51 protein-coding genes are annotated in these 49087 nt (G+C 65.4%); 29 read left to right on the top strand and 22 right to left on the bottom strand.

Going from position 1 to position 49087, the window contains the following annotated elements:
- Positions 1-816 precede the first annotated feature (816 nt).
- The 3 genes from ACX80M_RS17340 to ACX80M_RS17330 all read left to right on the top strand — a co-directional run bounded on the left by ACX80M_RS17340 (position 817) and on the right by ACX80M_RS17330 (position 2463).
- Positions 817-996, top strand: coding sequence for a hypothetical protein (locus tag ACX80M_RS17340; RefSeq protein WP_252600237.1), 180 nt, complete (start codon positions 817-819; stop codon positions 994-996).
- 63 nt (positions 997-1059) lie between these two features.
- A complete protein-coding gene (locus ACX80M_RS17335; protein ID WP_252600238.1) occupies positions 1060-1707 on the top strand; it encodes a GNAT family N-acetyltransferase in 648 nt (215 codons plus the stop codon).
- A gap of 72 nt (positions 1708-1779) precedes the next feature.
- Complete coding sequence (locus ACX80M_RS17330; protein ID WP_252600239.1) at positions 1780-2463, top strand: DNA alkylation repair protein; 684 nt, start codon at positions 1780-1782, stop codon at positions 2461-2463.
- An 86-nt stretch (positions 2464-2549) separates the two neighbouring features.
- Here ACX80M_RS17330 and ACX80M_RS17325 read toward each other — a convergent pair whose 3' ends face one another.
- Together ACX80M_RS17325 and ACX80M_RS17320 are read right to left on the bottom strand one after the other, a co-directional pair.
- Positions 2550-2747: a hypothetical protein gene (locus ACX80M_RS17325; protein WP_058931239.1), complete on the bottom strand. Its 198-nt coding sequence runs from the start codon at positions 2745-2747 to the stop codon at positions 2550-2552.
- A 185-nt stretch (positions 2748-2932) separates the two neighbouring features.
- Positions 2933-3475, bottom strand: coding sequence for a TspO/MBR family protein (locus tag ACX80M_RS17320; protein ID WP_252600240.1), 543 nt, complete (start codon positions 3473-3475; stop codon positions 2933-2935).
- 183 nt (positions 3476-3658) lie between these two features.
- Here ACX80M_RS17320 and ACX80M_RS17315 point away from each other — a divergent pair, with 183 nt between their 5' ends.
- Positions 3659-3991 (top strand): ArsR/SmtB family transcription factor, encoded by a 333-nt coding sequence (locus tag ACX80M_RS17315; protein ID WP_252600241.1) that lies wholly within the window; start codon positions 3659-3661, stop codon positions 3989-3991.
- A gap of 12 nt (positions 3992-4003) precedes the next feature.
- Positions 4004-4501, top strand: a complete 498-nt coding sequence (locus tag ACX80M_RS17310; protein ID WP_252600242.1) for an SRPBCC family protein — start codon at positions 4004-4006, stop codon at positions 4499-4501.
- Positions 4502-4591: 90 nt separating this feature from the next.
- On the opposite strand, the gene ACX80M_RS17305 is transcribed toward ACX80M_RS17310, so the two are convergent.
- Positions 4592-5302 carry a molybdate ABC transporter substrate-binding protein gene (locus tag ACX80M_RS17305; protein WP_459310036.1) on the bottom strand — a complete coding sequence of 237 codons (711 nt, stop codon included), beginning with the start codon at positions 5300-5302 and terminating at the stop codon, positions 4592-4594.
- A 151-nt stretch (positions 5303-5453) separates the two neighbouring features.
- On the opposite strand from ACX80M_RS17305, the gene ACX80M_RS17300 reads away from it, so the two are divergent.
- Together ACX80M_RS17300 and ACX80M_RS17295 are read left to right on the top strand one after the other, a co-directional pair.
- Complete coding sequence (locus ACX80M_RS17300) at positions 5454-5927, top strand: MarR family winged helix-turn-helix transcriptional regulator (RefSeq protein WP_252600244.1); 474 nt, start codon at positions 5454-5456, stop codon at positions 5925-5927.
- A gap of 82 nt (positions 5928-6009) precedes the next feature.
- Complete coding sequence (locus tag ACX80M_RS17295; protein ID WP_252600245.1) at positions 6010-7485, top strand: MFS transporter; 1476 nt, start codon at positions 6010-6012, stop codon at positions 7483-7485.
- Positions 7486-7614: 129 nt separating this feature from the next.
- On the opposite strand, the gene ACX80M_RS17290 is transcribed toward ACX80M_RS17295, so the two are convergent.
- Together ACX80M_RS17290 and ACX80M_RS17285 are read right to left on the bottom strand one after the other, a co-directional pair.
- The gene (locus ACX80M_RS17290) at positions 7615-8907 is read right to left on the bottom strand and encodes an MFS transporter (RefSeq protein WP_252570491.1); all 1293 of its coding nucleotides are present in this window, start codon (positions 8905-8907) and stop codon (positions 7615-7617) included.
- A gap of 24 nt (positions 8908-8931) precedes the next feature.
- Entirely contained in the window at positions 8932-10152 is a 1221-nt protein-coding gene (locus ACX80M_RS17285; protein ID WP_252600246.1) for a M20 metallopeptidase family protein, read from the bottom strand.
- A 144-nt stretch (positions 10153-10296) separates the two neighbouring features.
- Here ACX80M_RS17285 and ACX80M_RS17280 point away from each other — a divergent pair, with 144 nt between their 5' ends.
- Positions 10297-11334, top strand: coding sequence for an Lrp/AsnC family transcriptional regulator (locus ACX80M_RS17280; protein WP_252600247.1), 1038 nt, complete (start codon positions 10297-10299; stop codon positions 11332-11334).
- 97 nt (positions 11335-11431) lie between these two features.
- Complete coding sequence (locus tag ACX80M_RS17275; RefSeq protein WP_252600248.1) at positions 11432-12025, top strand: DnaJ family domain-containing protein; 594 nt, start codon at positions 11432-11434, stop codon at positions 12023-12025.
- A 72-nt stretch (positions 12026-12097) separates the two neighbouring features.
- Here the strand turns inward: ACX80M_RS17275 and ACX80M_RS17270 are convergent, their stop codons facing one another.
- Positions 12098-14467, bottom strand: a complete 2370-nt coding sequence (locus tag ACX80M_RS17270; RefSeq protein WP_252609705.1) for a transglycosylase domain-containing protein — start codon at positions 14465-14467, stop codon at positions 12098-12100.
- 228 nt (positions 14468-14695) lie between these two features.
- Here ACX80M_RS17270 and ACX80M_RS17265 point away from each other — a divergent pair, with 228 nt between their 5' ends.
- Positions 14696-15337 carry a PadR family transcriptional regulator gene (locus tag ACX80M_RS17265; RefSeq protein WP_252600250.1) on the top strand — a complete coding sequence of 214 codons (642 nt, stop codon included), beginning with the start codon at positions 14696-14698 and terminating at the stop codon, positions 15335-15337.
- 21 nt (positions 15338-15358) lie between these two features.
- On the opposite strand, the gene ACX80M_RS17260 is transcribed toward ACX80M_RS17265, so the two are convergent.
- Together ACX80M_RS17260 and ACX80M_RS17255 are read right to left on the bottom strand one after the other, a co-directional pair.
- Complete coding sequence (locus tag ACX80M_RS17260) at positions 15359-16660, bottom strand: ammonium transporter (protein WP_252600251.1); 1302 nt, start codon at positions 16658-16660, stop codon at positions 15359-15361.
- A 371-nt stretch (positions 16661-17031) separates the two neighbouring features.
- Positions 17032-17826 (bottom strand): carbon-nitrogen hydrolase family protein, encoded by a 795-nt coding sequence (locus ACX80M_RS17255; protein ID WP_252600252.1) that lies wholly within the window; start codon positions 17824-17826, stop codon positions 17032-17034.
- A 32-nt stretch (positions 17827-17858) separates the two neighbouring features.
- On the opposite strand from ACX80M_RS17255, the gene ACX80M_RS17250 reads away from it, so the two are divergent.
- Positions 17859-18515 carry a GntR family transcriptional regulator gene (locus ACX80M_RS17250; protein ID WP_459310035.1) on the top strand — a complete coding sequence of 219 codons (657 nt, stop codon included), beginning with the start codon at positions 17859-17861 and terminating at the stop codon, positions 18513-18515.
- Between the two features lie 25 nt (positions 18516-18540).
- Here the strand turns inward: ACX80M_RS17250 and ACX80M_RS17245 are convergent, their stop codons facing one another.
- Complete coding sequence (locus tag ACX80M_RS17245) at positions 18541-19932, bottom strand: MFS transporter (RefSeq protein ID WP_252614704.1); 1392 nt, start codon at positions 19930-19932, stop codon at positions 18541-18543.
- A 150-nt stretch (positions 19933-20082) separates the two neighbouring features.
- Here ACX80M_RS17245 and ACX80M_RS17240 point away from each other — a divergent pair, with 150 nt between their 5' ends.
- The 7 genes from ACX80M_RS17240 to ACX80M_RS17210 are packed head-to-tail and all read left to right on the top strand — an operon-like array spanning position 20083 to position 29362.
- Positions 20083-20769 (top strand): DUF2848 domain-containing protein, encoded by a 687-nt coding sequence (locus tag ACX80M_RS17240; RefSeq protein WP_252600255.1) that lies wholly within the window; start codon positions 20083-20085, stop codon positions 20767-20769.
- Positions 20770-20823: 54 nt separating this feature from the next.
- The gene (locus ACX80M_RS17235) at positions 20824-21222 is read left to right on the top strand and encodes a DUF3592 domain-containing protein (RefSeq protein ID WP_252600256.1); all 399 of its coding nucleotides are present in this window, start codon (positions 20824-20826) and stop codon (positions 21220-21222) included.
- A gap of 57 nt (positions 21223-21279) precedes the next feature.
- Positions 21280-24987: a nitrate reductase subunit alpha gene (locus ACX80M_RS17230; protein WP_459310034.1), complete on the top strand. Its 3708-nt coding sequence runs from the start codon at positions 21280-21282 to the stop codon at positions 24985-24987.
- Complete coding sequence (gene narH / locus ACX80M_RS17225) at positions 24987-26699, top strand: nitrate reductase subunit beta (RefSeq protein ID WP_252600258.1); 1713 nt, start codon at positions 24987-24989, stop codon at positions 26697-26699. The genes ACX80M_RS17230 and narH overlap by 1 nt, the downstream gene beginning before the upstream one ends.
- Positions 26696-27316 carry a nitrate reductase molybdenum cofactor assembly chaperone gene (narJ, locus tag ACX80M_RS17220; protein WP_252600259.1) on the top strand — a complete coding sequence of 207 codons (621 nt, stop codon included), beginning with the start codon at positions 26696-26698 and terminating at the stop codon, positions 27314-27316. Before narH ends, narJ begins: the two co-directional genes overlap by 4 nt.
- 2 nt (positions 27317-27318) lie before the next feature.
- Complete coding sequence (gene narI / locus ACX80M_RS17215) at positions 27319-28119, top strand: respiratory nitrate reductase subunit gamma (protein ID WP_252600260.1); 801 nt, start codon at positions 27319-27321, stop codon at positions 28117-28119.
- 16 nt (positions 28120-28135) lie between these two features.
- Positions 28136-29362 carry an MFS transporter gene (locus tag ACX80M_RS17210; RefSeq protein WP_252600261.1) on the top strand — a complete coding sequence of 409 codons (1227 nt, stop codon included), beginning with the start codon at positions 28136-28138 and terminating at the stop codon, positions 29360-29362.
- Here the strand turns inward: ACX80M_RS17210 and ACX80M_RS17205 are convergent.
- The 4 genes from ACX80M_RS17205 to ACX80M_RS17190 all read right to left on the bottom strand — a co-directional run bounded on the left by ACX80M_RS17205 (position 29359) and on the right by ACX80M_RS17190 (position 31467).
- Positions 29359-29700: a DUF202 domain-containing protein gene (locus ACX80M_RS17205; RefSeq protein WP_252609711.1), complete on the bottom strand. Its 342-nt coding sequence runs from the start codon at positions 29698-29700 to the stop codon at positions 29359-29361. The two genes, ACX80M_RS17210 and ACX80M_RS17205, sit on opposite strands and share 4 nt — an antisense overlap.
- A gap of 4 nt (positions 29701-29704) precedes the next feature.
- The gene (locus ACX80M_RS17200) at positions 29705-30055 is read right to left on the bottom strand and encodes a YidH family protein (RefSeq protein WP_459310037.1); all 351 of its coding nucleotides are present in this window, start codon (positions 30053-30055) and stop codon (positions 29705-29707) included.
- 76 nt (positions 30056-30131) lie between these two features.
- Positions 30132-31025, bottom strand: coding sequence for a hypothetical protein (locus ACX80M_RS17195; protein ID WP_459310033.1), 894 nt, complete (start codon positions 31023-31025; stop codon positions 30132-30134).
- Positions 31026-31128: 103 nt separating this feature from the next.
- Positions 31129-31467: a YnfA family protein gene (locus ACX80M_RS17190; protein ID WP_252600348.1), complete on the bottom strand. Its 339-nt coding sequence runs from the start codon at positions 31465-31467 to the stop codon at positions 31129-31131.
- A 75-nt stretch (positions 31468-31542) separates the two neighbouring features.
- Here ACX80M_RS17190 and ACX80M_RS17185 point away from each other — a divergent pair, with 75 nt between their 5' ends.
- The 4 genes from ACX80M_RS17185 (at position 31543) to ACX80M_RS17170 (ending at position 35393) form a co-directional block, all read left to right on the top strand.
- Positions 31543-32559 (top strand): LLM class flavin-dependent oxidoreductase, encoded by a 1017-nt coding sequence (locus ACX80M_RS17185; RefSeq protein ID WP_252614699.1) that lies wholly within the window; start codon positions 31543-31545, stop codon positions 32557-32559.
- Between the two features lie 120 nt (positions 32560-32679).
- Positions 32680-32883: a hypothetical protein gene (locus tag ACX80M_RS17180; protein ID WP_252609718.1), complete on the top strand. Its 204-nt coding sequence runs from the start codon at positions 32680-32682 to the stop codon at positions 32881-32883.
- A gap of 211 nt (positions 32884-33094) precedes the next feature.
- Positions 33095-34192 (top strand): ferredoxin reductase, encoded by a 1098-nt coding sequence (locus ACX80M_RS17175; protein WP_252609720.1) that lies wholly within the window; start codon positions 33095-33097, stop codon positions 34190-34192.
- Between the two features lie 13 nt (positions 34193-34205).
- Positions 34206-35393 carry a fatty acid desaturase family protein gene (locus ACX80M_RS17170; protein ID WP_252609722.1) on the top strand — a complete coding sequence of 396 codons (1188 nt, stop codon included), beginning with the start codon at positions 34206-34208 and terminating at the stop codon, positions 35391-35393.
- Between the two features lie 65 nt (positions 35394-35458).
- Here ACX80M_RS17170 and ACX80M_RS17165 read toward each other — a convergent pair whose 3' ends face one another.
- The 5 genes from ACX80M_RS17165 to ACX80M_RS17145 form a co-directional block, all read right to left on the bottom strand.
- Entirely contained in the window at positions 35459-36304 is an 846-nt protein-coding gene (locus tag ACX80M_RS17165; protein ID WP_459310032.1) for an alpha/beta fold hydrolase, read from the bottom strand.
- A gap of 108 nt (positions 36305-36412) precedes the next feature.
- The gene (locus ACX80M_RS17160; RefSeq protein ID WP_058931260.1) at positions 36413-36610 is read right to left on the bottom strand and encodes a hypothetical protein; all 198 of its coding nucleotides are present in this window, start codon (positions 36608-36610) and stop codon (positions 36413-36415) included.
- Positions 36611-36827: 217 nt separating this feature from the next.
- Entirely contained in the window at positions 36828-38285 is a 1458-nt protein-coding gene (locus tag ACX80M_RS17155) for a carbohydrate-binding domain-containing protein (protein WP_252600265.1), read from the bottom strand.
- 33 nt (positions 38286-38318) lie between these two features.
- Complete coding sequence (locus ACX80M_RS17150; protein WP_252600266.1) at positions 38319-39107, bottom strand: polyphosphate polymerase domain-containing protein; 789 nt, start codon at positions 39105-39107, stop codon at positions 38319-38321.
- Positions 39104-39829: a DUF4956 domain-containing protein gene (locus tag ACX80M_RS17145; protein ID WP_252600267.1), complete on the bottom strand. Its 726-nt coding sequence runs from the start codon at positions 39827-39829 to the stop codon at positions 39104-39106. Before ACX80M_RS17145 ends, ACX80M_RS17150 begins: the two co-directional genes overlap by 4 nt.
- A gap of 349 nt (positions 39830-40178) precedes the next feature.
- Between ACX80M_RS17145 and ACX80M_RS17140 the strand changes: the two genes are divergently transcribed.
- Entirely contained in the window at positions 40179-40760 is a 582-nt protein-coding gene (locus tag ACX80M_RS17140; RefSeq protein ID WP_308216184.1) for a lytic transglycosylase domain-containing protein, read from the top strand.
- A gap of 39 nt (positions 40761-40799) precedes the next feature.
- On the opposite strand, the gene ACX80M_RS17135 is transcribed toward ACX80M_RS17140, so the two are convergent.
- The 4 genes from ACX80M_RS17135 to ACX80M_RS17120 form a co-directional block, all read right to left on the bottom strand.
- The gene (locus ACX80M_RS17135) at positions 40800-41900 is read right to left on the bottom strand and encodes a bifunctional glycosyltransferase family 2/GtrA family protein (protein WP_252600269.1); all 1101 of its coding nucleotides are present in this window, start codon (positions 41898-41900) and stop codon (positions 40800-40802) included.
- An 8-nt stretch (positions 41901-41908) separates the two neighbouring features.
- Positions 41909-42889, bottom strand: a complete 981-nt coding sequence (locus ACX80M_RS17130; RefSeq protein ID WP_252614692.1) for a phosphodiester glycosidase family protein — start codon at positions 42887-42889, stop codon at positions 41909-41911.
- Complete coding sequence (locus ACX80M_RS17125) at positions 42886-43383, bottom strand: response regulator transcription factor (protein ID WP_252600271.1); 498 nt, start codon at positions 43381-43383, stop codon at positions 42886-42888. Before ACX80M_RS17125 ends, ACX80M_RS17130 begins: the two co-directional genes overlap by 4 nt.
- A 133-nt stretch (positions 43384-43516) precedes the next feature.
- Positions 43517-44260, bottom strand: a complete 744-nt coding sequence (locus tag ACX80M_RS17120) for an ANTAR domain-containing protein (protein WP_252600349.1) — start codon at positions 44258-44260, stop codon at positions 43517-43519.
- 540 nt (positions 44261-44800) lie between these two features.
- Here ACX80M_RS17120 and ACX80M_RS17115 point away from each other — a divergent pair.
- The 6 genes from ACX80M_RS17115 to ACX80M_RS17090 form a co-directional block, all read left to right on the top strand.
- On the top strand, positions 44801-45259 hold the full coding sequence (locus ACX80M_RS17115; protein WP_252600272.1) for a hypothetical protein: 459 nt from the start codon (positions 44801-44803) through the stop codon (positions 45257-45259).
- Positions 45260-45352: 93 nt separating this feature from the next.
- Positions 45353-46195 carry a hypothetical protein gene (locus tag ACX80M_RS17110; RefSeq protein ID WP_252600273.1) on the top strand — a complete coding sequence of 281 codons (843 nt, stop codon included), beginning with the start codon at positions 45353-45355 and terminating at the stop codon, positions 46193-46195.
- Between the two features lies 1 nt (position 46196).
- The gene (locus ACX80M_RS17105; RefSeq protein ID WP_252600274.1) at positions 46197-46709 is read left to right on the top strand and encodes a hypothetical protein; all 513 of its coding nucleotides are present in this window, start codon (positions 46197-46199) and stop codon (positions 46707-46709) included.
- Positions 46706-48013 (top strand): Ig-like domain-containing protein, encoded by a 1308-nt coding sequence (locus tag ACX80M_RS17100; RefSeq protein WP_459310031.1) that lies wholly within the window; start codon positions 46706-46708, stop codon positions 48011-48013. The genes ACX80M_RS17105 and ACX80M_RS17100 overlap by 4 nt, the downstream gene beginning before the upstream one ends.
- Before the next feature lie 144 nt (positions 48014-48157).
- Positions 48158-48748, top strand: coding sequence for an adenylate kinase (locus ACX80M_RS17095; RefSeq protein ID WP_252600276.1), 591 nt, complete (start codon positions 48158-48160; stop codon positions 48746-48748).
- Positions 48745-49087, top strand: a 343-nt coding sequence (locus tag ACX80M_RS17090) for an NAD-dependent epimerase/dehydratase family protein (RefSeq protein WP_459310030.1), incomplete at its 3' end; no start/stop codon positions are given. The genes ACX80M_RS17095 and ACX80M_RS17090, both read left to right, overlap by 4 nt.

The raw sequence follows: 49087 nt of genomic DNA, 5'->3' as shown, positions 1-49087 counted from the left end.
TTCTAAAAGTTTCTTTCCTTAGACAGTCAGAAACCTATAGACGGAAAGCGGCGTGCGTCCGTTAAGGCGCGCTCAAAACGCCCACGGAAGAGTCAGGAGAGCCAGTTATTGACGGTGATATCCAGGTGCAGGATGGCGAGCAGGGTTGGCTCCAGGCGGATATCTGCTCGGCATGTGGGTACAGAGGCGCAGAGTCCTTCGAATCATGGGGTTACTTTGACAATGACCAGGAAGAGACTGGGGCCGCTGTGGTCGAATAACGAATCCAACAGCTCCCCTGGTGCAAACCATTGCCCTGGGGATTCCGGTTTCTCCGAGACGGGGGATTTTTGAATCCGCTCCCGGAATACGACAAAGTCTTCTCGGGCGTCGGGCGTCGGGCGTCGGGCGTCGGGCGTGAGTCGGAAGTCTGTCGCCGCGTCGGCGAAAAAGTGGCGCTGCGGTTCCCAGACCTTCGTGATGGCAGGACGTGGCCGGCATAGTCATACCACACGAATTCGTCGTCTTCCCGCCGTTGGCCGATGGGATCGACTCGGTTAAGGATGGTCTTCGCGAGGTCTGGTCCCTTGTTGCCGACGAATTTGCCCGGGTCTGGGAGTTGCCCAAGTTGCCGTCGGCTCACGGATGACTCCAGAGGCAGGTCACCGAGAACTCCTCGAAATCCACGAAGCCCTTGGGAGCAGCCGTTATATGGCCCAGATCGGCCTCGGCGGCCTGCCGTTCGATGAAACGGCCTGCTCCATCGAACTGCTGGCCACCGAAATCATGCCGGCCGTGAAACACCATCTTTCGGGGTCCCCGTAACGAATCCCTGTCATGAACTATTACAGCCAAGCGGCGCAGGAGCGCGTTCGGGACGCCGCATACGACGCAGTCGAGAAAGTCCTCAACAGCATGTTCGAACCGTTGAACCGGCAGGCCCTCACGGCGCGCTGGAACCAGGCCTGCGAAGCCATGGCGAGACACCTGGAAGCGCGGGACACCGGCGAAGAGTAGTCGCCGTACTTTCGGTCTCAAATAGGATTGACAGACGATCGAAATCGAAAGTTTGAGCTGTCAATGAAGGTCACCACCACAACGCTCCAGATGCTCCGGCCGCCCGCCTGGACGGCGCGCCCGTTGCCCGATGAGGCACGGCTGGACCGGGCTGACGGGGTCACTCCGGAGTATGCCCGTTTCCTCTATGGCCTGGTCGGCGGCCCGTGGCACTGGACGGATCGGCTCGAGTGGACACGGCAGGAATGGGCCGAGGAGCTCGCGGTGCCGGGGACGGAAGTCTGGGTCCTCTATGGCAAGGGCGTGCCGTGGGGCTATGTCCACCTTCAGCCCGTCGTCGCCGAGGACGGCACGCACGTCGAAGTCAGGTACTTCGGCCTTTCAGAGCAGGCGATCGGACGGGGCCTCGGCGGCCGGCTGCTTGAACACGCCATCACGGCCGCATGGTCGCTGGCACAACGCTTCGACCTCCCGCCGGTCTCCCGCGTCTGGGCCCACACCTGCACCCTCGACGGTCCCGCGGCTCTGGCAAACTACCAGTCCCGCGGCTCTGGCAAACTACCAGTCCCGCGGCTCTGGCAAACTACCAGTCCCGCGGCTTTGAGCCCAGCGGGACCGAGGACACGGACACGGAAGTGGCGGAGGAGCCGCTCGGTTCCTGGGTGGCCACCGGCGGTCGATAATGGCCGCATAACTGACGCGGACCACTGACGGTCGCATCTGCTGCAAGCCCGCCGGCAGCCGTAGGCTGGAACCGACAAAAGGGTGACCGAAAGGGTGACAATGTCGGAGACGATAACGGCCGGGCTGCTGGGCGAAGTGATGGCCGAGCTGGCCGTGCTTGAGGACCCGAAGATGCGCGAGGCGAACGAGAAGCGCGGCGACGACCACGGCGTGAACCTGTCCAAGCTGCGCGCGGTCGCGAAGCGGCTGAAGACGCAGCAGGAACTCGCGCGCGAGCTCTGGTCCACGAACGACACTCCGGCCAGGTTGGTGGCGCTGCTGATCTGCCGGCCAAAGGCCTTCGAACGCGACGAGCTGGACACCATGCTCCGCGAGGCGCGCGCCCCCAAAGTCCACGACTGGCTCGTGAATTACGTCGTGAAGAAGAGCCCGCACGCGGAGGACCTGCGCGTGGCCTGGATGGCTGACCCGGATCCGGTGGTCGCCAGCGCCGGTTGGGCCCTGACCAGCGAACGGGTGGCGAAAAAGCCAGCAGGGCTCGACCTCCCTGGGCTGCTGGACACTATCGAGGCCCAGATGAAGGACGCCCCGGACCGGCTGCAGTGGGCGATGAACCACACCCTGGCCTTCATTGGGATCGAGCATCCAGAGCACCGGGCCCGGGCGCTCGATATCGGCGAGCGGCTCGAGGTCCTCAAGGACTACCCGACGACGCCGAACTGCACCTCGCCATTCGCGCCGATCTGGATCAACGAGATGGTGAGCCGCCAAGCCAGGGCGTAAGGCTGTCAGCCTGGAAGCAAAACAGAAGCGGACGACGCCGGAAACCTCCCGCCGTCGTCCGCTTCTGCTTTTTAGCCGTGAACCGATCAGACGGTGGCGAGCTGACGTTCCTGGCCACGGACGCTGACCGTGAAAGTGTTGGGGCCGCTGCACTGGACCGCAATGCGGCATTTGGTGGTGTTCGCCTTCACTGAGAGGTCGTGCACAATGCTCTCAAGGGTGTGCTCAATCGCAGACCGGTCCCAGATTTTCAGCGTGATGGAGTCAGTGTTTTCAAACGTCATTGTCAGTACTTTCGCTCATGCAGTTAACGGCTCCGCGTCGTCCTTGAGGGGGCCGCATCCTCGTCGGTGAGGATTGCTGATCTTGGTAGTGCGGGACCGAGGTCCCGATCTCATGGTTCATGCTTGCCGCCGAGATTTGCAACAGAAATGGCCAAAGTGTGAGCGATTACACGCTCGCGCCGGCCTTAGTTACTGACGGCGGCGTAAAGGTTCAGGGACGCCGAAAACACCAGCCACGATACGTTCGGCAGCATCAGCAGTCCGGCCGTTGGGCTGATGGGTCCAAAGCGCAGAACTGTCAGGGCCGCTGCGAAGGTGAGGGCGGCGAGGACAACCAGGGCCAGCCAGAGCGCCGCGGTCCCCAGCGCGGGATACAGCCCGAAGAACGTCATGGGCCAGAGCAGGTTCAAGGCCAGCTGGAGCCTATAGAGCCTGAGTGCGCGGCGGCGCGGGTGGCGCCGCTGCCGCCACACCAGCCAGGCCGCCACGGCCATTGCCGCGTACAGGACCAGCCAGACTGACGTGAACATCAGCCCGGGAGGCGTCCAGGGGGCTTTGTCCGCCAGGGCGTACCAGCCGCCGGCAGCCGTTCGGATCGGGAGGGACCCCAAGAACGACACGGTCCAGGAAAGCGCGAGGAAGCCGACCAGTGCGGCGATCTGCCGCCATCGGGATGGCCCGTCCGGGACTGCCGGACCTTGCGCTTCGTTGGGGACAGTGTCAGGCACTGACCCACTGTGGACAATGGCGGGTACCCGCGTCAAACCCGGAGGCATCGGAGGTCTCCGTCAGGGTCCCTTCCAGATGGCATTTCGCGGCAATAGTGACCGGCGGAACTGCCGTTAAATGCCACCTCGCGGAACGCATTCAAGCCTTGACACCCTGCCGCCCCGGGAGTATCGTACAACCAAATGGTTGTAGATCAGCTCAGAGACGCGGACGTGGACCGCCTGTTCCAGGCGCTCGCGGACGCCACGCGGCGGGACATTGTCCGGCGGGTGACGGCGGGGGAGTATTCCGTCTCCGGCCTCGCCGCCCTCTACGCCATGAGTTTCGCCGCCGTCCAGAAGCATGTGGCGGTGCTGGAGCGGGCTTCCCTGGTAACGAAGGAGAAGCGCGGAAGGGAGCAGATTGTGCGGGGTGACCACGAAGGACTGCGGAAGGCCCGCCGGCTGCTCGATGAGTATGAGGCGATCTGGCGGCAGCGCGCCGGGCGGATCGCAGACATTCTGGCTGAAGGATAGGAAGGTTTTGCAATGCCTGTTATCAGTTCCACCAAGAATCTCGAAGCGCTCAGCTTCACCCTCGTGGCCGAGTTCGACGCCGGCGTCGAGCAGGTCTGGCAGATCTGGGAAGACCCGCGCCAGCTGGAGCGGTGGTGGGGTCCGCCCACCTGGCCGGCCACGTTCGAGGCGTTCGACTTCCAGCCCGGCGGGAAGGCCGGCTATTACATGACCGGCCCCGAGGGGGAGAAAGTCGGCGGCTGGTGGCGCTTCACCGCCATCGAGGCGCCGCGCAAGCTCGAGTTCGACGACGGCTTCGCGGATGATGACGGCGCCCCGAACGAGGCCATGGGAATCACCCATGCCGCCGTTGACCTCGAAGACCTCGGCGGCCGCACCCGGATGACCGTTCGGTCCACCTTCGAGTCAGAAGAGCAGATGGAGCAGATGGTCCAGATGGGCATGGAAGAGGGCATTCGGGAGGCGGCGGGCCAGATCGATGCCCTGCTCGCGGAACACGCCCGGACCTGAGTAACGCTGACGTTTTTCACGCAAAGGGGAGAGTACGACGGCGGGACGACCCGCCGTCGGACTCTCCCCTTTGCGTTGGGTACTGATGCTCTAGGCGGGTTCCAGCCCGTTGGTCGAGTAGGCCGCGAGGGCCCCGGGGCTGTGCAGGAAGTCGCGGAGCGCCGTGGCGCCTGCCACGCGGGACGCTTCGCTGCCCAGCGCCGTGGAGAAATCCGTGTACTCCTGGACCGCCGCGGGCAGGGGGCCAACGATTGCCGCCTCCGGAACGAGGACCAGTTCGCTCAGTTGATGGATCGCAATGTCGGCCCGGCCGTCCAGCAGCGCCACGGCCGTGGGCCCAGCATCAATGACGGTGGCCCGGGCCTTGACCTGCTCCGCAATCCCCAGCCGTTCCAGCAAGCCGGCGAAATAGATGCCGCTGGGGCCGCTCCGGGAATAGGCCACGGAGCGGGCCGATGTCACGGCGGCGATGAAGGCCTCCACGGTGCTGATGTCTGGAATCTGCGCGTCCGGCGGAACTGCCACACCGATACCGGTCCGGGCGACAGGCCTGGGGTCCGTCAGGATGTTGGCTTTGACGAGGTCCGCGAGTGATCCGGTGATGCCTGCCATGACGTCGGGCCGGGCCCCGGATTCGATCCGCGTCAGCAAGCGGAAGGTGGGCTCGAAGACCGCCTCTACAGGCGTCCCGCCGGCCTGAATGTATGCCGGAAGGATGACGTCCTGGACTGCCTGCTTGAGCGCAAAGGCGCAGAAAAGGGTGAGGGGCCTGGCGTCCTCGCTGGCAGCGTGAGAGTCCATGGGAGTCCTTTAGGGTAGTGGGTAGTGCGCGCTCCCACCAGACTTACCTTGTGGGAGCGCGCATTGTTATTTGTTAAGCCCCGGACATGGCTGCTTCCTGCCCGCGGAGTAGCCCTGAAGGGCAGTCCCGCATCGCCCCTATGCTTGGAGGATGGCAAGCCTCAGCAGCACTGAACAGCAACCGGATGCCGACAAGACCCGGGATCTGGCGGTGGCCATCCTCGACATCTCGTTCGAAGTGCACCGGAAATCCCACGACGGCACCGGCGTCCTCCCTCTCTCCAGCGGACTGCTGGACATCATCCGGGTCATCGAACGCCACCCCGGCATTACGGTGGCCGAAGTGGCCGCCCGTCTCGGCAGGCAGCTCAGCAATGTGAGCGCGCAACTGCGGGAGCTCGTTGCCCTGGGCCTGGTGACGCGCACGCGGGACGTGGCCGACAAGAGGTATGTGGTGCTTCATCCCACGCCCGAGGCGCAGCGCATCAGGGCCGTCCTGGAGTCGGCGTGGGCAGAGGCGCTGGAATCCGCCGGGTCGCGGCTGCTGCCGGCGGAGCGGGAGCAGCTTGCCGCAAGCCTGCCGGCACTGGAGCGTCTTGCCGGCTTCCTCGCCGAGCCCGAGTAGCGGACATCACCTCAAGCGGGTCTTTTCTGCGCCCTGAAAGTACTTATACTTATATAAGTATTAGGACTTTGAAGGGTGAAAAATGGGCGCGGCAACACAGACGGCGGAACCAGACGCAAAACAGGAGGGCAGGCCAAGAGGCCAGTGGGGGGCTCTGGTCTTCCTGGCCCTGGCACAGTTCATGGTGGTGCTTGACGGCACCATCGTGAACCTGGCGCTGCCGCGCCTGCAGATCGAAATGGGCGTCAGCGACACCACACGGTCGTGGGTGGTCACGGCCTACGCCCTCGTGTTCGGCGCCTTCCTGCTGCACGGCGGACGTGTCGCGGACTTCTGGGGGCGCAAGCGGACCTTCATCGTCGCGGCCGCAGGCTTTGCCATTGCGTCGCTGGCCGGCGGCATCGCGCAGGAAGCCTGGGAGCTGATCGGCGCACGTGCGCTGCAGGGTCTCTTCGCTGCCCTGTTGGCTCCGGCGGCACTGGCGCTGCTGACTGTTTCCTTCCCCGGCGGCAAGGACCGCGGTACGGCCTTCGCCATCTTCGGATCCATCAGCGGCGTTGGTGCGGCGGTGGGCGTCCTGTTGGGCGGGTTCCTCACGGACTACATGTCATGGCGCTGGACGTTCTTTGTGAACGTGCCCATCGCCATCATTGCCCTGGTCGGCGTGATATACATGGTCCGCGAGAGCAAAGCGGCAGGCCCTGCCAAGTACGACTGGCCCGGTGTCGTCCTGGCAGCCCTTGGCCTGGGATCTCTGGTGTACGGCTTCACCAATGCCGAGCATGGCTGGGGCGCGCCGGAGGCACGGGGCTTCATCTTTGCCGGTGTGGTGCTGCTGGTGCTGTTTGTCGCCGTCGAAAAGAAGGTCAAGCACCCGCTCCTTCCCCTGCGTGTGGCGACGGAACGCAACCGGGCGGCGGCCTTCCTGGCGGCGTTCCTCTCCGGTGCGGTTCTCATCGGCGGCATCCTGTTCATCAACTTCTACATCCAGATCGTGCTGGGCTTCGCGCCGTTCATCGCCGGGATCGCATCCCTGCCCATGACGGTGGTCCTCATCGTCACCGCGGCCCTGGTGGCCAAAAACCTGCCTAAGCTGGGTGCGAAAATCCCCACCGCCGTCGGGCCTGCCTTTATGGCGGCGGCCATGCTCTGGCTGACCCAGGTCACTGCCGAGGGGACCTATGCGGTCAACATGCTGCCGGCGCTCATCCTGATGGGCATCGGCCTGGGCATGGTGTTTGTGCCCATGCAGAATCTGGCCCTGTTCAGTGTGGACAAGGATGACGCCGGCGTGGCCAGTGCGTTGGTCAACGCCTCGCAGCAGATCGGCGGCTCACTCGGCATCGCCCTCTTCAGCACCATCGCCGCCGCAGCAACCGCGGCCGCCGGCGCTGCCGGTGGCAGCCAGATGGTTGCGCTTTCCGCCGGCTACTCGTCGGTCTTCCTCTGGGCCGCCGGCGTGGCCATCCTGATCGCGCCGCTCGCACTCCTGCTGATCACCATCACCAGGGAAACGTTCAGCGGCAGCGACGAGGACCAGCCCATCCACCTGGGCTGAGTCTCCTCGCCGGGGCACGCGCCCCACACAAAAGACGCCGACGGCGGGACCTCCCGCCGTCGGCGTCTCTTGTGTCGTTGTGGCCGCCCTGACAGTGGCAACCATGGAGCTTTGCCGGGCTGGAACAGATCAGTGCGTCAGGTCCTTGCCCTTCGTTTCCGGGATGGTGAACACAACCGCGATGCTGACGGCCAGCAGAAGTACCGCATAGACGTTGAAGAGGTTGGCTTGCCCAATCGAGCCGAGCCAGGCCTGCAGGTACGGTGCCGTTCCACCGAAGGCTGCAACCGCGATGGAATAGGGGACGCCCACACCAACGGTGCGGATTTTGGTGGGGAACAGCTCGGCGTACACGGCCGGTACGATCGCGGCCGCTCCTGCGATGAAGAACAGCATGACGGACATGGTGACCGTGAGCTGCCACGGGGAGTCCTTCAGCAGCCAGGTCATGGGGAAATGGAACAGCGCGGCGCCGGCGGCGCTCATGATCATGACGGGCTTGCGTCCAATGCGGTCCGACAGCTTGCCCCAGAACGGAAGTGCGGCGATGAACAGTACATTGGCTATAACGCTGGCCCAAAGGGTCTCTCCGCGGTCCATCTTCAGCACAGACGCGGCGTAGCTGGGCGTCACGATACCCCAGATGTAGTAAGCCACGGTCAGGCCGACGGTCAGTCCGATAACCTGCAGGGCCTGCTTGCGGTGCCGGTAGATCTGCGGCCACATCGGCTCGTGCTTTTCCTTGGGCGATTCTGCCTCGAAGACCGCAGTTTCCTTCAGTCGCGCCCTCATGATCAGGGCGTACAGGCCCATGATGCCGCCGATGATGAACGGGATCCGCCAGCCCCAGGCGCCCATGTCAGCCTTGCTCAGGACGTTGGACAAGGTGGCGCCAAGGATGGTTCCGGCCAGGATACCGACGGTGCCGGAGGTGTAGATGAGCGTTGCCCAGAAGCCGCGCTTTTCCTTCGGCGCCATTTCGGAGAGGTATGTCTGCGACGACGGCAGCTCGCCGCCGTGGGCAAGGCCTTGGATCAGGCGGGCCACCAGCAGCATGACTGACGCAAAGGCCCCGACGGCTTCGAAGGTCGGTGCGATACCGATCAGCAGGCTGCCCAGAGCAGCGAGCCCGACGGCGAACGTCATGGACGTCTTGCGGCCGATCCGGTCACCGATCCAGCCGAACACGAAGCCGCCGAATGGGCGGGCGACAAAGCCGACGGCGAAGATCGCCAGCGTGGCGAGGAAGGCCGACGTCGGATCCTCCTTGCTGAACAGGGCGCTCGCGATAAAAGGCGCGAACGTTGCGTAGATGGCCCAGTCATACCACTCGACGGCGTTGCCGATGCCGGTGCCGACGAGGGTGCGCAGGTGGGACTTGTGAACCTGGACGTCTGCTGGGACGCCTGCAGTTGTGGTCATTGTGTACTCCAGGATTTGAGGGTTTTAGTGGGCCGAAGCCAAGGCTGCGATGCGGGAGACGGCCAACTCGGTGTAAAGAGCAGTTCCGTCGGACAGGACGCCGTCGTCAAAGGCGGCGTATGGGGAGTGGTTGAAAGCGGTGGTGGTGTGGTCGGCGCCGGGGGCGACGGCGCTGAGCCCGATAAACGTCCCGGGTACTTCCGCCAGCACCCTCGAAAAATCCTCGGATCCACTGAGCGGGGTGGCCCAGCGGGTGAGGCGCGAGTGTCCAAAGAGGTTTTCGATGGTCTTCTCCGCGGTGCGCGTTTCGTCGTCGTCGTTGACGGTGAGGGGGTACTCGTGACGGTAGTCGACGTCCACCTCAAGGCCGTGGGCAGCGGCGATGCCCTTCAGCAGCGTGGGAGCGGCGGTCATCATCCGCTCCCGGGAGGCATCCGAGAAGGTTCGGATGGTGGCTTCGATGCGCGCCGATTCCGGAATGATGTTGCGCTTCGTGCCTGCCTGGAGGACGCCCACCGTCAGGACCACGGGATCGAACATGTTGAACTGGCGGGTGATCATGACCTGCAGGGCTGTCACCATTTCTGCGGCCGCCGTGACGGGGTCCTTGGCCGCGTGCGGGGCCGAGCCGTGGCCGCCGGCGCCCAGAACCGTGACGGTGAGGGCGTCCGAGGCGCTCAGCATCACGCCCGGTTTGGTGCAGAACCGGCCATGCGGCTCCAAGGCGGAAAACACGTGCATCCCATAGGCGGCGTCAACCCGGCGCCCGGCCGCGTCCAGCACGCCTTCGCGGATCATGTGGCCCGCCCCGTCAAAGCCTTCCTCGCCCGGCTGGAACATCAGCACGACGTCGCCGGCCAGCTGGTCCCGGCGCTCGGCCAGAAGCGTGGCTGCTCCGGCGAGCATGGCGGTGTGGAGGTCGTGGCCGCACGCGTGCATGGCGCCGTCGATCTTGGACGCGAACTGGACGCCGGTGCGTTCCTGGACGGGGAGGCCGTCCATGTCGGCCCGCAGGAGGACCGCTGGTTTCGTTGCCGATGCGTGCGGCGCGGTGCCGCGCAAGACGGCCGTGACCGACGTCGTGCTCTTGCCCAGGGTGATTTCGAACGGCAGGCCGTCGAGCGCCTTGAGGACTTTTTCCTGGGTCCGGGGGAGGTCCAGGCCGATCTCCGGTTCCTGATGCAGCTCGTGACGCAGCCGGCCAAGGTCGGCCTGCAGATCCTTCGCATCGGTGGTGATTGACATCTACTCTCCTAATTTCTGAACGTTTGGTCAGCGACCTGATCCCATTGTGTGGTGATGTGGTTCACAGGCTGGGAAATAGCTGAAAAAAATCAAAAGTATGATGGATACGGCAGGATTCATTCACCAGAGATAGAAGCGTGCGAAGTGGTACTCAGCGAGGAAGACCTTGCCCTGATCAACGTGCTGCAGGTCGCGCCGCGGATCAGCTGGTCGGATGCAGCCAATGTGCTGGGAGTGCACGCCACAACGCTGGCTGCGCGCTGGGACAGGCTGAGATTGTCGGGGGCGGCCTGGACGACGGCCCACCTGATCGGCGATCCCAAAAAGATGTGCCTGGCACTGGTGAGCGTGGATTGCGAAATGCGGTTGCGCGCGGAGGTGACCGCGGCGCTCGCCGCCATCCCTGAGGTGGTCACAGTGGAAGAGGCGGCAAGCAACAGGGACCTCATGCTGACGGTCATAGCGCCCACCTTGGCCCGGTTCACGGATCATGTCCTTCCGCGGTTCAAGGAGATCCGCGGGTTGGTGAAGTACCGGACCTCGCTGGGTACCCGTCTGCACTCCGCTGGCCATGCGTGGCGGCTCAATACCTTGGACAAGGCGAAGCAGAATGCGCTTTCGGCCGTTGCCAGTCCTGAAGTCACCGGTTCGGCAGCCTCGAGACCCGGGGCGCCACTGCCGCCCAGCCACCTGGATCTGATCCCGTTCCTGGCGCGGGACGCGCGAGCGAGCGCAGCGGACATCGCGCGCAGCCTGGGCCGGAGCCCGGCGACGGTCCAGCGGCAGCTCAACAGGGTGGTATCCAGCGGGCTGCTGTCCTTCCGTTGTGAAATTGCCCAGAATCTCTCCGGCTACCCGGTGAGCTGCCAGTGGTTCGCCAACGTGCCGCCGGGCCAGCACGAGGCCGCGGCCGCTGAACTCCGCAGCCTCCGCACTGTCCGGTTCAGCGCGTCCACCACCGGAGGCACAAATTTTGTGATCCTCATGTGGCTGAATTCGCTGGCCGATGTGATGAACGCCGAATTGGCCCTCCAGCAACGCATCCCGCAGATCGAGCTCGTGGAGAGCGTCGTGATCCTGAGCAGCGCCAAGCGGATGGGCTGGATGCTGAACCCGGATTCGACGGCGAGCGGCGCCGTTGTGGTCTCAACCGCGGAGCTGCCGTCCGTAGGGTTCCCCTGAGCTTCCAAGCGGCTGCCATTGGCACCGTTGAAATCAGATGCGGACGCTTGAATACTGGAAAAAAGACCCGATTCAGGCACGGAGGCGGTGGCATTCTATGAGCGGCGGGGCGGGGTATTTCAAGCGCCGGCTGGAACGGGCCGCAGAAGTGCGCTCCTACCGCGGTGCGGGGATCAGCGCTGAAGAAGAGGCCGAACTCGAGGCTGCGGAGGCGAAGGGCCGGGGCAAGCGCAAGAAGGTGGACGATGCCCAGCGGGCGGAGTATCTGATCCGGGACGCCATGGCACAGGGCAAATTCGACAACCTCAAATACGCCGGCAAGCCCATCCCCGGGCTGGGGGAGGCCTACGATCCTGACTGGTGGGTGAAGGGCCTGATCCAGCGCGAGAACATCAGCGGGCTGGGCCCCAAAGCCATCCTGCTCCGCACCGAAGACGCCGAACTGGACGGCCGCCTTGATGCCCAGTTCACCGAAAAGCAGGTCCGGGACATCCTCGCTGACTTCAACGCCCGGGTGATCGACGCCCGACGCCAGCTCCAGGGCGGCCCGCCCGTCATCACCAAAACGCGGGACGTCGACGCCGAGGTGGCGCGCTGGCACGAACGCCGTGCCGCCCGCGCACAGGACGCCCTGCCTGAACCGGAGCCGCAGCGCTCCTGGTGGCAGCGGCTCTGGCGCGGCACCACATAGCTGAGCGGGCGAGAGTAGCTGAGCGGACGGGGGGCAACGGACGACGGCGGCGCCTCCCGCCGTCGTCGGATCTCAGCGCCTGCCTCCCGGGAAGCCGTTCGCAGGCGGAGGGTCCGGAAGCTGGGGCGGTGCTGGCGGTGCTGGCGGAGCAGGCGGGGCGGGTGCGGGTTCAGGGGCAGGAGGTGGCTCGGGTGCGGGAGCTGGCGGGGGAGCCGGCGCTGGAGCGGGTGCTGGGGCTGGCGCAGGGGCGGGAGCAGGCCTCGGCGCGGCCGGGGCAGGGGTCGGCTTCGGCGGAGCCACCATGGATGCCGGCGGCGCCGGGAACGGGTTCGCCGGGTAGAGAGGGGCGGCCTGGAGCATGTAGTTGACCCACTGCGGCCCGGCGATCATGTAGCCGTCAAGGCGCGGGTAGAACTGGCCGTTGACGGTGACGTTCTGGCCGGGGCGGTTTTGGCCTTCCAATGCATCGCCGAAGAAGGACGCTGTGGCCAGCCCCGAGGTGTAGCCCACCACCCAGGTGGAGCCGTTGTTGTTCGAGGTGCCGGTCTTGGCGGCAATGGGCATCAGCGTATGGATTTTGGGGTTAATCCACACACCGGAGCCGACCTTCAATACGTCCTGGAGGACTGCGTTGACGCCCCGGGCAACCTCCGGTTTGACGGCGTCGCGGCACTCGCTGGTCTGGCCCGGGAGTTTCCCGCCCGACACATCCGTCACCTCAAGCACGGCGATGGGGGAGCAGTACCGGCCGTCGTTGGCGAAGGTGGCGAAACCATTGGCCAGATGGACCGGCGCCACGCCGATTGCCCCGAGGAGATTGCCAAGCTGATGCATGTTGATCTGGGCGCCATCGAGTCCGCTGTGCAGCCCCACGGTGTCCACCATCTTTTGGATGCCGCAGAAATCGAGCTGGGTGGCCGAGGCGAAGGTGGCCGTGTTGATTGAGTTGTACAGCCCGTAGTTCACGGGCATGGCGCGGTAGTAGCCCTCGTCGGCGTTCTGCAGGTCATCGGCGGCGCCCAGCTCAGGGTTGTTCTGCGCCGTGCTGTAGGCGCCGAGTACCTTTCCGCAGCTGGAGCGCCACGGGAAGCCGAGCGGATACACCCGGCGGGAGGCGTCCACCATGCCCGTCAGCGGCTTGCCCTCGTTCAGCCACTCGGCGAATGTGAAGGGCTTCATGGTGGAGCCTGGCTGGAAACCGCCCGCCCCGTTGAGGTCATTGCCTTGCGGATCGCGGGAGTCCACGTTGAAGTTCAGTTGCGTATCGAACCTGCCCTCGGCCGGCAGGAACACCGTGTTCTGCGCCATGGCCAGGATTTTCCCGGTGCCCGGCTGGATCGACACCAGCGACGCGCCCCAGCGGTCGGGATTCGCCCCGGCGGTGGCGTCCACCTGCGCCTGGGCCGCCGCCTGGAGCCGGCTGTCCAGCGTAGTGACGATGGTGAGCCCGCCCCTGTACAGCTTCCGCTCGCGCTCGATCAGGGTAATGCCGTAGGCCGGGTTGTTCAGGATCAGGCGCGAAATGTAGTCGCAGAAGTAGGGTGCCATCTGGGCGTGGGCGCAGCCCTGCTTCCCCGGGCTGAGCTTGAGCTCGATGGGCGTGGCCGCGGCGGCGTCGTGGTCCGCCTGGGTGATCTTGCCTGTGGCCAGCATCTCGGCAAGAACCTGGTTCCGGCGGCTTGTGGCCTGCTCCGGATTGACCGCGGGGTTGTAGTAACTGGGGCTGTTGACCAGCCCGGCCAGCAGGGCGGCTTGCGGCAGTGTGAGATCCATGGCCGTGGTGCTGAAGAAATACCGTGCCGCCGCCTCGATTCCGTATGCCTCGCGGTTGAAGAACACGATGTTCAGGTAGCCCTCGAGGATCTGGTCCTTGCTGAACTTCTTCTCCAGCGCGATGGCCAGCTTCATCTCCCGGAGCTTGTCCCCAATGCTCTTCTGGCCGCTGAGGATCACCTCGTCGGTCTTGTCCTGGGACACGAAGGACTCGTTGATCACGTTGGTGACGTACTGCTGGGTAATAGTGGAGGCGCCCTGCCTGCCCGCATTCGTCAGGTTGAAGATCGCGGCACGGAGGATCCCTTGCGTGTCGATGCCGGGGTGCTCATAAAAGCGGCTGTCCTCGATGGCCACGATGGCATCCCGGACATAGGGGGATATCCGGTCCAGGGGGATCTTGATCCGGTTCTCGGCATAGAACGTGGCGATCGGCTGGCCGTCGGAGGTGAGGACTTTGGTGGATTGCGACGGCGGCGCGACGATCAGTTCCGTGGGGAGATTTTCAAAGTAGCTGATGGAGGTGCTGACTCCGTAACCGACAGTCGCAACAGCGGGGACCACCAGGCTTGCGGCCAGGACGCCGCACATGGCGCTCGCCGCAAAGAATCCGATGACCCTCCCCAGGGTGGAGGCCAACCGGTGCCTGCGTTTCTTTTGCTGCGCCATTGTTCAGCCCTCAAGCTCGCGACGTGTGAACAGGATACGCCGCTGCACCTGTTGCATCCACATCCTGGACCAACTGATGCCAAGCCGGTATTTTCCGTCCCTATAGTCGTGTTCTGGTCTTGTCACGCGATACATACCGATATATCGTTAAGTGTCGGTGAGTAGTTGACCGATAACCATCAACAAAGGCCAGAGCATTCAAGAAGACAGCGAAGGGACGATGCCACCATGAAAGGCATTCACGACGACAAGTTTTTGGAACCGCCGTTCGGGCGGGAACAGTTCGAGCGCGGACGGTTTGAGCGCGGCAGGGGCCGCCGCGGACCGCACGGGCACCGCGGGGGAGGGTTTGGCCCGGGCTTTGGCCCAAGGGGCGGATTTGGTCCCGGTTTTGGACCTGGCGGAGGGTTCGGTCCCGGCTTTGGGCCCGGTCCCCGGCGGGCAAGCAGGGGGGACGTCCGGTGGGCCATCCTGTCACTGCTGGCCGAGGCCCCGTCCAACGGTTATGGGCTGATCAAGACCATCGCGGAGAAAACATCCGGCGCATGGCGGCCCAGCCCCGGGTCGATCTACCCCACACTCCAGCAGTTGGTGGACGAGGACCTCATTGCGCCCCTCAGCGAGGGCCGGCGGACCGACTTCACCCTCACCGACGCCGGCAAGGCCTACGTGGCCGAGCATGCGGAGGAACTGGAGAACGCGTGGAACAGCGATGCGGAAGGATCCGGACCCGCCTTCCACCAGAGTGTGGGCAAGCTGATGGGGGTCATTCATCAGTTCCGCACGGCCGCTACGGAAGAACAGCGCAATGCTGCGGTGGAAAAGCTCGACGAAACCCGCCGCGCGCTCTACCGGATCCTGGCCGACTGAGCGCTTTTGAACCCTGTGGCCTCAGGCGAAGGTGTCTTCCTTGGCGGGAGCGGCAGCAGGTGCCGTGACGCCGCGGCCCAGCGGGTTGAAGTGGCTACCCAGCCCGCCGAAGGCGTAGGCGGTCTCGGCATGCTCGGAGAGATCCACCCCTGCCATCTCGGACTCGTGGCTCACCCGGAACCCGATGGTCCTGTTGATGGCCCGGCCGATCACCAGGGTCACACCGCCGGAGAGCACTACGGTGACCACCACCGCCACGGTCTGTGCCGTCAGTTGCTGGAGACCGCCGCCGTAGAAGAGGCCGCCGCCCTGGCCGTCCACGGGGAGTGCGACGAAGCCCAGGGCGAGTGTGCCGATGAGCCCGGCGCCGAGGTGGACTCCAACCACGTCCAGGGAGTCGTCCAGCCCGAACCGGTACTTCAGGTCAACAAACACGCAGCAGGCCGCACCGGCCACCAGGCCCAGGCCGATGGCGGCCACTGGGCTGATGTTGGCGCAGGACGGTGTGATGGCCACCAGGCCGGCAACAACACCGGAGGCTGCGCCCAGGGACGTGGGATGGCCGTGGCGGATCTTCTCCGCCAGCAGCCAGCTGAGCATGGCCGCGGCCGGGGTGACCAGGGTGTTGATCCAGATCAGGCCGGCCTGCTCCGCGGTGGTGGCGGCACCGCCATTGAACCCGAACCAGCCGAACCACAGGATGGCCGCACCCAGCATGATGAAGGGGACATTGTGCGGGCGGTGGCTGGGATCCTTGGCGAAGCCGTGGCGCTGGCCAACCACCAACGCCAGGACCAGGGCGGCCGTCCCGGAGCTGATTTCCACCACTGCACCGCCGGCGAAGTCGATGACCTGGCCGAACGCCTCGGTGATGGCTCCGCCGGTGCTCATAAGCCCGCCGCCCCAGATCATGTAGGCCAAGGGGCAATAAACCAGCGTGACCCACAGCGGCACGAACACTGCCCAGGCGCTGAACTTGGCGCGGTCGGCGATGGCCCCGCTGATGAGGGCCACCGTGATGATGGCGAAGGTAGCGCTGAAGCCTGCTTTGATGAGGTCAGGGGAGCCCATGAGGTTCTGCAGCCCGAAGTTGGCGAAGGGGTTGCCAAAGATGCCCAGGATTCCCTCGCCGGTGGTCATCGAGTATCCCCATAGGACCCACACAACTCCCACGATGCCGGCGGAGATGAAGCTCATCATGATCATGTTCAGCGCTGCCTTGGCGCGCGTCATGCCGCCATAGAAGAGACCGAGCCCAGGTGTCATAAGCAGCACCATTGCCGCCGCGATCATCATCCAGACGTGTTGCGCAGTGATCTCCACCGGTGGGTCCCTTCCATTGATCCTGAGTACGGGGACTTTCCTACCTGGCCCGCGCAATCCCCCCGATCAATATTTGTCGCCGCGTGTTTCCGTTTGCGCTTCGCTAAGTTGCGGATATGTTACGGCCCGGCGGCTTACGTGAAGATCGCATGACGGTGATGTTTCCGGCGTGTAAACGGGACCTGTTGAACGGCGCCGGGACGGGAAGCTCTGAGACTCCGATGCCAGCGACGGCGGGCGCCGGTCCGCGGACGTGGTGAGAAGCCGCCGTCGGACGCTGAAAGGGCAACGTTTCCTGAAAGTGAACGGCGGCTCACCGCCGTGGCGGCCAGCCCCCGCGGGGAGAATCCGCGGGGCTGGCCCCCCCCGGGTCAGAAGGTCCGGGCGTTGACCAGGACGGGCAGTTGGCCGCGGACCTCGGCAATGACGGCCGGGTCAATGTCGACGACGGCGAGTTCCGGTTCGCCGCCGAGGGCCACCAGGGCAGCACCCAGGGGAGAGATGACGGCGCTGTGGCCGACGCCGGTGGGAGCCTTGCCGGCGGAGGCGATGCCGACGCTTGCCGGGTCGCCCTGTCCACAGGCCACCACGAAGGTGGTGCTGTCCAGCGCGCGGGCGCGGACCAGGAGGTCCCACTGTTCAGCCTTGCCCTCGCCGGCACCCCACGAGGCGCAGACGATGTTGACCTGGGCGCCGGCTTTGGCATTGGCCGTAAACAGTGCCGGGAACCGCACGTCGTAGCAGGTGGCCAGGCCGAACGTGGTGCCGTCCACTTCGAAGGTCACGGGGGTTGTTCCGGCGTCCACGGTATCGGACTCGGCGAATCCGAATGCATCAAAGAGGTGGATTTTGTCGTAGGAGGTCTCGACGCCGGGGCCGGTGACCAGCAGGGTGTTCCGCACGCGGCCGCCGTCGCCCGGCGTGAACATACCAGCCACCACCGTGATGTCCAGCTCTTGGGCAATGCTGCGGACGGCGGTGGCCCACGGCCCGTCCAGCGGCTCGGCAATGTCCTTCAGGCTGTTGCCGAAGGCGCGCATGGCGGCTTCCGGGAACACCACGAGCTCCGCTCCGGCGGCTTTGGCCCGCGTGGCGTAGTCTCGGATGAGCTCCAGGTTGGCGGCCAGATCGGCTCCGGTGATGATTTGGGCCACTGCTAAACGCATGAAATTACTCCAATCTGTTGTATACATAATGTATGCGAAAAAGTTCGGGGTCGGCGGCGTCCGGCCGCGAGAAGGCGTACGCGTACCTGCGCGAAAACATCCTGGTTGACCCGGAGGTGCAGGGGAAGTTCCTGAACGAGCAGGAGCTGGCCGCCGAGATCGGCGTCTCGCGAACTCCGGTCCGGGAGGCGCTCCTGCTGCTCGTCTCCGACGGCCTGGTGGAACTGATTCCGCAGCGCGGAGCCTATGTTCCGCCGGTGACTGGCCGCGAAATGTCGGAACTGATGGAACTCCGGGGTGTGCTGGAAAGCCATGCCGCCCGCCTGGTAATCGAACAGAACCGCGTTCCTGCGAAAACGATGCAGGACACCCTGGACCTGCAGGCCCAGCTTCCCGAGCAGCTGAATGCGGAGGCTGCGCAGGAGTTCATCCGGCTGGACACCCTCTTCCATCAGCTTCTGATCGACGCCGCCGGCAATGAGCTCATCTCCCGAACGTACAGCAAGCTCCATGTCCGGCAAATCCTGGTGGGCGTTTCGGCCTTGTTCCGCACCGGAGACCGGCGCGGACAGGTGTGCGCCGAACACCAGGACATCCTCGATGCCCTGGTGTCCGGCGACGCCGTGAAGGCGCAGGAGGCCATTGACCATCACCTTGCTGTCACCCGGGATATCCTGCTCCGCACCTAAGCGCCGCCCTTGTTGGCTGGGATTGTCAGTTGCCTTGGCCGGTGGTGGAATGCTGCCGCGCTGCCGCGGAACCTTCCAGCAGCAGGCGGTAGTCCTCGTCCTCCACGGTGTTGGAATCGCGGCCGAGTGCCAGTCCCACGGCGGTGACGCCTGCAGCGACTGCCACGTAGATGGCCACCGGAATCCAGGTGCCGAACTGCGCCAGCAGCAATGTGAACATCAGCGGGGCGATGGCGCCGCCGATCACACCGGCGAAGGTGTAGGCCAGGGAGCTGCCCGTGGACCGGAGCCTCGGTGAGAACTGCTCCACGATGAAGGCAGCCTGCGGGCCGTACATAAACGAGTGCGCCATGAGGCCCAGCACAATGCCGGCAATGAGCATCGGCTCGTTGTCGGCGCCCAGGACGCCGAAGAAGACGAACGTCCACACGGCGCCCACCACAGCCGCGGTGCCGTAGACCATGCGTCGGTTGAAGCGGTCGGACACAGCGCCGGCCAGCGGGATCATAAAGAGCTGGAACGCGGAGCCGATCAGGACTGCCGTGAGCACCTGGCTGCGTTCGTAGCCGAGTGTCTGGATGCCGTAGGTGAGGGTGAAAACGGTGAACAGGGCGTAGAGCACGTCCGGGCCCACCCGGCACAGCGTGGCGGCAATGAGGGGCCGGAGTTCCGTGCTGAAGACCTCGCGGACAGGGGCGTTGGGCTGTTCGCCGTGGGCCTCGATGGCCTTGAAGATGGGGGTGTCTTCCAGTTTCAGGCGGATCCAGAGGCCGAAGCCGACCAGCACGGCCGAGACCAGGAACGCGATGCGCCAGCCGAAACCGATGAACTGTTCCTCGGTCAGGGCGAGGGTCAGGACAGCCAGGGCGCCGTTGGCCATAAGGTTGCCGGCGGGCGGGCCCACCTGGGCTGCAGACGCCCAGAAGCCGCGCCGGTGGGGGTCGCCGTATTCGCTGGAGAGCAGCACGGCGCCGCCCCATTCGCCGCCGACTCCCACGCCCTGGGCGAACCGCAGCAGCACCAGGATGATCGGCGCGCTGAGGCCGATGCTGTCGTAACCGGGAAGCACACCGATCAGCACCGTGGCCACGCCGATGATCATCAGGGTGGTCACCAGCACCTTCTTGCGTCCGATCCGGTCACCCAGGCGGCCGAAGATGATGCCACCAACAGGCCGGGACACGTAGCCCACGGCATAGGTGGAGAAGGCCAGGATGGTGCCCGTCAGGGGATCGGATGAAGGGAAGAACACGAGGGGAAATACGACGGCGGCCGCCGCCGAGTAGACGGCGAAGTCATACCACTCGAGGGCGGTGCCGGTGAGGCTGGCAGCGAAGGCCTTGTACAGGCCCTTGGGGTGAATCGGCTTGTCCGGACGCGGCGCTGCGCCGGAAGCCGGAACTGGGACGTTAGCCATGGGTGTTGTCCTCCACGAGATGTTTACGGGTGACGCCTGTCACGCTGGCGTTAAATGTATACATTACGCATACTGGATGTACATTGGCCACCGTTTCCGGTTTCCAGTTTGTAAATTTCTCCAGCAGGACACGCAAAGGATGGACAGAACATGACGACTCTGAGCTTCGAACTTCCCGACGGCAGCACCCGGACAGTCCAGGTCAAGCACCTCCTGAACGCCGGTTATGCAGGGCGGGAGCTGGAGGAAGTGCAGGCCCACATTGCCGAACTGGCCGAGCTTGGCGTTCCGGGCCCCGCCACCACGCCGGCGCTCTACCCGATCTCGCCGTACCTGGCGCAGCAGGTTTCCGAAGTCCGCGTGCAGCATGCCCGGACCTCCGGGGAAGCCGAATGGGCGCTGGTCATCACGGACGACGGCGTGCTGCTGACGGTCGCGTGCGACCACACGGACCGCGAGCTTGAGGTCCATGGGGTGGCCTGGAGCAAGAATGCCAGCCCGGACGTCCTGGGCCGCAAGGCGTGGCGGCTGGAGGACGTGCGCGACCACCTGGACCAGATCACGCTGAAGGGCTGGGTGGGGCAGGGTGATACCGCGGACACGCTGATCCAAGACAGCTCGCTGGAAGCCCTGCTGCCCCCGGACTACTGGCTGGAGGTGTTGACCGCGCGCGGCCTGAATGAGCCGGGGACGGTCCTCATTTCCGGCACGGTGGCCATGACCAGCGGGGTGAACCAGTTTGCCCGCAGCTGGAAAGTGGAGATGACAGACCCCACGACAGGATCCACCGTGGATGCCCAGTACGTGGTGGAGCAGATGGCCGAGCCCATCGGCTGATTCCGCCGGGCAGGGGCACGCTGGGGGGCGCAAACTCCCGGTAGCATCATTGCTATGCCCACTGCGCTTGAAATGGCAGGTCCCATCCTGGAAATGATGACCTGGCTGTGCCTTCCGCCGGGGCTTGCCCTGCTTTTCTACTCGGGCATCCTTCGGCGGTTTGTGCACCCCTGGACCGTTGCGGAAGCGGTGGTCTACGCGGACGCTACCGGAACGGGCTTCCGCTGGTTTGACCGCAAGTACCAGGTCCACCACGCCCCGATGTCACCCCACGACATCAAGGACCTGGCCGTGGGCGACACGCTGCCGATCTACTACCACCCGAAGCGCCCCACGCAGTGGCAGACCGCAGCGCCCGAAGCGGTGGGGCGGACCGCCGTCGTACTTGGCCGCGTGCTCACCGGGATCGGTGCCGTGGCACTCATCGCGGGCTTTTTCCTGCCGATGTTCTGAACCGAAGGGGCGTTAAGACTCTGGCGCTATGGGTGGCGATCCCATACCGTGTTCCCCATGGCTGCCGGACCCCATGCGGGGTTAGATGGACCCGCATCAGACGCAATGTTGAAGCTGGGCCGTTTTTTCACGAAATGGGACCAGACCGACGATGGCAGGGCGGTGTTCCGGGAGGGCGGCCGCAAGGGCGATATTTTCTACCGCGACCGCTGGAGCCATGACAAAGTGGTCCGCTCGACGCACGGGGTGAACTGCACGGGTTCATGTTCCTGGAAGGTGTACGTCAAGGACGGCATCATCACCTGGGAATCCCAGCAGACCGACTACCCTTCGGTGGGCCCGGACAGTCCGGAATACGAGCCCAGGGGCTGCCCGCGCGGGGCGGCATTTTCCTGGTACACCTACTCACCGACCCGGGTCCGTTTCCCGTACGCCCGCGGCGTGCTGGTGGAGATGTACCGCGAGGCCAAGGCCCGGCTGGGCGACCCGGTGCTGGCCTTCGCCGAGATCGCCGGTGACCCGGATCGGCGGCGCCGCTACCAGCAGGCCCGCGGCAAGGGCGGCCTGGTCCGTGTCTCCTGGCAGGAAGCCGTCGAGATCGCGGCCGCTGCCCACGTGAACACGATCAAGACCTACGGCCCGGACCGTTGCGCAGGCTTCTCGCCGATCCCCGCGATGTCGATGGTCTCGCACGCGGTCGGGACCCGCTTCATCCAGCTGATCGGCGGGGTGATGACGTCCTTCTACGACTGGTACGCAGACCTTCCCGTGGCCAGCCCGCAGGTCTTCGGAGACCAGACCGACGTCCCGGAATCCGGCGACTGGTGGGACGCGGGCTACCTCATGATGTGGGGCTCCAACGTTCCCGTGACCCGGACCCCGGACGCGCATTGGATGGCCGAAGTGCGCTACCGCGGCACCAAGGTGGTGACGGTCAGCCCGGACTACGCGGACAACACCAAGTTCGCCGACGAATGGCTCCCCGCCCAGGCCGGAACGGACGCCGCACTGGCGATGGCAATGGGTCATGTCATGCTCAAGGAATTCTTCATCGACCGTGACGTGCCATTCTTTTCCGACTACGTCCGCCAGTACACCGACCTGCCCTTCCTGGTCCGGCTGGAAAGGCGCGACGACGGCTCCCTCACGCCGTCGAAATTCCTCACCGCCAAGGACCTCACACTGGAGTCCGGGGCCGAGGACGCGGCGTTCCGCACTGTACTGTTCGACAAGAAGACCGGCCTCCCTGCCGTGCCCAACGGCTCGATGGGCTTCCGCTACTCGGGCAGCGGCGAGGGCAAATGGAACCTGGACCTCAAGGGGATCGAGCCCGCACTGTCGCTGCGCGAGGTCTCCGGGGAAAGCGCGGAGATCCTGCTGCCGTGCTTCGAGGACGCCGGCGGCGCCGGCAGCGTCCTGAGGCGCGGAGTGCCGGTCCTTGAGGTCGAGGGCCAGCTGGTCACCACCGTGTTCGACCTCATGCTGGCCCAGTACGGCGTCGGCCGCGAAGGGCTCCCGGGGGACTGGGCAGCCGGCTACGAGGACGCCTCGACGCCCTACACCCCGGCCTGGCAGGAGGAGATCACGTCCGTCCCGGCGCAGGCCTGCATCCGGGTGGCCCGCGAGTTTGCCCGGAACGCCGAGCAGTCCAAGGGCCGCTCCATGATCATCATGGGCGCCGGGATCTGCCAGTGGTTCCACGGCGACACGACCTACCGGGCTGTCCTGGCCCTCGTGATGCTGACCGGCTGCATGGGCCGCAACGGCGGCGGCTGGGCGCACTACGTGGGCCAGGAAAAGACCCGGCCGGCCACCGGCTGGGTGTCGCTGGCGAACGCGCTGGACTGGTCCCGGCCGCCGCGGACCATGATCGGTACCGGCTACTGGTACATGCACACGGACCAGTGGCGCCAGGACGGCTACTCCGCGGACGCCCTGAAGTCACCGCTCTCCACCGGAGCCCTGGACGGGATGCACACCGCGGACGCGCTGGCCCAGTCCGCGCGGCTCGGTTGGATGCCGTTCTATCCTCAGTTCGACCGGAACCCGCTGGACCTTGCGGACGAGGCGGAGGCCGCCGTCGCCGCCGGCACCGCGAAGGACACTCCCGGCTACATCGCGGACGCGCTGAAGAACCGCACCCTGAACCCGGCGATCGAGGACGTGGATGCTCCGGAGAACTGGCCGCGGACCCTCGTGCTGTGGCGCTCCAACCTGTTCGGCTCCTCCGCCAAGGGCAATGAGTACTTCCTCCGCAACCTGCTGGGAACCCACAACAATGTCCTGAAAGACCACGCCGAAGGGCTTAAGCCCAAGGACGTGAAATGGCATGAGCAGGCGCCGGAAGGAAAGCTGGACCTGCTGGTCTCCGCGGACTTCCGGATGACCTCCACGACACTGCTGTCCGACGTCGTGTTCCCGGCCGCCACCTGGTATGAGAAGCACGACCTGTCCTCCACCGACATGCACCCGTTCGTGCACGCCTTCAGCCCCGCGATCGATCCGCCCTGGGAAACCAAGACGGATTTCGACACTTTCCACCTGCTCGCCCAGGAGTTCTCCCGCCTGGCGAAAACCCACCTGGGCGTCCGCCGGGACCTGGTCAGCGTGCCGCTGCAGCACGACACCCCCGGCCAGCTCGCCCAGCCCGGCGGGATCGTCCGGGACTGGCGGGACACGGCCATCCCAGCGGTTCCCGGTCAGAACATGCCCATCTTTTCCGTGGTCGAGCGGGACTACACCGCCATCGCGGACAAGCTCGCCGCCGTCGGGCCGCTCGCCGACAAACTGGGCTTCACGGTCAAGAACGTCACCTACACACTCGCCGGCCCGTTGGAGAGGCTCAGCCGCTCCAACGGTGTGATGCTGGGCGGCGCCGCGGACGGCCGGCCCGCGATCGACACCGATGCGAAAATGGCCGAGGCCATCCTGGCCTTCTCCGGCACCACCAACGGCGCGCTGTCCGTGCAGGGCTTCAAGGACCTGGAAATCCGCACCGGCCGGAAACTCGCAGACCTCGCGGAGGGCTCCGAAGAAAAGTTCATCACCTTCGCCCAGACCCAGGCCGGTCCCGTACCGGTGATCACCTCGCCGGAATGGTCCGGTTCCGAAACGGGCGGCCGCCGCTACGCCCCGTTCACCATCAACGTCGAGCGGCTCAAGCCCTGGCACACCCTGACCGGGCGGATGCACTTCTTCCTGGACCACGACTGGATGATCGATATCGGCGAGGCCTTGCCGATCTACCGGCCACCGCTGGACATGCACCGCCTCTTCGGTGAGCCGAAGCTCGGCCAGGACGGGGCCATGGAGGTGGTGGTCCGGTACCTGACACCGCACTCCAAGTGGTCCATCCATTCCGAATACCAGGACAACCTGCTGATGCTCTCGCTGTCCCGCGGCGGGCCCACGGTCTGGATGAGCCCCTCCGACGCAGCCGCCATCCAGGTCAAGGACAACGACTGGGTGGAGTGCGTGAATATCAACGGCGTCCTCGTGGCCCGGGCGATCGTCAGCCACCGGATGCCCGCCGGGGTGGTCTACGTCCACCACGCGCAGGAACGCACCATCGATGTGCCGAAGTCTGAGGCGACGGGCCGGCGCGGCGGCATCCACAACTCCGTAACCCGGCTCCTGGTCAAACCCTCGCACCTGATCGGCGGCTACGCCCAGCTGGCCTACGCGTTCAACTACCTTGGCCCCACCGGAAACCAGCGCGACATGGTTGCCACCGTCCGCCGTCGTTCACAGGAGGTGCAGTACTGATGCGTGTTATGGCTCAAATGGGCATGGTCATGAACCTGGACAAATGCATCGGCTGCCACACCTGTTCCGTGACCTGCAAACAGGCCTGGACCAACCGCGCGGGCACCGAATACGTCTGGTTCAACAATGTCGAAACGCGCCCCGGGCAGGGGTACCCGCGCCGCTACGAGGACCAGGAGAAATGGCAGGGCGGCTGGGAGCTGAACAAGCGCGGCAAGCTGGTGCTCAAGGCCGGCGGCCGGGTGAAGAAGCTCCTGGGAATCTTCGCCAGCCCGGTCCAGCCCGAGCTCAAGGACTATTACGAGCCGTGGACCTACGACTACAAGACCCTTGTGGACGCGCCGCTGGGCGACGACTTCCCGGTGGCCCGGCCGAAGTCCCTGATCACCGGCGAGGACACCAAAATCACCTGGTCCGCGAACTGGGACGATGACCTGGGCGGCTCCACCGAATACGGCCACCTGGACCCGATCGTGGAAAAGGTCCGCCGCGAGTCCGAGGACAAGATCAAGTTCGCGTACGAGCAGACCTTCATGTTCTATCTCCCGCGGATCTGCGAGCATTGCCTGAACCCGTCCTGCATGGCCTCCTGCCCCTCCGGCGCCATCTACAAACGGGTGGAGGACGGGATTGTCCTGGTGGACCAGGACAAGTGCCGCGGCTGGCGCCAGTGCGTCACAGGGTGCCCCTACAAGAAGATCTACTTCAACCACAAGACGGGCAAAGCCGAAAAGTGCACCTTCTGCTACCCACGGGTGGAGGTGGGGCTGCCGACGGTCTGCTCGGAGACCTGCGTGGGGAGGCTGCGGTATCTGGGGTTGTTCCTGTACGACGCCGATGCCGTCACCGCTGCGGCGTCCGTCATTGACCCCCAGGAGCTCTACGACGCCCAGATGGACGTGCTGCTGGACCCGAACGACCCCGCCGTCCAGGCCGAAGCCCGCGCCCGGAACATCCCGGAAGACTGGATCGACGCCGCGCGGCGGTCCCCGGTTTACGCCCTCGCCAAGGTCTACAAGGTGGCCCTGCCGCTGCACCCCGAATACCGGACCATGCCCATGGTCTGGTACGTGCCGCCGCTTTCGCCGGTGGTGGACCTGCTGCGGGACCAGGGGCACGACGGCGAGGATCACGGCAATTTGTTCGGCGCCATCGACGCGCTGCGGATCCCGGTGGAGTACCTCGCGGAACTTTTCACCGCCGGGGACGCGGACCGGGTCACAGCGGTGCTGAAGAAGCTCGCGGCCATGCGCTCCTTCATGCGCGGCATCAGCATGGGCAACGACCCCGACGACTCCATCCCGGAGGCTGTGGGCATGGACAGCCAAACCATGTACGAGATGTACCGGCTGATGGCGATCGCCAAGTATGAGGAACGCTACGTGATCCCGAAGGCGCACGTTGAACAGGCTCATGACCTTGAGGAGATGGGCTGTTCACTTGATTTCGACGGCGGCCCGGGCATGCAGGACTCCTCACCGTTCGGTGAGGCCAGCGGAAGGCCCGTCCCGGTGGCGGTGGAGACTTTCAACGCACTCCGGGACCGGCAGACCTCCGGCTCCGCGCCCGGCGAAACCACTCTGCGCGGCCGGGTAAACCTGCTCAACTGGGACGGTACCGGCGCCCCTTCGGGGCTGTTCCCGGAGAAGCCTCCGCTTCCCGGGGCAACCGGCGGCGCGGCCGGGACCCCGGCATCGGGGGAGCAGCCGTGACCCGACGTCTTCAGGTCCTCTACCTCGCGGCAGCTTGGTGCTTGTCCTACCCGGACGAGGAACTCATCGGCCGGGTCTCGCTGATGCGCGCCGCGCTGGCCGAATTTCCCGGGGCCGTGGCGGATTTCGCAGAAGTCCTGGACCGGCTGGAATCCACGCCGCCCATGGAGATCCAGGCCCACTATGTTCGCGAATTCGACCTCGGCCGGCGCCATGCCCTCCACTTGTCCTACTGGACTGACGGGGATACCCGGCGCCGCGGCGAAGTCCTCGGCGCCTTCAAACAGGCCTACCGTCAAAGCGACATCCTGGTTGACACCCACGGAGAACTGCCTGACTACCTGCCGATGGTCCTGGAATACGCGGCCCTGGTGGACTTAGCGGCGGGGCGTGACCTGCTGATCCGGTACCGTGCGAGCCTCGAGATGCTCCGCTTTGGCCTGCTGCGGGACGAACTCCCGCATGCATGCATCCTCCAGGCCATCTGCGCCACCCTGCCCGGGAAATCCCCCGCCGACGAGCAGGCCGTCATGCGGATGGCCGGCTACGGTCCGCCCACCGAAGCCGTGGGCCTGGACCCCTACGATCCGCGGCTGCTGCCCGTGAAGGGGGCCTGACTATGCTGACATTCGAAACCGAGCCAGGCTCCGCCGTCGAACTCTCCGCCCTGGACATTGTGCTGTGGGGTGTCTTGCCGTACGTCATGGTGGTGGTGCTGGTGGGCGGCCTCATCTGGCGGTACAAATACGACCAGTTCGGCTGGACCACGAGGTCCTCCCAGCTCTACGAATCCCGGCTGCTGCGCATTGCGTCGCCGCTTTTCCACTTCGGCCTGCTGGCCGTGATCGCCGGGCACTTTTTCGGACTTGTCATCCCTATGGCCTGGACGCAGGCGGTGGGGATGAGCCAGGAGTTCTACCATTTCAACGCCCTGCTGGTGGGCGGCATCGCAGGGCTCGGAACGCTGGGCGGGATCCTCCTGCTGATTTACCGCCGCCGCACCACGGGGCCGGTTTTTATGGCCACCACGAAAAATGACAAGACGATGTACGTCGTGCTGACGGCTGCCATCGTCTTCGGACTCTGGACAACCTTGGCCAGTGTCTTTGAGGGCGAGCGCGGGCACAACTACCGCGAAACGGTGGCTCCGTGGTTCCGTTCCCTTTTTGTCTTCCAGCCGGACATCGGGGCCATGGCGGCAGCGCCGTTCTCCTTCCATCTGCACACCCTGGTAGGCATGGCCTTGTTCGTCATTTGGCCGTTCACCCGGCTCGTACACGCGTTTACGGCGCCGCTGCACTACCTCTTCCGGCCCTACATCGTCTACCGCTCCCGGGACAAGGACAGGACTTCCAGCACCCCGGTGCGGAGAGGCTGGTCGCCGGTGGGAACCAAGGACAGAGATACCCGCAACCGATGAGCTGAAGGAGGAAACCGTGGCCGGATCAGTGCCGCTTCCCACGTCCGCCCCCGCTGGCCGGACACTCAACCTCGTGCTCGCCACCTCAGCCTCGGTGGTGTGCTTCTGGGCCTGGAACTCCGTCGCCACGTTGGGCTCGTTCTACACGCAAAACCTCCACCTCAATCCGGCAGCCACCGGAGTGCTCGTGGCCATGCCCGTGTTCGTCGGCTCGTTGGGACGGATCGCCGCCGGCGCCCTCACGGACAAGCACGGGGGCCGTGCCATGTTCACTTTCGTGCTGCTGGCCTCCATCCTGCCGATCCTGCTCGTTTCTGTAGGCGGTCTGCTCAGTTCGTTCGCCTTGGTGCTGGGTGCGGGGCTGCTGCTGGGTGTTGCCGGGACCGTGTTCGCCGTCGGAATCCCCTTTGTCAGCGCGTGGTATGAGCCGCACCGCCGTGGCTTCGCCACCGGCGTCTTTGGCGCCGGCATGGGCGGCACGGCGCTGGCGGCGTTTCTGAACCCACGGCTGGCTGCCGGAATCGGGTACTTCCCCACACACCTGCTGATCGCCGCGGTCCTGGCAGTCATGGCGGCCCTGGTCTGGTTCCTGATGAAGGAATCCCCGGGCTGGACGCGCAGCAACGCCCCGGTGATTCCCAAGCTCATGGATGCTGTAAAAACCCCTGTCACGTGGAAGATGTGCTTCCTCTACGCCGTCGTTTTCGGCGGGTTCGTGTCCTTTGCCACGTACCTTCCGACCTACCTGCGCGATGTCTACAGTTTCGATCCGAGCGGCGCCGGTGCACGCACCGCAGGTTTCGCGCTGGCGGCAGTATTGGCGCGGCCGCTGGGCGGCGTTCTAGCTGACAAATTCGGCTCCAAGCCAGTGGTGCTCGTCTCCCTGGCAGGGGTGGCGGTGCTTGCCTGGGTGGTAAACCTGCAGCCCGACGGCGAAGTCCCCGCCGGACTGACGTTCGTCGCCATGGCCGCGGCGTTGGGATTCGGGGCCGGAGGAGTGTTCGCCTGGGTGGGGGTACTCGCCCCTCCGGGCAAAGTCGGCAGCATCAGCGGAGTAGTCAGTGCGGCCGGCGGACTGGGCGGCTACTTCCCTCCGCTCGTGATGGGCGCAACCTACGACGCCGCGACCCACAGCTATTCGATCGGCCTGCTTCTGCTGATTGCCACCGCCCTGGCGGCTTTGTGCTTTACCGCCCTGGTCATGCGGGGGCCCTCAAAGATGGCGCACATGGTGGAGGCCTAACCCGCCAGCACCACGCCGATGCCGAGCGCGCCCAGCGCAACACCCGCAAAGGCGGTCCAGAGCACCGCGGACGTATCGGCGTCGACCCTTTCGCGCGAAATTCCCCGCGCGCTGGCGCCGTACCGCCGGCGCTGAGTCAGGTAGATGGCCGCCGCTGCGGCCGCGGATACGGCGAAAAGCAGCAGGATGGGGAAGCCGTGGTGGGGCAGCCAGCGCAGGAAGATGGCGCTGACCGTCACCAGCGCCATCATGGTCCGGCCCCACGCCAGCGTGGTCCGCTCGGGCTGGAGCCCGGGATCCCCGTGCGGCCCGGGGTCCGGAAGCCTGGTGCGGACCACCTGGCTAACGCCAGAGGATAAAGACGAGGACGACGGCGGCAGCCAGCGCCCCTGCGCCGGCCAGCAGCGGCACAATGAGCGGCAGCGGGAGTGGAGTTTTGTTGCGCATGCTCCGTTCGACGCGGATCCAGCGCCCTGCGGCGCCGGCGCTCAGCAGCATGCCCAGGAGCAGGAGCAGTACCGCCAGGCTCTTTCGGACCGGTTCCAGGAACAGGTCCGAGGTGAAGGCCTCGATGGCGATGCCGCCGGCCAGAAGCGCCAGCGCCGTGCGGATCCGAGCGAGGAAGGTTCGTTCATTGGCCAGCGTAAAGCGCGGGTCCGGCTCGGTGCCGCCGGGCAGCAGCCGTTCGGCCATCTTTCCGCGCGACGGCGGCACGGGGTCGTTGGGCGGCGTCTGGTTGCTGGGCACGGGGCCAGTTTAGCCGTTGGCGTCAGCCGGTCCTGGACGAGATGGAAACCACGGCGCTGATGAAAACAGGAAGCGCGGCGGCACTGATCAGCACTATCGCCCCGGCACCCACCCAAGCCGGCACTGTCCGGCGGGGCCGCGCGGATCTCAGCCAGGAAACCGGAATGACGCTCAGCCAGAGGAACAAGAGGAGGGTCCCAATGACGACGAGGACTGCGAACGGTGGAAACAAGATGGCACCAGCGAGCAACGGAACATAGAATTTAGCCGCTTCGGGGCCCCACAGCGGAAGGCGCTCACTCCACCAACCCGCCGCCGCAGCGACGACGGCGCCGTGAAGGAGGGCAAGTCCGGCATACAGTGCCACCGACAGCCAGCCGGGTCCAACGATGTTGAAATCGATGTTGTCCGCGCGCAGGAAATCCATCAAGGACCCTACCCACACGAGGAGGAGCAAACCGAACAGCGGTCCGGCGAGACGTCCGCGTGGAAGCCAGCGGCGCACGAGGGGGAACAGGATCGCGGCAAGGAAGCCGGCCGGCAGGCCACCGAAGAACAGCAGGGCCATGGTCCCCCCAACGCTGGGAATTCCCACGAATGCCTGGGCCTCCGTTAGCCGGCCCTGTGCGGAAGCGGGGGATGTGTCCGCCAAAATGCGCATGACCAGCCGCCCGCCGGGCCAGGCGGCAAGCAACGCCGAGACCAGTGCGGAAAAGGACACGACGTTGGCCCACCAGAAGAACCGGCGCAGCGCGCTCAGTTTCACGTCAGTCCGGAACTCTTGCCCGCCGGTGCCCGTGGAGGGGTGGCGTCGTGAGGCGGATGGCTCACGGATGCTGCGGCCTCCCCACAGCACCACCACCAGCAGGCCAAGGAGCAGAAAAAGGGCGGACCCCACCACAATTATTGTGGCCATCGCTGATCACCATCCACATCCAAAGGATGGATCAATTGTGCTCCCAACCGCGGGTACGGGCTACCTCCGCTGGGCGTTTCCGAACGCTGTCACGTCCCCAGGGTCAGCCCGCGTTTCGCGGGGCAAACATGATGACAGCCACGCCGACCAGGCAGATGACGGAGCCTGCGATGTCCCACCGGTCCGGCCGGAAACCGTCGAAGATCATTCCCCACGCCAGCGACCCGGCCACAAACACTCCGCCGTAAGCGGCAAGGATCCGGCCGAAATGGGCATCCGGCTGCAGGGTGGCCACAAAACCGTAGAGGCCCAGGGCAATCACACCCAGCCCTGCCCACCACCAGTCCTTGCCCTCGCGGACTGACTGCCACACGAGCCACGCGCCGCCGATCTCGGCAACGGCGGCCAGGACGAACAGCACAGTGGTTTTGGCGATCGCCACGGTTTCAGCAGGAATACTCACAGGCTCATCATGCCAGCCGGGAATGCGGCCGGCCGCGGGGAGGTTGGGCCATACATGCAACGCCTCGGATTCCTCTCTTTCGGCCACTGGGGCCCCGGCCAGGGCTCCCGCACCAGAACCGCCGGCGAGGCCCTGCGCCAGGGCATTGAGCTGGCCGTGGCGGCCGAGGAACTCGGAATCGACGGCGCCTTCTTCCGCGTGCACCACTTCGCCCGTCAGCAGGCCTCCCCCTTCCCTCTGCTGGCAGCCATCGCCGCCCGGACCAGCCGGATAGAGATCGGCACCGGCGTGATCGACATGCGGTACGAAAATCCGCTGTACCTGGCCGAGGAAGCCGCGGCCACGGATCTGATCAGCGGCGGCAGGCTGCAACTGGGTATCAGCCGTGGTTCACCCGAGCCCGCCCGGAACGGGGCCGCCGCCTTCGGCCACCAACCGGCCGAAGGGGAGACCGCCGCAGACATGGCCCGCCGGCACACAGCCCAGTTCCGGCACGCCATCAGCGGCGCCGGCGTGGCCGAGGCGGACCCGCGCTACGCCGGCGGAGCCATTGGCCTGTTGCCGGTCCAGCCGCAGTCGCCGGGCCTCACAGAGCGGATCTGGTGGGGCGCCGGAAGCCGCAACACCGCCGTGTGGGCCGCCGGCCTGGGCATGAACCTGATGAGCTCCACCCTGCTCACCGAGGACACCGGGGTCCCCTTCGACCAGCTGCAGGCGGAGCAAATCCAACTCTTCCGGGAGGCCTGGGCCGCGGCAGGACACAGCCACCAGCCACGGGTCTCTGTCAGCCGGAGCATCCTGCCAATCGTGGACGACGAGGACAGCAGATATTTTGCGGGCAGCGCGCTGCGGGACAGCCGGGATCAGGTGGGCGTCATTGACGGCTTTATGGCACGCTTTGGCAAGACCTATGCGGGCGCTCCGGATGTCCTGGCCGAACAGTTGGCGGCGGACGCCGCGGTCCAGGCCGCGGACACGCTGCTGGTGACAGTGCCCAACCAGCTGGGCGTTGACTTCAATGCCAAAATGCTGGGAAACATCGCCCGGTACATTGCGCCCGCCGTCGGCTGAACCCCGGCCCGTTCCTGATCCGGAGCCGATTCCGCTGGGTGATTCGCCCGGAAGGGAATATCCTGAGAAGGTGCGGGCCATTGAGGCCCGGTTATTCCTCACGGCCTAGAGAGGCTCACCATGTCCGAAAAACTACACCTGACACCGGAAGACGAGTTCCCGGATGATCTTTCCAGCATCCCGGACCGGGAGCTGCAGGTTCTGGACAGCCAGGTGCAGCGGCAACTGGACTATGAGTACGTGGCCGAGGGCGAACCGAACCCGGAGACGGAGTTCAGGCACCTGGACCTGGACGAGGAATTCGAAGACCGGGACAGCCGCTGACAACCGTCCCCCGCCATCGGTCCGGCCCATTCCCGTGACCTGCAGTGGAAATTAGTCAGCATCCTTACTAATATTGCTCAAGGAACCATCCATTAGCCACAGCCGTTAGGCTTGTAGCGGGCTTTGGGGGCTAAGCGCCCCATTATGACTGCGTGACTGCGGAACGGTCAGGAGAGAGAAATATGGCTCGCGCCGCTTTAGGTTTTACTGCATGATCCGGCTACGTCAGCTGGCACAGGCGGCTTCCGTACTGACCACACCATTGGCGCCGGAAGACATTCTGGCGCTCTTCAACCCTGTCTTCTCCGCGCGCCAGCTGCGAGGAGTGGTGACCCGTGTTGTCCAGGAAACGGCGCAGTCGGCCACCATCTTCTTCCGTCCCGGCCGCGGCTGGCATTCGCACCTGGCCGGCCAGTGGGCGCGCATCGGCGTTGAGCTGGACGGCGTCCGCCACTGGCGCTCCTACTCCCTGAGCGCCCCCGCAGGCAAGGACCCCGCCATCACCGTCACCGACGTCGGCGCTGTTTCCGGAACCCTGGTCCGGACCACTAAACCGGGCGACGTCCTTTTCCTGGCACCCCCGCAGGGCGACTTCGTCCTGCCCGAGCATCCCAGGCCGCTCCTGATGGTCACCGCCGGCAGCGGCATCACTCCGGTGATGTCCATGATCCGCACCCTTGTTCCCCGCCGCCCGGATGCCGACGTCGTCCTGGTGCACTCCGCCCGCACGCCCGGCGACAGCCTCTTCCGCGAGGAACTCGCCGAGCTGGCTGACCAGTTCCCCAACTTCCGGCTGGCCCACTGGTACACCGGCGAACAGGGCCGGATGGACCTGACCAACACGGCCGAGCTCGATGAGATCTGCCCGGACTGGAAGGAAAGGGCCGCCTACGCCTGCGGTCCGGACAGTTTCCTCGACGACGCCGAGGCCCTCTGGAAGCAGGCGTCCCTCACCGCTGGCGCCCCCGGCACCGATGTTGCGCTCGCCGGCGATCCCGGCAACCTCATGATTGAGCGGTTCAACACCACCTTCGCCGGGGGTGTAGGGCACGACGGCGGCCTGGTCACCTTTGAGGCGTCGGACCGGGAAGTTGACGCCGACGGCGACACCCCGCTGCTCGACGTCGGCGAGGACGCCGGGGTGTTGATGCCCAGCGGCTGCCGGATGGGAATCTGCCACAGTTGCCTGACTCCGCTCCTGGCCGGACAGGTCCGTGACCTTCGCACCAACGAGATCCACGGCGAACCCGGCCAACTAATCCAAACGTGTGTCTCGGCAGCCGCCGGACCCGTCAACCTCGAACTCTGAGGAGCAATACCGCATGTCAGTAGTTTCAGAAAGCAAGAAAGATTCCGCAAGCAGCACCGCCCCCACCGGGGCGGCAAAGACGCGCCCCGGAGCGCTGGCCGAGTCCGGCAGCCCCCTGGTGCGTCCACCTGCCGCAGCGCACCTTACCGACGAACAGGTAGCTGAGCTGGGCCGCGAACTCGACGCGATCCGCGACGAAATCCTGGCCAAGCGCGGCGCCTCCGACGCCGCCTACATCCGCCGCATGATCAAGATCCAGCGCGGGCTGGAGATCTCCGGCCGCGCGGCACTGCTGGTCAGCAAGAACAAGGCAGCCTGGGTCACCGGCACCACGCTGCTGAGCTTCGCCAAGATCCTGGAAAACATGGAACTCGGCCACAACATCCTGCACGGGCAGTGGGACTGGATGCGGGATCCTGACATCCACTCCACCACCTGGGAGTGGGACTTCGTCACCCCGTCGCGCGCCTGGCAGCACACGCACAACGACCTCCACCACCGCTGGACCAACGTCGTCGGCAAGGACAACGACGTCGGGTACAACCTCCTGCGCATGGACGAGAGCCAGCCGTGGCAGCCCCACAACCTGGGCAACCCGCTATACAACGCCATCCTTTCCCCGCTCTTCGAATGGGGCATCGCCATCTACGACCTTGAGCTTGCTGAGTACCAGGCAGGCAAGAAGTCCAAGGAAGCGCTCGTCAAGGACCTCAAGGCCCTGGGCCGCAAGGTAGTCACCCAGTTCACCAAGGACTACGCCGCCACTCCGGCGGTCGCCATGCTGACCGGTTCCGGCAAGCAGGCGCTCTACGGCACCCTGACCGCCAACGCCGTCCGCAACGTGTGGGCACACGCCGTGATCTTCTGCGGCCACTTCCCGGAAGGCACTGACACCTTCACCGAGGAAATGGTGGAAGGCGAAACCCGCGGTGACTGGTACGTCCGCCAGATGATCGGCTCCGCCAACATCTCCGGTTCCAAGTTCATGCACCTGATGACCGGGAACCTGTCGCACCAGATCGAGCACCACCTCTTCCCGGACCTGCCGTCCAACCGGTACGCCGAGGTTGCTCCGCGGGTCCGCGAGATCTGCCAGCGTTACGGCCTGAAGTACACCACAGGTCCGCTGCTGAAGCAGGTGGGATCGTCCTGGGCGAAGGTCTTCAAGCTGGCGCTGCCGGGCAAGGCCGCCAGGGCTTGAGCTGACTAAGCCTTTTGAGAGTGGAAGGGCCAGGCGAAATCGCCTGGCCCTTCCATTCTTTTTTGTTATCCGGTCTGCTTCTTCAGGAAGGCGAGCAGGGCTTCGTTGACTTCCGCGGCATGCGTCCACAGCAGCCCGTGCGGGGCGCCGTCGATCTCCACATACTCCGCCGACGGCAGGGCCTTGGCGAACCGGCGGCCGGTGACGTCGATGGGGAGGATGTTGTCCTCGGTGCCGTGGACAATCAGCGCGGGGACATCGATCCGGGGGATGTCGGCGCGGAAGTCGGTCAGCCAGGTGGGCTGCGCGGCGACTGATGCGGTGGCGCCGGCTCCTGCGGCGATTTTCCAGCTGGCGTCCAGGACTTCCTGGCTGAGCCGCGGCGTGCCCAGGAACGTGTCCGAGTTGTAGAAGTTCTTGAAGAATTCCGTGAAGAACGCGTACCGGTCCGCGGTGACGGCTTCGGTGAGCCCGTCAAAAACGTCCTGCGGTACGCCTTCCGGGTTGTCTTCGGTTTTCAGGACGAACGGTTCCAGCGATCCGAGGAACACTGCGCGGGCCACCCGGACCGAGCCATACGTGCTCAAGTAACGGGCAACCTCGCCGGTACCCATGGAGAAGCCCACCAGCACGGCCTTGTTGACGTCCAGCGATTCCAGGAGGGCTTTGAGGTCGGCGGCGAACGTGTCGTAGTCGTAGCCGCTGGTGGTCTTGCTGGACTTGCCGAAGCCGCGGCGGTCGTAGGTGATCACGCGGTAGCCGGCCTCCAGGAGGGCGGTGGTCTGCTTTTCCCAGGAGGATCCGTCCAGCGGGTAGCCGTGGATCAGGACAACGGGCTGGCCGCTCCCGTGGTCTTCGTAGTAGAGCTCGATATCGGTGCTGTTCTCGGTTCCAACGGTGACGAATGCCATCTCGGAGGTCCTTTCGAAGCTTCGGGATCAGTTTCGGGCGCAAGCAAAAGCCAGCGCCCGGCATTCCCTACTCTAGGGACCGCCCGCCGGGCCACCAAGGATGTGGCGCTACTGGGTGGGTTGGGGCAGCTCGCAGTTGATCTGCGGGTTGACCCCCAGGTAGTTCAAGGGCCCGGCGACGATGGTCACGGCCACCGTTCCCGCCGCGGCGCAGGACCCTGGAGCCCCGCCGAAATAGCCGCGCTGCCAGGCGGCGATTCCTCCGATGATCAGCCAGATGACAATCAGTGCTCCGAGAAACTTCATGGTGTCCTCCCACGGCGTGGCCTGTGCGTTCAAGTATGCGCCGATAACCGGAAAGCTCACAGGACCCAAAAAACGCGGCCCCCTCCCCACCCCCGGACGCTCTCTCACCTAACGCCACTTAATTCGCAACGCTCGCTCACTTTCTTGAAAAAAGTGAGAGAGCGTTGGTCAAAAACCTGCGTTAAGTGAGAGAGCGTCTGAATGGGGTGGGGGGCGGTTAGTGGCGGGCGCCGAAGCCGCCTCCGCCGCCCAGGCCCTCGGATGCGGTGTACCCGCCGGCCGTCACGGTGCCCACCTGATCGGCGCCGTCCAGGGAACCTTCGCCCACCCCGGCGCTGACCGTGGCCGTGCCGCCTGTGTAGACGGTGTACGTCTCGCCCTCAGTGATCGCGGCGGAGGAGAACACCAAGGACGCAGTGGTTTTGGTGGTCACGAACGCACTGACCACGTTGCCCGCGGAATCGGCGATCTGCACTACGGTGCCCGCCGGAACGGTCGAGCCGAGCGTGACCTGCACGCCGGACTGCGTCGAGGAAGTGCCCGGGGTGACCACCATGCCCACGCTGCCGGCCGCCGCCACGGTGCCGCCGGTGACGGTCAGCTCGCCGTTGACGTCCAGCGCCCCGTTGCCGGAGTTGGTGGGGCCGTTGACCACCACGGTGCCGCCGGAGATGCTGGCGTTGCCGTTGGAGTCCAGGCCGTCGCCCTGCGCGTTGATGGTCAGCGAGCCGCCGGTGATGTCCACCGTGTAGTCGCCTACGGCCATCTCGCCGCCGCCCCCGCCCATCCCGCCTCCGGAGGCGGCAGAGGTGGAGGCCCCGCCCGAGGCGTTCACGCCGTCGTCTACCGCGCTGACGTTCAGGGTGCCGCCGTTGATGAGGACCCAGCCGCGGCCTTCGTCCTCCTCGTTGTCCGACTTGAAACCGTCGTCGCCTGCGGTGACCTGGTAGGCGCCGTCGAGCAGGACTGCGTAGTCCTTGCCCACGATGCCGTCGTCGGTGGCGTTCACGGTGACGTTGCCGGAGGCCAGCACAAGCCCGTCCTTGGAGGAGATGCCGTCGTTGAAGTTGCCGTCCACGCTCAGCGAGCCGGTGCCGGCGATGGTCAGATCCGCCTGCGAGTCGAGCGCAGCGTTCGGGGCGTCCTCGGCGGTGTCCGCATACGTGGAGGCGTCGCTCAGGGAGTTGGCTGTGCCGTCCTCCAGGAACACGATGGCCTCGTTGGCGCTTTGCACCACAAACGGCGAGCCGGTGGAGCTGGAGATGTCGGCGCCGTCGAGGATGATGCGCACCACGTCTTCCTCGCCGGCGGCCACCACCACCTGGCCGTCGGACAGCGACCCGCTCAGGCGGTACGTGCCGGCCGCGCTGATGGTGACGGTGTCGCCGTCGACCTTTACAGCGTCCGACGACGTCCCGGAGGCTACTTTGCTGGCGCCGTCCGCCAGGGTCACGGCTACTTCGGCGGCCGCATCCCAGGTGAGGTCGTCGGCGTCGTAGTGGGTGTCGGCGGCGAGGGTGTCCAGGGAAACCGCGGCCTGTGCGGTGCCGGACGTCGTGGACGATTTGGAGGTGCTGGTGCCGGTGCCGGCAGCGGTGCCGGCGGCGGAGCAGCCGGCCAGCCCAATGGCGAGGGCGAGGGCGGTGACGGACAATGCGGTGCGGAAGCGGTTCATGGTGTGTTCCTTCGAAAAAATGGGGGAGTCGGGTCAGGCGGCGGGGCGGAGGGTCATGGTGCGGCGGAGGGTGCGGTTCCAGCGGTTGGCCGGGAGGTCCGGGCAGAGAGCGGCCATGCCGGTGGCGAACTTCGAGATCCGTGATGGGCGGACCCCGTGGGCCCAGAGATGCCGGTCCAGCGGACTGGGCGCCGAGCCGGACTTGGTTTCCAGGATCACTGCCCCGTCCAGGACCCACGCCTGCTCGCCGGGCCGGTGCCAGGTGACGTTGGTATCGATGGTGGCCCGGCTGCCGGATTCCGGGAGGTAGAGCGTGGTGCGGTGGTAGCGGGTTTCGAGGACCGGTCCGAGGGGTCCGGCGGGCGCTCCGCCCACCGCGGCGGCGAGGGTTTCGTGGACGTAGTCCAGGCCTTCCGCCGTCAGCCGGGCGCGGTCCGTGAGCTCGTAGGGGATGCGTTCCTTGACGGTGGCTTCGCGGGCGCCTTCGGTTTTGACCTCCAGGAAGCTGATGGCGCTGTCCACATACGTCCTGGTGCGGACCTTGTACCGGCGCCGCCGGCCGTGGGCGGCAAGGAGGTAGCTGTCCAGCTGCGCGGTATCGAAGTACACGGAGTCATAGGCGAAGCAGCGGGAGCCGTCCATCTCCAGGACCCGGACCTCGGCGTCGAACGTGGCCAGGAGCTGCTGCGCCAGCGCCTCGGGGACCACGTACTTGCGGTCCACCCGGGTCTGCAGCGCGGCTTCGGCGTTCAGTTCGTCCAGCCCCACGGCCGGCAGTCCGCTGAGGCTGCTGACGACGCCGGCGCCTGCGGGGGCGCTCATGCCGCACCTGCCGAGGCGTGGACGGGGTCGGCAGCATGGACGGGAGCGTGGACGGGAGTGGACGACGTCGGCGCTGTTTCCTCTGTCGGGAGCATCACCGGAGGTGCCGGTACTGCGTGCCGGGGTGCCGCCGTCGTGATGGCTGAGATGGTGGCGTGAATTGCCGGCTGGACGATGCGGGGGTTGTAGGCGTAGCGGACGTCCACGATGGTCTTGTCGTTGACCAGGTCAAGTTCCTGGACAGTGGCGGAGTGGACCTTGCCCTGCAGGACTTCCTCGAGCCGTGCGTACAGTTCGCCGTCCTCCGCCAGTGCCCGGTCCAGGATGACTGTCTGGTGCCGGTGGGCGGGCAGGACTCGGGGGTGGTCGCCGACGAACATCACCAGCAGGATCAGGCCCATCAGCGAGGCGGTGAGCCAGATGGGCTCGATGCCGAGGCCCGCGATCAGGCCGAGCGCCAGGGCCGAGAAGTAGTAGGCCACTTCGTGCTGGGCCAGCTCGGTGGAGCGGAGCCGGATGATGGACAGGACGCCGAAGAGGCCAAGTCCCAGGCCAAGCCCGGCCGCGGAGCCGGACAGTGCAGTGGCCACGGCCAGGACGCCCACGTTCATGCCCAGGTACGAGACCACCAGGTCGCGGCGGCGGTGGCGGCGGAGGTAGAGGACGAACGTGAGGATGCTGATGGCCGCGAGATCTGCGGCGATGAAAATGAGGGAAGTCATCGGGATTCTCCGGAATCTGTTGGTGGGCTGTTCTCTACGATCCCGGGCGATACTGTGCGGGTGCTGTGACGGAACCTAGGTCCGAATATGAGTGCCGGCTGGGCGCTCCACTGCTGTTTTCCGGGCGTCATGCAGCCGCCGTTCCTCCTGGCGGATTTCGATCGATAGGATCAAACCCGTGCTCCAACTCAAACGCCTTGCGGTTTTCTGTGTGTTCGCGATTTGCGTAATCACCGCGGTGTCGTTCTGGGCGCTCGGGCAGTCCGGCGCGCCCGCCCGCGGGGCTCTTCCTCCTCCGCCACGGTCGGAGGCGAAATTCGACACGTCCTCCACCGGCCTTACAACTGCCGTGAATATCACTCGGAACGCGGACGCTGAGTGGCTCATCCTGGCTGCCGCACAAACCGGCATACCCGCCCGCGCGCTTCGGGCCTACGTGGGTGCGGCCAGCGCGGCCAATCATTCCGCTCCGACGTGTGGGATCGGCTGGAATACGGTGGCGGCGATCGGCTTCATCGAATCCGCCCACGGAGCTTACGGCGGCGGAAGACTGACTCCCGCGGGGCAGGCGAGTGGACCAATTGTCGGCCCGAGCCTGGACGGCAACGGATTTGCAGCCATCGCTGATACAGACGACGGCGTCCTAGATGGCGACGCTCGCTGGGACCGCGCCGTTGGACCCATGCAGTTCATCCCCTCCACCTGGGAGCTTGCGGGACTTGACGGGAACGGCGATGGAAATGCGGATCCCTTCAACATCGACGACGCCGCCCTCAGCGCGGCCGGTTACTTATGCGCCCATGGCCGCGACCTCACCGCCGCGAACGGCTGGACTAAGGCCATCTACTCCTACAACCAGTCCGATTCCTACGTGGACCAGGTGCGCCACCAGGCCACTTCCTATGCCGAGAAGACGGGCACCACCGGCTAAGGCAACGCGGCTGCTGCCCTCTCGCGCGCAGTACCTCGACTACCGGCGCAACGTCCCGGGGTGGTGGCCGCGGCTCAGGTCCAGAGCCTGATCCTCAGCCTCCCGTGCGGTGCCCCTGGCCGTGCGCCGGGAAAAGAGAAAGCGCTGCTGCACCACGTAACTGACGGCCAGGAGTGCGATTTCAGCCAGGATCTTCGCCGGAAGTGCCGCCACGGAGAGCGAGTCCTGGGCAGAGATGAGGCCGTAGTTGGCGGCCAGGAGAACAAGAACCAGGCTGAAATAGCGCAGGCCGGCAGCGGCCGCGGGCCTGTCCCGGCCGTGCTGGAACACCACCCCGCGGTTGACCAGGAAGTTCACCGTCGAGCTCACGGCCCGGGCCCCCACCACGGCCAGCAGTAGGGAGTCGGTCACCAGAGTCAGGAGCAGGAACATCACGGTGTCCACGAGAAACGCGGTGAAGGAGGACGCCAGGAACTTCAGCAGCGGCGCATAGATGCGGACCGAGTCCGCCACCGGCCGGAAATGGGACCCCGAATTATGGTCCAGATAGACCGTGGCGATGTCCACGGTGGTGATCACATAGCCGGACTGTTTGGCTTCCAGCAGGAGGTTCAGTTCGTATTCATAGCGCTCACCACGGACGGACCGCAGCCACGGGAGCATGGCAGCCGGGTAGCCGCGGAGGCCTGTCTGGGTGTCGGGAATGCACTCGCCGGTGGCCAGCCTGAACAGCAGCCGGGTGGCGCTGTTGCCGAATTTGCTGCGGGCCGGGACGTTGCCGGTGAAGTTCAGGGTCCCCAGCACCATGGCGGGAGAGCCGGGCTGCACCGCTGCCGCAACCCGAAAAATGTCCACGATGGTGTGCTGGCCGTCGCTGTCAGCACACACCACGTTCCGGTCCGGGAGGTGGTCGGCGATGAACCCGAACCCGGTCTTCAGCGCGAAGCCCTTTCCCCGGTTGCGGGAATACCCGATGACGTGGCACCCGAGTGCCTTGACGCCGTCGAACACGGCCTTGTACTCCGGCCCGCTGCCGTCATCAACCACCACCACGGTGGCCCACGGCTCGGCGTCGCGGATGGAACGGATCAGGGCCGGTAGCTGCTGGTCCGGCTCGTAGGCCGGGATCAGGATGATCATGGCGGGCCCTACCGCGCGATGTAGAGGATGTCGGAGGTGCCGCGTTCCTTGTTTTCGCCCAGCGGGTTGTTGACCAGTTCGCCGTTGAAGTACATGGTGGACGAGCCGCCGCCGTCGAGGTTGTACGCGGTGGTGGCGCCAAGGCCCTGCATGATTTCCGCCAGCCCGGTCATGGTGACGCCGGAGCTGTAACCGGGGCTGCGGCCGTCCACCACCACAAACACCAGGTGGTTCTCGTCGGTGATGCCGACGGCGGTGCGTGGCTGTTCGCCCTGGATGGAGTGGTTGCCGAAGTTGGTGTCCACCTCCACGTCCTCGACGCCCCCGGCCACTTCGCCGTTGTCCAGCAGGGACGGTCCGAAGGAGAGGGTGTTCCAGACGCCGTCGGCCAGCAGCTGCTCGGCGGTGGTGGCCGTTTCGTCGTAGACCCTGACGGTGCCGTCGCGGTAGAAGGCCAGGCCCTGGCGGGCGCCGTCGTCGCGGAACACCACGCCGTTGCGGATCACGATGCCGGTGTCGCGGAAGCCGTAGTAGTCGCCGTTGATGGCGAAGACCGCGTTGTTGGCCTCGGCGATGGTGGACGTGGTTTCGGTGATGTTCTCGCCGAAGCTGTTGTTGGCGAAGGCTGACTGGAGGGTGGTGGCATCGTCAAGCACGACGTTGGCAACGTAGTAGGTGACGGTGCTGTCGCCGCTGCCGGTGGTCACCGTGGAGATGCTGATGTTCGAGCTGTCCGACGCGTAGGACGTGTCCGTGGTGACGGCGGTGGCGCTGGAATCAGTGGTGGTGGCCGCCGTCGTGCTTTGGCTGGTTCCCGCTTGGCTGGCCTGGTACGCGGAGACGTCCGAGATTTCCACGTGCTGGACCACAAAACGGTCTAGGGCCCAGGTCGTGGCACCGCCTGCCGAAAGCGTCAGGGCCACGGCCCCGGCGACGACGGCGCGCCGGACGCGGCTGCCCTTGCGTGGTTTGTTCTTGAGAGGAGTCATGCCTCATTTGTAGGCAGCCAAGCTAACGCTTCGATTTGCCGGTGCTGGGCTGGGAGTAGCGGAGGCGGGCGGCTTACGGCTGCCGTTGTGGCGTCGGCTTCTGGCGTCGGCTTCTGGCGGGCGGGGGCATCCGCCGGGCAGAGCTGCAGTGCGAGCTCCTGCAGTTCCTTGGGGTGGAACGGCTTGGTCAGGTAGGCGGCAGCGCCGGAGGCCATTCCGGCCAGGATGTCGTCCTCCTCGGACCTGGCCGTGAGGAACAGCAGGGGAGCGGTGCTTAACGCACGGATTGCCCGGGCTACGACGTGCCCGTCCATGTCCGGCAGGCCTAAGTCCAGGGTGATCAGAGAAACCGAGGGTTCCGCGGCCGCGGCAATTCCTTCGGCGCCGTTGGCCACCGAACGCACGGAAAAGCCTGCGCGGGTCAGGACCACCGTGATGAGACCGCGGATGTCGTCGTTGTCCTCGATGACAAGACAGATGCGTTTTGTTTCCATGAAAGCCCCTCAGCCAGCTTTGCCACCAGTGTACGGGGCCGGTGGGGTGGAAACGTCACAATGACATATTCCGCAAACCGCCCGCCGGTCGTCTTAGCCGTCACATCGCTGGCCGCCGGCGGTGGGGCCGGGTTCAGCCGTCGTAGTGGGTCCGGGCCGGCCCCTGGCCCAGCGCACTCACCACGGCCGCGGCGACGATATGCAGCTTGGAATTACGGGTGCTGGACGCCGCTTTGAGGAGCTCGAACGCGTCCTGCTGGCTGCACCGGTTCTGGGCCATGATAATGCCCACCGCCATGTCGATCACCGTGCGTGATTCGAGGGTGGCACGCAGATGCGCCGCAGTCTCGCTGTAATGCGCGAAACGCACCGCAAGCCGCAGGGCCAGGGAGGTCTGGCGGACGAAATCCTCCGCAGCTTTCAGGACGCGGCGTTCGAAGCGGGAGGTCCGGTGGGAGTAGAGGAGCAGGGTGGCTTTGGTTTCCCCCTCCAGCCGAAACGGGATGGCCAGGACTGACCGGATGCCTTGGTCCAGGACGGCTTCGCAGTATTCGGGCCAGCGCGCTTCGTCTTTCACGTCAGGAACATGGACCGTCACCTGTTCCAGCGAGGCAGCCATGCCCGGGCTTTGCTCGGACTGACATTCAATCTGGCTGACAGCGCGGGCAGCGGCGCCGCTGCTGGCAATGGTGGCCGCCTTGCGCTGACGCAGGAGAGTGATGCCGCACAGCACTTCGTCGCCGGGTTCGGAAAGGGTGCGGGCCGACACCCGGGCAAGCTCATCCAGGAACTCCTCCACGTCGGAGCTGTTGAGGAGTTCTTCGTGGAGGTGGTCGGTGATTGATGTAGCTGTTTTTGCTGTTGACTCGCTGGCCACGGTTCTTAGTGCCATTCGCTCAGGTCAAACGAACCGGTAACCCTCCGCATAACCCTGCCGTAGTGGCAAAAGGGTGGCGACGGTCGCTGGATCGACGAACTGTCCAACGGCCTGCTGCTAAACCGATATCCAGAAGTATATACAGGCCAGAGCTTGGGAAGCTCCACAAGGCGGCCAGGCCGGGGAGGACTCAAGTACTACTTGCTTACCGTGCTGGTGGCACCGCCGGAGGATCCGGCAGTGAGGCCTCTGGGCTTGAAACTACATGGAATGCGGCGGGTTCCCGAGCGCCCGCACGAAGAGTCCTTGCGCATCGGACACCTCACGCCTCGTCGACCAAAACTGAGTACCCTGCCCCTCATCCAAGAGATCGTGGCCGAGGAGGTCTGCAAAAGTCCAGTACTGCTACGCGTTGTTGGGACCAATGAGGCCGGGAAGTATGGGCGTCATCGATCAGCCGGAAGCAAGGTCCCTTAGTGGTTCCCGATGGCTGTGCGTCTCAGCATCTGTCTTTACCCCCAGCCCAAAGGAGTCTCTCTCATGCGCAAAATGACCAAGAAGAACAAGATCCTGGCAGCAGCCGGTGCCCTGGCACTGGTAGCCGGCGGCGGCGGGGCCGCCTACGCCTACTGGACCACCACCGGCGACGGCTCAGGATACGCTGCCAACTCGGCAGGCGGCGGCACGGTGACCCTGCACGCTGCGTTCGACCGCGGACTGACGCCCGGAGACTTCCGCACGGTGACGTACACGGCGGACAACGCCGACCCGAACACCAGCACCAGGGTGGGGGAGTTGACCGCTACCGTGACCACGGACAAAGAAGGCTGCCTTGCCGTCTGGTTCCCCGTCACCGCCGTAACTGACGACGCGCTCGTGGCAGCCCACTCGTCGGGGACCACAGTGGGCACCGGACGGCTGGACTTCACTGATCTTCCCGATACCGACCAGGAGGCCTGCAAGGGCGCCATCGTCACCATCACCGTTGACAGCCTCTAACAATAGTCTTCGCCGGCGGGGAGGAGCAGAACCTCTCCGCCGGCGAATTCCACCTCCTCCCACTCAATTAAGAACAGGCCAGAAGGGCTGAACGTGCAGAATGATTCTGGGTACTTCCGCACAGTCATGCGAAGAACCACCACCGTAGCGAAGGTGCTGCTGGTGGGTCTTGTAGTGATGCTCGTTTCTGCGGGCACTATCTTCGCGGCCAGCCAGGGCGGGAGCCAGGGCAACAACACAAAGGGCGTCACCATCCAGGTGAATCCCTCCAGCCGGACGGTTGACCGGGGCGACCCGGTCAACTATTCGGTGTCCCTGACCTCCACCAACGGATTCAGCGGCAGCGTCACCCCCACTGTTTCGGGCCTGCCGGCCAGTACGACGGCGGCCTTCGCACCGGCGTCGGTGACGCTCGCGTCGGGCAAAACGGCTACCGTGACGCTGACGGTGGCGACGTCGGCCACCACTCCGGACGGCAAAGCGGACCTGACCATCGCCACCGCGGCCGGCGCCAGCCAAGCCGCCGGCGTCGTGGTCCAGCTGTACGTCCAGTCGTCCAAAAAAACCTTCAGTATTTCCGGAAACCTCGGTGAGCCGCTCACGCCGGGCGCCAAGATTGCGCTGAATCTTTCCTTCTCCAACCCCAACAACAAGAGCCTGGCACTGTCCAGCCTGTCGGTGACCATTGCCGGGATCACCCGGACCCGGGCTGCCGTTGCGGCGGGGCTCCCCTGTACAACGGCGGACTACGCGGTGACCAACTACAGCGGGGCCTATCCGCTCACGGTTCCTGTGGGGTCCAAATCGCTCCAGGAGCTCAACCAGGATTCGGCACAGTGGCCCCAAATCGCCATGCTGGACACGGCGCTGAACCAGGACGGCTGCAAGGGCGCAACCCTCCAGCTCTCCTACTCCGGAGCAGGAGAGGGGAACTGACATGACACGCACAACGAAAACCACCTCCCGACGGCTGGCTGCCAAGACTGCAGCAGCAACCGTCACCCTCTGCCTCGCCACGGGCGTGGGCGGAGCGTACGCCTACTGGGCCACGGTGGGTGCCGGATCCGGCGCCGCCACCAACGGCACCATGGCAACCGTCACCGTAGAGGCCCTCGTGGCGGGCGACAGCCCGCAGAACACCCTTGCCCCGGGCGGCACCGCCGATGTTGCCGTCCGGGCGCACAACCCCAACGGTTATGCCGTGCGGGTCTACGCCATCCGCGGCGATGGGGCCGCGACGGCGGTCGGCGACCCCACCGGCTGCCCCGCCACTGGCACCGGAGTGACGTTCGTTGATCCTGCGGCCCCGCTGGCCCCCACAGTGAGTATTCCGGCGAACTCGTCCGTGCTCATCACCCTGCAGGGCGCCGCCGCCATGTCCACGGCGTCGTTGTCAGGCTGCCAGGGCGCCACGTTCAGTCTGCCCGTCACTTTGGAGGCACGGAAATGAGCCGACTCATCCCTCCCAGGCGGCCGGTGGTTGAGCCTGTCGAAACCAGGCCACGACTGCTCCGCCCGAATCGCCAGGCCCGCATTGCCGGCGTTACGGCTGTAGCCCTCGTCATTTCCTGGGGCGCCCCGGCGGCCAACGCCTATTGGCAGACGCTGAGCAGCACCTCTGTCGGAGCTAAGGCTGACTCTCTCCAGGAATTGGCTGCGCCCACAGCATCCGCCTCGGCGGGTGCCGCGTCCGTTGGTTGGTTGACTCGCTCGACGACGGCGGGCCGGGCTGTCTCCGGTTACACCGTTGCGCGCTACTCGGCGGCGACCGGCGCCAAGGTTGCCGCCGGCGGAACCTGCGCGGGAACAGTTACCACGCCCATCACCACGCTGAGCTGCAGCGAAGCTGCCTTGCCTGCCGGAACCTGGTATTACACGGTTACACCTTTGCTCGGCTCATGGGCGGGGCCGGAGTCTGCCCGCAGTGTGGGAGTCTTCGTTGCTGATACGACGAAGCCGGACGCACCCTTGATCAGCGCTCCGGCAATAGTAAATAATGCCAACGTGACTGAGGTTCCGGTCAGCGTTACGGCTGAGCCGGGTTCATCGGTAACGGTCACTATTACTGATGCTCTGCCTGTTGCTACACGGCAGACGGTCTCGTACGTGCTGACGGCGGATGGCTCCAGTCAGACGACGAGCGTCAATCTCTCGACGCTGACGGACGGAATCGTTACTTACACGGCAGTTGCCACTGATGCCGCAGGCAACGTCAGTGACCCAAGAACGGCAACGTCTACCAAGGACTTGATTCCGACAGCGAAGGTCAGTCTGAGCAACGGCCCGGATGCGAACAAGAACAAGGTTGGCATCGCCGATCCAGGAGACAAACTAGTCCTCACCTACTCTGAGACGATGAACGCGTCGTCGATCTGTAGTGCATGGCAAAACAATTCGGCGAGCTACACGATCAACGGCAACGATGTAGTCAGCATTCAAATCAGCGCTGCGAAGGTTCTTACAGTGACTGCGGCCGGATGTTCACCTCTGCGCATTGGGAGCGTGTCCTTGGACGGCGTGTACACCGCCACTGCACCTCTTGTTTTCGGCGGTAGCGGCAGCAATGTTTCATCGATTGCATGGAACGGAACAGAGAAAACGCTGACTCTGACGTTGGGGAAGCTGACAAGCGGAAGTCAGGCGACGCTCGCGGCCGCAGAGGGCCAGCCAATGGTGGCACCACCAACCGGCGTTACCGACCTGACCGGAAACCAAGCTGTAGGCGCTGTGCCGCTGGCCAAATCCCGCTTCTAGACCCCCCAATCCAGCGCCAGCCTCCGGCTCCCTTCCCGGAGGCTGGTGTTGTGCTGCGACTTGTGGGCAGAATGAAGCACAAGTTGGCGCTGCCGACAGTGGACCCGAGACCAGCCGGCAAGGATGCCGTGGAGGGACAGGAACATGACCAGACTGCTCATCATCGGGCCGCCGGGCTCAGGGAAAGGCACCCAAGCGGTGCATATCGCCAAGCACTTCAGCATTCCGAACGTATCCACGGGCGAAATCTTCCGGATCAACGTCAGCCACGAGACGCCGCTGGGCGTAGAGGCCGCCAAGTATCTCGACGACGGCGCTTTTGTCCCGGACCATCTCACCAACGCCCTGGTCAAGGACCGGCTCCTCGACGCCGATCTGCAGCCCGGTTTCCTGCTGGACGGATACCCCAGGACAGCTCCCCAGATCATGGAACTGGACAACATACTGGCGTCCCAGGGCCACCGCCTCGACGCCGTGGTGGAACTCCGCGCACCGGATTCCGAACTGGAGCAACGGATGCTGCGGCGGGCCAAGGAACAAGGCCGGAAGGACGACACCATCGAAGTGTTCCGGCACCGGCTTGACCTCTACCACCGCGAAACCCACGAGGTCGTGGCGGTCTACGCCGGCCGGGGCATGGTTGTTTCGGTGGATGGCAGCGGGGACCCAAGTGCCATCACTACAAGTGCCATTGCCGCCGTCGAAAAGTTCCTGGCCGCCCGGGTGTCCCCATGAGAATTGCAGTGACCGGCGGCAGCGGAAAACTGGGACGGCATGTGGTCCGCAGGCTGACCGACGACGGCCACCAGGTGCTGAACCTGGACCGGGCGGGGGAGCGGCACCGCGGGTTGGCAATCGTGGACCTGCGCAACTATGGCCAGGTCCTTGACGTGTTCCTGGGTCTCGACGACCGGCATGACGGCTTCGACGCAATCGTCCATCTGGGAGCCATTCCGGCGCCTGGCATCATCCCGGATGCCGCCACCTTCGAGAACAACATGCTCTCGACCTACAACGTCTTCCAGGCGGCGCGCCGGGCCGGCATCAAGAAGGTGGTTTACGCCTCCAGTGAGA

The organism is Pseudarthrobacter sp. MDT1-22 (genome assembly GCF_054511035.1).
The sequence above is the reverse complement of the archived record's forward strand: the minus strand, read 5'-3'. Positions and strand labels throughout refer to the sequence as shown.

Coding starts and splice junctions, on each gene's coding strand:
- ACX80M_RS17340 (WP_252600237.1), top strand. CDS start 817: ATGAACTATTACAGCCAAGCGGCGCAGGAGCGCGTTCGGGACGCCGCA.
- ACX80M_RS17335 (WP_252600238.1), top strand. CDS start 1,060: ATGAAGGTCACCACCACAACGCTCCAGATGCTCCGGCCGCCCGCCTGG.
- ACX80M_RS17330 (WP_252600239.1), top strand. CDS start 1,780: ATGTCGGAGACGATAACGGCCGGGCTGCTGGGCGAAGTGATGGCCGAG.
- ACX80M_RS17325 (WP_058931239.1), bottom strand. CDS start 2,747: ATGACGTTTGAAAACACTGACTCCATCACGCTGAAAATCTGGGACCGG.
- ACX80M_RS17315 (WP_252600241.1), top strand. CDS start 3,659: ATGGTTGTAGATCAGCTCAGAGACGCGGACGTGGACCGCCTGTTCCAG.
- ACX80M_RS17310 (WP_252600242.1), top strand. CDS start 4,004: ATGCCTGTTATCAGTTCCACCAAGAATCTCGAAGCGCTCAGCTTCACC.
- ACX80M_RS17305 (WP_459310036.1), bottom strand. CDS start 5,302: ATGGACTCTCACGCTGCCAGCGAGGACGCCAGGCCCCTCACCCTTTTC.
- ACX80M_RS17300 (WP_252600244.1), top strand. CDS start 5,454: ATGGCAAGCCTCAGCAGCACTGAACAGCAACCGGATGCCGACAAGACC.
- ACX80M_RS17295 (WP_252600245.1), top strand. CDS start 6,010: ATGGGCGCGGCAACACAGACGGCGGAACCAGACGCAAAACAGGAGGGC.
- ACX80M_RS17290 (WP_252570491.1), bottom strand. CDS start 8,907: ATGACCACAACTGCAGGCGTCCCAGCAGACGTCCAGGTTCACAAGTCC.
- ACX80M_RS17285 (WP_252600246.1), bottom strand. CDS start 10,152: ATGTCAATCACCACCGATGCGAAGGATCTGCAGGCCGACCTTGGCCGG.
- ACX80M_RS17275 (WP_252600248.1), top strand. CDS start 11,432: ATGAGCGGCGGGGCGGGGTATTTCAAGCGCCGGCTGGAACGGGCCGCA.
- ACX80M_RS17270 (WP_252609705.1), bottom strand. CDS start 14,467: ATGGCGCAGCAAAAGAAACGCAGGCACCGGTTGGCCTCCACCCTGGGG.
- ACX80M_RS17265 (WP_252600250.1), top strand. CDS start 14,696: ATGAAAGGCATTCACGACGACAAGTTTTTGGAACCGCCGTTCGGGCGG.
- ACX80M_RS17255 (WP_252600252.1), bottom strand. CDS start 17,826: ATGCGTTTAGCAGTGGCCCAAATCATCACCGGAGCCGATCTGGCCGCC.
- ACX80M_RS17250 (WP_459310035.1), top strand. CDS start 17,859: ATGCGAAAAAGTTCGGGGTCGGCGGCGTCCGGCCGCGAGAAGGCGTAC.
- ACX80M_RS17245 (WP_252614704.1), bottom strand. CDS start 19,932: ATGGCTAACGTCCCAGTTCCGGCTTCCGGCGCAGCGCCGCGTCCGGAC.
- ACX80M_RS17240 (WP_252600255.1), top strand. CDS start 20,083: ATGACGACTCTGAGCTTCGAACTTCCCGACGGCAGCACCCGGACAGTC.
- ACX80M_RS17235 (WP_252600256.1), top strand. CDS start 20,824: ATGCCCACTGCGCTTGAAATGGCAGGTCCCATCCTGGAAATGATGACC.
- ACX80M_RS17230 (WP_459310034.1), top strand. CDS start 21,280: ATGGCTGCCGGACCCCATGCGGGGTTAGATGGACCCGCATCAGACGCA.
- narH (WP_252600258.1), top strand. CDS start 24,987: ATGCGTGTTATGGCTCAAATGGGCATGGTCATGAACCTGGACAAATGC.
- narI (WP_252600260.1), top strand. CDS start 27,319: ATGCTGACATTCGAAACCGAGCCAGGCTCCGCCGTCGAACTCTCCGCC.
- ACX80M_RS17200 (WP_459310037.1), bottom strand. CDS start 30,055: ATGGCCGAACGGCTGCTGCCCGGCGGCACCGAGCCGGACCCGCGCTTT.
- ACX80M_RS17195 (WP_459310033.1), bottom strand. CDS start 31,025: ATGGCCACAATAATTGTGGTGGGGTCCGCCCTTTTTCTGCTCCTTGGC.
- ACX80M_RS17185 (WP_252614699.1), top strand. CDS start 31,543: ATGCAACGCCTCGGATTCCTCTCTTTCGGCCACTGGGGCCCCGGCCAG.
- ACX80M_RS17180 (WP_252609718.1), top strand. CDS start 32,680: ATGTCCGAAAAACTACACCTGACACCGGAAGACGAGTTCCCGGATGAT.
- ACX80M_RS17175 (WP_252609720.1), top strand. CDS start 33,095: ATGATCCGGCTACGTCAGCTGGCACAGGCGGCTTCCGTACTGACCACA.
- ACX80M_RS17170 (WP_252609722.1), top strand. CDS start 34,206: ATGTCAGTAGTTTCAGAAAGCAAGAAAGATTCCGCAAGCAGCACCGCC.
- ACX80M_RS17165 (WP_459310032.1), bottom strand. CDS start 36,304: ATGGCATTCGTCACCGTTGGAACCGAGAACAGCACCGATATCGAGCTC.
- ACX80M_RS17160 (WP_058931260.1), bottom strand. CDS start 36,610: ATGAAGTTTCTCGGAGCACTGATTGTCATCTGGCTGATCATCGGAGGA.
- ACX80M_RS17155 (WP_252600265.1), bottom strand. CDS start 38,285: ATGAACCGCTTCCGCACCGCATTGTCCGTCACCGCCCTCGCCCTCGCC.
- ACX80M_RS17150 (WP_252600266.1), bottom strand. CDS start 39,107: ATGAGCGCCCCCGCAGGCGCCGGCGTCGTCAGCAGCCTCAGCGGACTG.
- ACX80M_RS17145 (WP_252600267.1), bottom strand. CDS start 39,829: ATGACTTCCCTCATTTTCATCGCCGCAGATCTCGCGGCCATCAGCATC.
- ACX80M_RS17135 (WP_252600269.1), bottom strand. CDS start 41,900: ATGATCATCCTGATCCCGGCCTACGAGCCGGACCAGCAGCTACCGGCC.
- ACX80M_RS17130 (WP_252614692.1), bottom strand. CDS start 42,889: ATGACTCCTCTCAAGAACAAACCACGCAAGGGCAGCCGCGTCCGGCGC.
- ACX80M_RS17125 (WP_252600271.1), bottom strand. CDS start 43,383: ATGGAAACAAAACGCATCTGTCTTGTCATCGAGGACAACGACGACATC.
- ACX80M_RS17115 (WP_252600272.1), top strand. CDS start 44,801: ATGCGCAAAATGACCAAGAAGAACAAGATCCTGGCAGCAGCCGGTGCC.
- ACX80M_RS17105 (WP_252600274.1), top strand. CDS start 46,197: ATGACACGCACAACGAAAACCACCTCCCGACGGCTGGCTGCCAAGACT.
- ACX80M_RS17100 (WP_459310031.1), top strand. CDS start 46,706: ATGAGCCGACTCATCCCTCCCAGGCGGCCGGTGGTTGAGCCTGTCGAA.
- ACX80M_RS17095 (WP_252600276.1), top strand. CDS start 48,158: ATGACCAGACTGCTCATCATCGGGCCGCCGGGCTCAGGGAAAGGCACC.